The sequence below is a fragment of the Afipia sp. Root123D2 genome, from assembly GCF_001425835.1.
In the GTDB taxonomy this organism is placed as follows: Bacteria; Pseudomonadota; Alphaproteobacteria; order Rhizobiales; family Xanthobacteraceae; genus Afipia.
In genome coordinates this window covers 114,162-168,976 of the sequence record NZ_LMDP01000001.1, presented here as the reverse complement: position 1 = coordinate 168,976, position 54,815 = coordinate 114,162, and the positions used below count along the sequence as shown (strand labels likewise).

At 62.6% G+C, this 54,815-nt stretch carries 60 protein-coding genes and 1 tRNA gene (2 of these 61 cut by a window edge); 32 read left to right on the top strand and 29 right to left on the bottom strand.

Translation table 11 applies throughout. The features are described from left to right. The 3 genes in view from ASC80_RS00830 to flbD are tightly spaced (at most 22 nt apart) and all read left to right on the top strand, a layout consistent with a single transcriptional unit that may run on beyond the window. Positions 1-625 carry the 3' portion of a FliH/SctL family protein gene (locus ASC80_RS00830; protein WP_056291937.1) on the top strand. Its footprint begins 20 nt before the window's first position, so 625 of the gene's 645 nt are visible here — the last part of the coding sequence; the start codon falls outside the window, past its left edge; its stop codon occupies positions 623-625. 3 nt (positions 626-628) lie between these two features. Then, a complete protein-coding gene (gene fliN / locus ASC80_RS00825) occupies positions 629-982 on the top strand; it encodes a flagellar motor switch protein FliN (protein ID WP_056291934.1) in 354 nt (117 codons plus the stop codon). A gap of 22 nt (positions 983-1,004) precedes the next feature. Then, positions 1,005-2,381, top strand: a complete 1,377-nt coding sequence (gene flbD / locus ASC80_RS00820) for a sigma-54-dependent transcriptional regulator FlbD (RefSeq protein WP_056291932.1) — start codon at positions 1,005-1,007, stop codon at positions 2,379-2,381. 48 nt (positions 2,382-2,429) lie between these two features. Here flbD and ASC80_RS00815 read toward each other — a convergent pair whose 3' ends face one another. From ASC80_RS00815 to ASC80_RS00805, 3 genes are all read right to left on the bottom strand, one after another. Next, on the bottom strand, positions 2,430-2,984 hold the full coding sequence (locus tag ASC80_RS00815; protein WP_056291930.1) for an SRPBCC family protein: 555 nt from the start codon (positions 2,982-2,984) through the stop codon (positions 2,430-2,432). Between the two features lie 4 nt (positions 2,985-2,988). Continuing rightward, the gene (locus ASC80_RS00810; RefSeq protein ID WP_056291927.1) at positions 2,989-4,227 is read right to left on the bottom strand and encodes an aminotransferase-like domain-containing protein; all 1,239 of its coding nucleotides are present in this window, start codon (positions 4,225-4,227) and stop codon (positions 2,989-2,991) included. A 74-nt stretch (positions 4,228-4,301) separates the two neighbouring features. Beyond that, positions 4,302-4,529, bottom strand: coding sequence for a hypothetical protein (locus tag ASC80_RS00805; protein WP_244487155.1), 228 nt, complete (start codon positions 4,527-4,529; stop codon positions 4,302-4,304). Positions 4,530-4,656: 127 nt separating this feature from the next. Between ASC80_RS00805 and ASC80_RS00800 the strand changes: the two genes are divergently transcribed. From ASC80_RS00800 to ASC80_RS00765, 7 genes are all read left to right on the top strand, one after another. Further along, the gene (locus ASC80_RS00800) at positions 4,657-5,766 is read left to right on the top strand and encodes an ATP-dependent DNA helicase (RefSeq protein ID WP_056291924.1); all 1,110 of its coding nucleotides are present in this window, start codon (positions 4,657-4,659) and stop codon (positions 5,764-5,766) included. 173 nt (positions 5,767-5,939) lie between these two features. Beyond that, positions 5,940-7,202, top strand: coding sequence for a serine hydrolase domain-containing protein (locus ASC80_RS00795; RefSeq protein ID WP_244487213.1), 1,263 nt, complete (start codon positions 5,940-5,942; stop codon positions 7,200-7,202). A 149-nt stretch (positions 7,203-7,351) separates the two neighbouring features. Further along, positions 7,352-7,735, top strand: a complete 384-nt coding sequence (locus tag ASC80_RS00790; protein WP_056295390.1) for a BA14K family protein — start codon at positions 7,352-7,354, stop codon at positions 7,733-7,735. Positions 7,736-8,113: 378 nt separating this feature from the next. Beyond that, on the top strand, positions 8,114-8,836 hold the full coding sequence (gene msrA / locus ASC80_RS00785; RefSeq protein ID WP_056291918.1) for a peptide-methionine (S)-S-oxide reductase MsrA: 723 nt from the start codon (positions 8,114-8,116) through the stop codon (positions 8,834-8,836). Positions 8,837-8,886: 50 nt separating this feature from the next. Continuing rightward, complete coding sequence (gene msrB / locus ASC80_RS00780) at positions 8,887-9,315, top strand: peptide-methionine (R)-S-oxide reductase MsrB (protein ID WP_056291915.1); 429 nt, start codon at positions 8,887-8,889, stop codon at positions 9,313-9,315. 111 nt (positions 9,316-9,426) lie between these two features. Next, the gene (locus ASC80_RS00775; protein WP_056291914.1) at positions 9,427-9,807 is read left to right on the top strand and encodes a hypothetical protein; all 381 of its coding nucleotides are present in this window, start codon (positions 9,427-9,429) and stop codon (positions 9,805-9,807) included. 352 nt (positions 9,808-10,159) lie between these two features. After that, on the top strand, positions 10,160-10,450 hold the full coding sequence (locus ASC80_RS00765) for a hypothetical protein (RefSeq protein ID WP_056291912.1): 291 nt from the start codon (positions 10,160-10,162) through the stop codon (positions 10,448-10,450). 39 nt (positions 10,451-10,489) lie between these two features. On the opposite strand, the gene ASC80_RS00760 is transcribed toward ASC80_RS00765, so the two are convergent. From ASC80_RS00760 to ASC80_RS00750, 5 genes are all read right to left on the bottom strand, one after another. Beyond that, positions 10,490-11,059 (bottom strand): DUF4112 domain-containing protein, encoded by a 570-nt coding sequence (locus ASC80_RS00760; RefSeq protein ID WP_056291911.1) that lies wholly within the window; start codon positions 11,057-11,059, stop codon positions 10,490-10,492. Continuing rightward, positions 11,056-11,328, bottom strand: a complete 273-nt coding sequence (locus tag ASC80_RS23435; protein ID WP_156464206.1) for a hypothetical protein — start codon at positions 11,326-11,328, stop codon at positions 11,056-11,058. The genes ASC80_RS00760 and ASC80_RS23435 overlap by 4 nt, the downstream gene beginning before the upstream one ends. A 189-nt stretch (positions 11,329-11,517) precedes the next feature. Continuing rightward, positions 11,518-11,745, bottom strand: a complete 228-nt coding sequence (locus tag ASC80_RS00755) for a DUF6894 family protein (RefSeq protein WP_056291908.1) — start codon at positions 11,743-11,745, stop codon at positions 11,518-11,520. A gap of 113 nt (positions 11,746-11,858) precedes the next feature. After that, a complete protein-coding gene (locus ASC80_RS23430) occupies positions 11,859-12,029 on the bottom strand; it encodes a hypothetical protein (RefSeq protein WP_156464205.1) in 171 nt (56 codons plus the stop codon). 314 nt (positions 12,030-12,343) lie between these two features. Further along, complete coding sequence (locus ASC80_RS00750; RefSeq protein ID WP_056291907.1) at positions 12,344-12,565, bottom strand: hypothetical protein; 222 nt, start codon at positions 12,563-12,565, stop codon at positions 12,344-12,346. Between the two features lie 245 nt (positions 12,566-12,810). On the opposite strand from ASC80_RS00750, the gene ASC80_RS00745 reads away from it, so the two are divergent. Then, entirely contained in the window at positions 12,811-13,065 is a 255-nt protein-coding gene (locus tag ASC80_RS00745) for a hypothetical protein (protein ID WP_156464204.1), read from the top strand. An 89-nt stretch (positions 13,066-13,154) separates the two neighbouring features. Here ASC80_RS00745 and ASC80_RS00740 read toward each other — a convergent pair whose 3' ends face one another. From ASC80_RS00740 to ASC80_RS00720, 4 genes are all read right to left on the bottom strand, one after another. Beyond that, positions 13,155-14,381 carry a sensor domain-containing diguanylate cyclase gene (locus ASC80_RS00740; protein WP_056291903.1) on the bottom strand — a complete coding sequence of 409 codons (1,227 nt, stop codon included), beginning with the start codon at positions 14,379-14,381 and terminating at the stop codon, positions 13,155-13,157. 410 nt (positions 14,382-14,791) lie between these two features. Further along, entirely contained in the window at positions 14,792-15,097 is a 306-nt protein-coding gene (locus ASC80_RS00730) for a hypothetical protein (RefSeq protein ID WP_056291899.1), read from the bottom strand. Between the two features lie 507 nt (positions 15,098-15,604). Further along, the gene (locus ASC80_RS24060) at positions 15,605-15,745 is read right to left on the bottom strand and encodes a hypothetical protein (protein WP_200941128.1); all 141 of its coding nucleotides are present in this window, start codon (positions 15,743-15,745) and stop codon (positions 15,605-15,607) included. A gap of 121 nt (positions 15,746-15,866) precedes the next feature. Continuing rightward, positions 15,867-16,673, bottom strand: a complete 807-nt coding sequence (locus tag ASC80_RS00720; RefSeq protein ID WP_056291897.1) for a lytic murein transglycosylase — start codon at positions 16,671-16,673, stop codon at positions 15,867-15,869. Between the two features lie 159 nt (positions 16,674-16,832). Here ASC80_RS00720 and ASC80_RS00715 point away from each other — a divergent pair, with 159 nt between their 5' ends. Beyond that, positions 16,833-17,363 (top strand): hypothetical protein, encoded by a 531-nt coding sequence (locus ASC80_RS00715; RefSeq protein WP_056291894.1) that lies wholly within the window; start codon positions 16,833-16,835, stop codon positions 17,361-17,363. A gap of 383 nt (positions 17,364-17,746) precedes the next feature. Next, the gene (locus ASC80_RS23425) at positions 17,747-18,358 is read left to right on the top strand and encodes a hypothetical protein (protein WP_156464203.1); all 612 of its coding nucleotides are present in this window, start codon (positions 17,747-17,749) and stop codon (positions 18,356-18,358) included. Between the two features lie 89 nt (positions 18,359-18,447). Here ASC80_RS23425 and ASC80_RS00710 read toward each other — a convergent pair whose 3' ends face one another. Beyond that, positions 18,448-18,849 (bottom strand): DUF4345 domain-containing protein, encoded by a 402-nt coding sequence (locus ASC80_RS00710; RefSeq protein ID WP_056295387.1) that lies wholly within the window; start codon positions 18,847-18,849, stop codon positions 18,448-18,450. Positions 18,850-19,028: 179 nt separating this feature from the next. Here ASC80_RS00710 and ASC80_RS23950 point away from each other — a divergent pair, with 179 nt between their 5' ends. Then, the gene (locus ASC80_RS23950; RefSeq protein ID WP_056291892.1) at positions 19,029-19,838 is read left to right on the top strand and encodes an MFS transporter; all 810 of its coding nucleotides are present in this window, start codon (positions 19,029-19,031) and stop codon (positions 19,836-19,838) included. Continuing rightward, positions 19,778-20,305 carry an MFS transporter gene (locus ASC80_RS23945; RefSeq protein ID WP_056291889.1) on the top strand — a complete coding sequence of 176 codons (528 nt, stop codon included), beginning with the start codon at positions 19,778-19,780 and terminating at the stop codon, positions 20,303-20,305. The genes ASC80_RS23950 and ASC80_RS23945 overlap by 61 nt, the downstream gene beginning before the upstream one ends. 63 nt (positions 20,306-20,368) lie before the next feature. On the opposite strand, the gene ASC80_RS00695 is transcribed toward ASC80_RS23945, so the two are convergent. From ASC80_RS00695 to ASC80_RS00665, 6 genes are all read right to left on the bottom strand, one after another. After that, positions 20,369-21,148, bottom strand: a complete 780-nt coding sequence (locus tag ASC80_RS00695) for a hypothetical protein (protein WP_056291887.1) — start codon at positions 21,146-21,148, stop codon at positions 20,369-20,371. Positions 21,149-21,815: 667 nt separating this feature from the next. Then, positions 21,816-22,412 (bottom strand): hypothetical protein, encoded by a 597-nt coding sequence (locus ASC80_RS00685; RefSeq protein WP_056291879.1) that lies wholly within the window; start codon positions 22,410-22,412, stop codon positions 21,816-21,818. A 31-nt stretch (positions 22,413-22,443) separates the two neighbouring features. Then, positions 22,444-22,836 carry a hypothetical protein gene (locus tag ASC80_RS00680; RefSeq protein ID WP_156464202.1) on the bottom strand — a complete coding sequence of 131 codons (393 nt, stop codon included), beginning with the start codon at positions 22,834-22,836 and terminating at the stop codon, positions 22,444-22,446. A gap of 117 nt (positions 22,837-22,953) precedes the next feature. Next, entirely contained in the window at positions 22,954-25,104 is a 2,151-nt protein-coding gene (gene rpoD / locus ASC80_RS00675; RefSeq protein ID WP_056291875.1) for an RNA polymerase sigma factor RpoD, read from the bottom strand. Positions 25,105-25,344: 240 nt separating this feature from the next. Then, a complete protein-coding gene (dnaG, locus tag ASC80_RS00670; protein ID WP_056291872.1) occupies positions 25,345-27,369 on the bottom strand; it encodes a DNA primase in 2,025 nt (674 codons plus the stop codon). A gap of 90 nt (positions 27,370-27,459) precedes the next feature. Further along, a complete protein-coding gene (locus ASC80_RS00665; RefSeq protein ID WP_056291869.1) occupies positions 27,460-28,362 on the bottom strand; it encodes a LysR family transcriptional regulator in 903 nt (300 codons plus the stop codon). Between the two features lie 83 nt (positions 28,363-28,445). Between ASC80_RS00665 and ASC80_RS00660 the strand changes: the two genes are divergently transcribed. Together ASC80_RS00660 and ASC80_RS00655 are read left to right on the top strand one after the other, a co-directional pair. After that, entirely contained in the window at positions 28,446-29,066 is a 621-nt protein-coding gene (locus ASC80_RS00660; protein ID WP_056291867.1) for a cysteine hydrolase family protein, read from the top strand. A gap of 116 nt (positions 29,067-29,182) precedes the next feature. Continuing rightward, positions 29,183-29,989 (top strand): N-formylglutamate amidohydrolase, encoded by an 807-nt coding sequence (locus ASC80_RS00655; RefSeq protein ID WP_056291864.1) that lies wholly within the window; start codon positions 29,183-29,185, stop codon positions 29,987-29,989. A gap of 7 nt (positions 29,990-29,996) precedes the next feature. On the opposite strand, the gene ASC80_RS00650 is transcribed toward ASC80_RS00655, so the two are convergent. After that, positions 29,997-30,614: a LysE family translocator gene (locus ASC80_RS00650; RefSeq protein ID WP_056291863.1), complete on the bottom strand. Its 618-nt coding sequence runs from the start codon at positions 30,612-30,614 to the stop codon at positions 29,997-29,999. A 132-nt stretch (positions 30,615-30,746) separates the two neighbouring features. Between ASC80_RS00650 and ASC80_RS00645 the strand changes: the two genes are divergently transcribed. The 3 genes from ASC80_RS00645 to ASC80_RS00635 are packed head-to-tail and all read left to right on the top strand — an operon-like array spanning position 30,747 to position 32,021. Beyond that, entirely contained in the window at positions 30,747-31,052 is a 306-nt protein-coding gene (locus tag ASC80_RS00645; protein WP_056291862.1) for an ArsR/SmtB family transcription factor, read from the top strand. Beyond that, the gene (locus ASC80_RS00640; RefSeq protein WP_056291861.1) at positions 31,045-31,494 is read left to right on the top strand and encodes an SRPBCC family protein; all 450 of its coding nucleotides are present in this window, start codon (positions 31,045-31,047) and stop codon (positions 31,492-31,494) included. Before ASC80_RS00645 ends, ASC80_RS00640 begins: the two co-directional genes overlap by 8 nt. An 8-nt stretch (positions 31,495-31,502) precedes the next feature. Continuing rightward, positions 31,503-32,021 carry an SRPBCC family protein gene (locus tag ASC80_RS00635; protein WP_056291860.1) on the top strand — a complete coding sequence of 173 codons (519 nt, stop codon included), beginning with the start codon at positions 31,503-31,505 and terminating at the stop codon, positions 32,019-32,021. Positions 32,022-32,186: 165 nt separating this feature from the next. Here the strand turns inward: ASC80_RS00635 and ASC80_RS00630 are convergent, their stop codons facing one another. From ASC80_RS00630 to ASC80_RS00610, 5 genes are all read right to left on the bottom strand, one after another. Then, entirely contained in the window at positions 32,187-33,797 is a 1,611-nt protein-coding gene (locus ASC80_RS00630; protein WP_056291859.1) for an acyl-CoA synthetase, read from the bottom strand. Between the two features lie 170 nt (positions 33,798-33,967). Continuing rightward, positions 33,968-34,423 carry a GatB/YqeY domain-containing protein gene (locus ASC80_RS00625; RefSeq protein ID WP_056295385.1) on the bottom strand — a complete coding sequence of 152 codons (456 nt, stop codon included), beginning with the start codon at positions 34,421-34,423 and terminating at the stop codon, positions 33,968-33,970. Positions 34,424-34,514: 91 nt separating this feature from the next. Beyond that, complete coding sequence (locus ASC80_RS00620; protein WP_056291857.1) at positions 34,515-35,216, bottom strand: alpha/beta fold hydrolase; 702 nt, start codon at positions 35,214-35,216, stop codon at positions 34,515-34,517. Positions 35,217-35,232: 16 nt separating this feature from the next. After that, complete coding sequence (locus ASC80_RS00615; protein WP_056291856.1) at positions 35,233-35,934, bottom strand: alpha/beta fold hydrolase; 702 nt, start codon at positions 35,932-35,934, stop codon at positions 35,233-35,235. A 117-nt stretch (positions 35,935-36,051) separates the two neighbouring features. Continuing rightward, positions 36,052-37,644 (bottom strand): AMP-binding protein, encoded by a 1,593-nt coding sequence (locus tag ASC80_RS00610; protein ID WP_056291853.1) that lies wholly within the window; start codon positions 37,642-37,644, stop codon positions 36,052-36,054. Between the two features lie 163 nt (positions 37,645-37,807). Here ASC80_RS00610 and carA point away from each other — a divergent pair, with 163 nt between their 5' ends. Both carA and ASC80_RS00600 read left to right on the top strand, forming a co-directional pair. Beyond that, on the top strand, positions 37,808-38,998 hold the full coding sequence (gene carA / locus ASC80_RS00605; RefSeq protein WP_056291851.1) for a glutamine-hydrolyzing carbamoyl-phosphate synthase small subunit: 1,191 nt from the start codon (positions 37,808-37,810) through the stop codon (positions 38,996-38,998). 163 nt (positions 38,999-39,161) lie between these two features. Further along, entirely contained in the window at positions 39,162-39,608 is a 447-nt protein-coding gene (locus tag ASC80_RS00600; protein ID WP_056291849.1) for a PaaI family thioesterase, read from the top strand. A 186-nt stretch (positions 39,609-39,794) separates the two neighbouring features. On the opposite strand, the gene ASC80_RS00595 is transcribed toward ASC80_RS00600, so the two are convergent. Next, entirely contained in the window at positions 39,795-40,319 is a 525-nt protein-coding gene (locus ASC80_RS00595) for a Dps family protein (protein WP_056291847.1), read from the bottom strand. Between the two features lie 120 nt (positions 40,320-40,439). Here ASC80_RS00595 and ASC80_RS00590 point away from each other — a divergent pair, with 120 nt between their 5' ends. The 6 genes from ASC80_RS00590 to ASC80_RS00565 all read left to right on the top strand — a co-directional run bounded on the left by ASC80_RS00590 (position 40,440) and on the right by ASC80_RS00565 (position 46,870). Next, positions 40,440-41,135 (top strand): class I SAM-dependent methyltransferase, encoded by a 696-nt coding sequence (locus ASC80_RS00590; RefSeq protein WP_056291844.1) that lies wholly within the window; start codon positions 40,440-40,442, stop codon positions 41,133-41,135. A gap of 114 nt (positions 41,136-41,249) precedes the next feature. Continuing rightward, positions 41,250-41,325, top strand: a tRNA-OTHER gene (locus ASC80_RS00585). 365 nt (positions 41,326-41,690) lie between these two features. After that, positions 41,691-45,155 (top strand): carbamoyl-phosphate synthase large subunit, encoded by a 3,465-nt coding sequence (carB, locus tag ASC80_RS00580; RefSeq protein ID WP_056291843.1) that lies wholly within the window; start codon positions 41,691-41,693, stop codon positions 45,153-45,155. Between the two features lie 182 nt (positions 45,156-45,337). Beyond that, positions 45,338-45,814: a transcription elongation factor GreA gene (gene greA / locus ASC80_RS00575; RefSeq protein ID WP_056291842.1), complete on the top strand. Its 477-nt coding sequence runs from the start codon at positions 45,338-45,340 to the stop codon at positions 45,812-45,814. Positions 45,815-45,993: 179 nt separating this feature from the next. After that, the gene (locus ASC80_RS00570; RefSeq protein ID WP_244487154.1) at positions 45,994-46,296 is read left to right on the top strand and encodes a hypothetical protein; all 303 of its coding nucleotides are present in this window, start codon (positions 45,994-45,996) and stop codon (positions 46,294-46,296) included. Positions 46,297-46,462: 166 nt separating this feature from the next. Beyond that, positions 46,463-46,870: a DoxX family protein gene (locus ASC80_RS00565; RefSeq protein ID WP_056291840.1), complete on the top strand. Its 408-nt coding sequence runs from the start codon at positions 46,463-46,465 to the stop codon at positions 46,868-46,870. Between the two features lie 4 nt (positions 46,871-46,874). Here ASC80_RS00565 and ASC80_RS00560 read toward each other — a convergent pair whose 3' ends face one another. Both ASC80_RS00560 and ASC80_RS00555 read right to left on the bottom strand, forming a co-directional pair. Next, positions 46,875-47,630, bottom strand: coding sequence for a sulfite exporter TauE/SafE family protein (locus tag ASC80_RS00560; protein WP_056291838.1), 756 nt, complete (start codon positions 47,628-47,630; stop codon positions 46,875-46,877). A 143-nt stretch (positions 47,631-47,773) separates the two neighbouring features. After that, positions 47,774-48,256, bottom strand: a complete 483-nt coding sequence (locus ASC80_RS00555; protein WP_056291837.1) for an Lrp/AsnC family transcriptional regulator — start codon at positions 48,254-48,256, stop codon at positions 47,774-47,776. A 266-nt stretch (positions 48,257-48,522) separates the two neighbouring features. On the opposite strand from ASC80_RS00555, the gene trxB reads away from it, so the two are divergent. Both trxB and ASC80_RS00545 read left to right on the top strand, forming a co-directional pair. After that, the gene (gene trxB, locus ASC80_RS00550; protein ID WP_056291836.1) at positions 48,523-49,488 is read left to right on the top strand and encodes a thioredoxin-disulfide reductase; all 966 of its coding nucleotides are present in this window, start codon (positions 48,523-48,525) and stop codon (positions 49,486-49,488) included. Between the two features lie 2 nt (positions 49,489-49,490). Beyond that, positions 49,491-50,414 (top strand): LysR family transcriptional regulator, encoded by a 924-nt coding sequence (locus ASC80_RS00545; protein WP_056291835.1) that lies wholly within the window; start codon positions 49,491-49,493, stop codon positions 50,412-50,414. 293 nt (positions 50,415-50,707) lie between these two features. On the opposite strand, the gene ASC80_RS00540 is transcribed toward ASC80_RS00545, so the two are convergent. Continuing rightward, positions 50,708-53,068 (bottom strand): heavy metal translocating P-type ATPase, encoded by a 2,361-nt coding sequence (locus ASC80_RS00540; RefSeq protein WP_056291834.1) that lies wholly within the window; start codon positions 53,066-53,068, stop codon positions 50,708-50,710. A 54-nt stretch (positions 53,069-53,122) separates the two neighbouring features. Here ASC80_RS00540 and ASC80_RS00535 point away from each other — a divergent pair, with 54 nt between their 5' ends. Together ASC80_RS00535 and ASC80_RS00530 are read left to right on the top strand one after the other, a co-directional pair. Continuing rightward, positions 53,123-53,398 carry a metal-sensitive transcriptional regulator gene (locus ASC80_RS00535; RefSeq protein WP_056291833.1) on the top strand — a complete coding sequence of 92 codons (276 nt, stop codon included), beginning with the start codon at positions 53,123-53,125 and terminating at the stop codon, positions 53,396-53,398. Between the two features lie 267 nt (positions 53,399-53,665). Next, positions 53,666-54,815, top strand: partial view of a bifunctional diguanylate cyclase/phosphodiesterase gene (locus ASC80_RS00530; RefSeq protein ID WP_056295379.1) — the beginning only. The gene runs 1,256 nt beyond the window's last position; only the first 1,150 of its 2,406 coding nucleotides appear in the window; the start codon lies at positions 53,666-53,668; the stop codon falls past the right edge of the window.

The following is a 54,815-nucleotide window of genomic DNA, read 5'->3' as shown; positions in this document are numbered from 1 at the left end:
CCTGTTCGACACCGACTTCGCGGCGTCAGCCACCTCCAAGGAGCGCGTGGCCACCAGCGCGGAGATCGCCCAGCGAACCGCAGAAGCCGAAGCGCGCGGCTATCGCGATGGCTTTGCCGCCGCCCAGCGCGAAGCCAAGGCGGAAAGCGACCGGCGCGCCGCGCTGGCATTCGAGGAAATTTCGATCGCCATTCGCTCCATTGCTTCCGGTTTCGGCAGCATCGAAAACCGCATGGAAACCGAAGCGGTCGATGTCGCGGTCGCCGTCGCCCGCAAGCTGTGCAGCGAACTGGTGGCCGCCGAGCCACTGACCGAGATTACGGCGCTGGTCAGCGACTGCTTCCGCCACCTCACCTCGACGCCACACATCGTGGTGCGGATCAACGATGCGCTCTACGACGCCGCTCGCGTGCAGATCGAACAATTGGCCAAGCGAAACGGCTTCGAGGGCCGTCTCGTGATCCTCGCCGAGCCGGACATCGAAACCGGCGACTGCCGGATCGAATGGGCCGACGGCGGCGTCACGCTGGAGCGCGCGTCGATCGACACCAAGATTGCCGAACTCGTGGGACGCTACATCGCATCCCGCAACCAGGCCGGAATTTCCACCGGCTCCGAGGACTGAATCATGAGCGACAACGACAGCCCCGTCCCGCTTCCCGATCTGAACGCCGCCGACGCACCGGCGCTCGACGATCTCGCGGCTTCCACCGAGGACGATGCCGGCACCCGGATCGCAGCCGATCTCGAAGCCGTCTTCGACGTTCCGGTTCAGGTGTCCGCGGTGCTCGGCCGCTCCAAAATGGATGTCGCCGACCTGCTCAAGCTCGGGCCCGGAACGGTTCTCGAACTCGACCGCCGCGTCGGCGAGGCGATCGACATCTACGTCAACAACCGGCTGGTGGCGCGTGGCGAGGTCGTCCTTGTCGAAGACAAGCTCGGCGTGACCATGACCGAAATCATCAAGGCGGAACGCGCCTGACTATGACTGACAGGAGATAACCATGCGGCTTCTTATCGTTGGCACCCTGAAGGGCCAACTCACCACCGCAACCAAGATCGCCATGGAAAATGGCGCCACCGTCACCCACGCCGAGGACTCGGAGCAGGCGATGCGTGTGCTGCGCGGCGGCAAGGGAGCCGACCTGCTGCTGGTGGACGTCGCCATCGATATCCGCGATCTGGTGATGCGGCTCGAAGCCGAGCACATTCATGTGCCGATCGTCGCCTGCGGCATCACCAGCGATGCCCGCGCCGCGGTCGCCGCCATTCACGCCGGCGCCAAGGAATACATCCCGCTGCCGCCCGATCCTGAACTGATCGCCGCGGTGCTGGCTGCCGTCGCCAACGATTCACGCGACCTGATCTATCGCGACGAGTCGATGGCCAAGGTCATAAAGCTGGCGCAGCAGATCGCAGGCTCCGACGCTTCGGTGATGATCACCGGAGAATCCGGCACCGGCAAGGAAGTGCTGGCGCGCTACGTTCACACCCGGTCTCATCGCGCCAAGCGGCCATTCATCTCGGTGAATTGCGCGGCGATCCCGGAACATCTTCTGGAATCCGAACTGTTCGGCCATGAGAAGGGGGCGTTCACCGGCGCCATCGCGCGCCGCATCGGCAAATTCGAAGAAGCCAATGGCGGAACGCTGCTGCTCGACGAAATCTCGGAAATGGACGTGCGGCTGCAATCGAAACTGCTGCGCGCGATTCAGGAGCGCGTCATCGACCGCGTCGGCGGCACCCGCCCCGTTCCGGTGGATATCCGTATCCTCGCAACCTCGAACCGCAATCTTGCCGACGCGGTGCGCGACGGCACCTTCCGCGAGGACCTGCTGTTCCGCCTCAACGTCGTCAACCTGAAAATCCCGGCACTGCGCGACCGCCCGGCGGACATTCTCGAACTCGCCCAGCACTTCGCGAAGAAATATGCCGACGCCAATGGCGTTCCGGTCCGTCCGATCGCTGCGGACGCACGGCGCGTGCTGACCACCAACCGCTGGCAAGGCAACGTCCGCGAACTGGAGAACACCATCCATCGCTCGGTGCTGATGGCGCAGGGCGACGAAATCGGGGCCGATGCGATCCTCTCGCCCGATGGCGACCGTCTCGACCTCGCCAGGACCGCGCCTGTCGTCGCGCACGCCACGCTCGCCGCCGAGCAGGTGACGCGCGCGCTGGTCGGACGCACCGTCGCCGACGTCGAACGCGACCTGATCCTCGAAACGCTGAAGCATTGCCTCGGCAATCGCACCCACGCGGCCAACATCCTCGGGATTTCGATCCGCACGCTGCGCAACAAACTCAACGAATACGCCGACGATGGCCAGCCGATTCCGCCGCCGGGCTCCGGTGAAGCGCGGAGCGTCGCTGCGGCCTGAGCCACCCAACGCGCACGTCAACGTTCGACACAAACGCCGGCGCAAACCTCAGTTTTGCGCCGGTTTTGTTTTGTCGCCGGTTTCCACCAGCACCTTGAGGCTGGCGAGTCCTTTTTCCATTTCAGCGCCGAGCACGTTGTCCATGCTGACAAAAAGGCAAATCGCCTTGCCGATGAAATCGTTCTGGCCGGAAATCGTCCAGGATACGGATGTGCCGCCGCCTTCAGGCTTCAATGAAAAATCCGAATAACTGGTGCCGACAAACGGCCTTACTAAATCGGTCTTGATCCTGACAGCTTCCGCCGGGCGGCTTTCCGTCAACGTCATTCGCCCTTCCCCGACCTCGTTGTTGCCTGACCATGCGAAGATCGCGCCCTCGCCGCTCGCGGGCCCGTCGAACGAGACCTTTGCCGCCGGATCACGCTTCGCCCAAGGCGACCAGTCCTGCCAGCGATGGAAATCATCGATCTGCGCGAACACCGCCGCCGCCGGAGCCGACGTGACCATGGTTCGCAAGACGCGATAGTCGGACGGCTGCAGCAGGATCAACGCGAGGAAAGAGCCGATGGTGGCGATCAGGCCGACAAAAATCTTCTGCATCATGCGGTCAGCTCTTGTTCCGCTCCACGTTCGCGCTGCGCGTCGGCACCCCGAATTCCTGCCGGCAGACCTCCGCCAGCGCCGCGACGCCGTCGCGGATCTGCTGCACGGAAGGACTGGCGAAACACAACCGCAGCCGGCTTTTGCTGTGCGTGGCATTGACGGACCATTCGGGGCCGGGATTGATCGCGATACCCGCCGCCTGCGCACATTGATAGAGTCTGGGCGCATCGACATTGTCCGGCAGCTTGACCCACAGGAAGATGCCACCCGGCGGATCGTCGAACTCGGCCGCGGTGCCGAACTGCTCGGCCAGCGCTTCCATCAACGCCTCGAGCTTGATGCGAAGACCTTTCCGCAGCTTCGGCACATGATCGGCGAAGTGTGCCGTGCAAAACTCGGACAACACCATCTGCTCCAGCGCCCCGGACCCGGCATCGGTCTTGATCGCGAGAATCCGTGAAAGCACATCCCAACCTGCGACGATGTAGCCAACGCGCAAGGCAGGCGCGACAGACTTGGAGAACGAGCCGATATGGATGACGCCCGCGCCCTCGCTCATGGCGTAGAGCGCCGGCGGCCGTTCGCCGTTCCAGATCAAGTCGGCATAGCAATCGTCCTCGAAGATCGGCACGCCGTATTCGGATGACAGTTTCAAAAGCTCGCGACGGCGCTCCTCACTCATGATCGAGCCGGTCGGATTCTGCACCGTGGGAATGGTGTAGATATATTTGGGGCGGATGCCTTTCCGCTTGAGATCGGTGAGCGCAGCGGCGACCGCGTCGATCCGCATCCCGCCCTTGTCGAGCGGAATACCGACAATGTTGACCCCGCGCCGGACCAGCCGGTTGATCGAACCTTGATAGCAGTCTTCCTCGATCAGCACCGTATCGCCCCGCTGGGTCAGGATGCTGTTGACGAGATCGAGACCCTGCAACGAACCCGACGTCACCAGGATGTCGTCGGCGGTGCAATCGATGGCAGCATCGCGTTTCAGCTTTCCGACCAAGAATTCGCGCAGCGGCAGATAGCCTTGCGGCCCGCTGTTCAGGCCGTACGTCGCGAGCGTTGCGCCTTCGCGTTCCAGCACGGCCGTTGAAGCCGCGATCAGCTTGTCGACCGGAACCTGATCGGCATCGTTGTTGCCGCCGACAAAATTGTATTTCGGAAAGCCCGTCCACTTCGCCGCAGCCGGCGGCAAGCCCTCCGCCAGCAATGGCGCAAAATCAAACGATGGCGAAGTCATGAACGGCGTCTCCCTTATTGTTCGTTGCTGGATTTATAGAGGCGCAAACCACACGGACGCAATGTCCTGCGGCCTCACACGCGCGGCGGACGGTCGGAGCGCTCGAAAATGATGCCCGGCTGCGGACCGTCGCCGGATTGATAATTACGGTAGAAATTGACGGCAAAGGTGCCGAAAACGAAAACGATGAACGCCATGACCGCGACGATCAGCACGCGCTTGAAAACCTTCGCGGTACGGTTGCCCTGTTCCATCACCCAGATATAAGCGGCTCGCAACGCGCTGGCGACCGACGTTTTCACCGCACCGCCGTCAAATCGCCGGCGCCCATGCAAATTCGCCGCAAATTCCTTCCCCCTTGCGGGCCCGAGTCGGCTATTGACGACCCCTGCCCGCATCGACACCTCTGGATTATCATACCGAGCCGATATGCCGACTTTCACTCCGCATCAAGATAAGGCGCTCGCCGCCGTCGCAGACTGGCTCAAGGCCAAGCCTGGGCAAGGCAGCACGCCACAGGTGTTCCGCCTGTTCGGCTACGCCGGCACCGGCAAGACCACGCTGGCGCGCCACATCGCCGATGACGTCAAGGGCGAGGTGAAATTCGCTGCCTTCACCGGCAAGGCGGCGCTGGTGATGCGCAACAAGGGTTGCGACAACGCATCGACGATTCATTCGCTGATCTACCGCACCCGCGAATCCGGCGAAGAGCAGCCGAGCTTCGAACTGTGGGACGATGCGCCCGCCTCCAAGGCCAAGCTGATCGTGATCGATGAATGTTCGATGGTCGACGCCGAACTCGGCCGCGACCTGATGTCGTTCGACTGTCCGCTTCTCGTGCTGGGCGATCCGGCTCAGTTGCCGCCGATCCAGGGCGGCGGCTTCTTCACAAACTCCGAGCCCGACGCGATGCTGACTGAAGTCCACCGTCAGGCGCAGGACGACCCGATCGTGCGGATGTCAATGGCGGTGCGCGAAGGCCGTTCGCTCGACAAGGGCCAGTTCGGCGACAGCGAAGTGGTCAGCCGCAACGAACTCGATCCCGACCGCGTGATGCAGGCCGACCAGATTCTTGTCGGCCGCAACAACACGCGGCGCGCCTACAACATGCGGGTGCGCCAGAAGAACGGCATCGAAGACGAACTGCCGGTGGCCGGGGACAAGCTTGTCTGCCTGCGCAACAATCGCAAGAAAGCGCTGTTCAACGGCGGCCTATGGCGCGTCAAGGCGCGCGCGCAGTCGAAATCGAAGATCATCACCATGCGGCTGTCACCCGACGAGGAGTTCGGCGCCAAGGTCACCAAGGTATCGGTGCGCGCCGATTGCTTCGCCGGCGGCATCGAGGACCTTCCGTGGGAACAGCGCAAACCCTACGACGAGTTCGACTACGGCTATGTGCTCACCGTGCACAAGTCGCAAGGCTCGCAGTGGGACGATGTGGTGCTGTTCGACGAGAGTTTCGCTTTTCAGGACAGCCGCGCGCGTTGGCTCTACACCGGCATCACACGGGCGGCGAAGCGTCTCAGCATCGTGGTATGATCGCGATACGGCATCGTCGTCTGAATGTGATAGCATCTGCCACGGCCCTCGATTAGGCTTGCTCCAAGCGCTGCAACGAACAGCGTCGGCCAGAAACATTCGGGGAGACTCTCATGACATCACGCATCGGCCTGCCGGTCTCGCGGACTTTGGCTTTTTCCACGCTCACCGCGATGATGCTGCTTCCGGCATACGCCGAAATGCCGGCGCAATTGCCCACCGCCGCGCAAACCGATCCCGAAGCCAACCATGTGATGGAAGGATTTCCGCCGCCGCCCGACAAGATCGTCCGCTTCGGCGACGGATCGAGTTCGCGCTTTCCGCAGACGCGATGGGCGTTCAACCACATCCGTGAACTGGTGCCGACCGCGAACGTCTCGCGTGGCGAAGGCCCGGTCGCGGCGCTGCCACGCGCCGAACGCAATCTCGACGGCATTGCGATCACCACGCTCGACGGCAAGCAGATCACATTCGGCGACGTTCCGGCGCTGACCTATGCGGATGGTTTGCTGGTGCTGCACAAAGGACAGATCGTTTACGAGAAATATTTTGGCGACGGCGCTGCGGACCGCCCGCATATCGGCTTTTCAGCTACAAAATCGTTCGTCGGCACGCTCGCCTCGATCCTCGTCGCGCAAGGCAAACTCGATCCCGCGGCGCTGGTGACGAAATACATTCCGGAGTTGAAAGACAGCGCCTACGCCGACGCTACCGTGCGCGAGGTGATGGACATGACTGTCGGCGTCAAATACTCCGAAAACTATGCCGACCCCAAGGCCGAGGTGTACGACTACGCACGCGCCGGCGGCATGATTCCGCAGCGGCCCGACTATCAGGGACCGAAGACATTCTATGAATTCCTGGTCAAGCTTACCAAGGAGGGTGAACACGATCAGGCTTTCGCCTACAAAACGGCGAATGCCGAAGTGCTGGCGTGGATCATCAAGCGGGTCAGCAACCAGTCGATGGCGGACCTTCTGTCATCAACCATCTGGTCGAAACTCGGCGCCGAGCACGACGCCTATTTCATGGTTGACAGCATCGGCACCGAATCCGGCGGCGGCGGAATCAACACCACGCTGCGCGATCTCGCCCGCTTCGGTGAAATGATGCGCAACAAGGGCCGCTTCAACGGCCAGCAGATCATCCCGGCGGATGCCGTCGCCGACATCGAGAAGGGCGGCGACAAGGCGAAGTTCGCCAAAGCCGGCTACCAGACCCTGCCCGGCTGGTCCTATCGTGACATGTGGTGGATCACCAACAACGACCACGGCGCGTACATGGCGCGCGGCATCTACGGCCAGAGCATCTACATCGATCCGAAGGCTGAAATGGTGATCGTGCGTTATGCCTCGCATCCAAGGGCCGCCAACGCCTTCAACGATCCAGTCACGTTGCCGGCATTTGCCGCAGTGGCGAAGGAGTTGATGAAATAGCCAAACACACCTACAATCGGAGCAAGCTGGAAAGCGATCGCCTCGTGGTGCAATACATCGCCTTCGTCGTTCATTCGCCATTCATTTGAGACGTGTTTCGTACAATTGGCGACCGACCAACTGCTCAGAATCTCAACAGGGAGTACATGATGACACATGCCAAACTTCTCGCCGCCGCGTTGTTGCTCGGTGCAGCTTCGCTGACGTTGACTGCTGAGGCCAACGCCGCACCGCTCACCGCGAACGCAGCGCTGAACAAGGCTGTTCCCACCGCCACAGAGAACGTTCAGTACTATCGCCGCGGATACTATCGCCGCGGATATTACGGCCATCGTCATCATCACGGTTATGGCGGCACCGCAGCCGGCATCGGTCTCGGCCTCGCGGCCGGCGCGATCATCGGCGGTGCGATTGCCAGTGGCAACGCCCAGGCCCAGCAGAACGCAGCCTATTGCGCGCAGCGTTACCGCTCGTACGATCCGCGCTCGGGCACCTATCTGAACAACGACGGCAACCGCTATCCCTGCCCGTAACTTTTCGGGCGGTCGCAGTTCAAATCGCGGGCTTCGGCCCGCGATTTTTTTGTGCGCAGGAGTCCACACATTGGAATTCGGATCGGCCAGCTTCTCATCCCGCCGCTGATATTTCCGGCATGGCCAAGCTGAACAGCCGGGGTGAGCGCATGCGCCGCATTGCGCGGTTATTTCCTGGGGGTTCCGTCGCGATCGGGCGCCATGCCTTCGCTGGGCGGCCGTCCGGATCGCGTTGCGTTGCAACAACCGCCTGTTATTCCATAACTTTTCATTCACGACCTTGTGTGAGCAAGTGAGTGTAACAACGCCGGTCCGATCGCGTATTTGTGGCATCCGCAACCCGATTCGATGCCGTTCCGACGGCACAAAGGACACTCCATGCGCAGCATGACATTCGGCCGGGCCGCCTTCGCCGTCACCGCAGCCAGCGCGGTGGCCCTGACATGGTTCATGGTGGCCCCTTCGCGCGCCGCCGAAGAGCCCTTCATCATTCCCGCGCCCAAGGCTGACATGGCCCCCGCGAGCGGACTGAAAACCGCGGTGATCGCCGGCGGCTGCTTCTGGGGGGTCCAGGGCGTCTATCAGCACACCAACGGCGTGGTGCAGGCCGTCTCCGGCTATGCCGGCGGCAAGGAGACCACCGCGAACTACGACGCCGTCAGCAATGGCACCACCGGCCACGCCGAAGCCGTGAAAATCACCTACGACCCGCAGAAGATCAGCTACGGCAAGATCCTGCAGATCTATTTCTCGGTGGTCCACGATCCGACCCAGCTGAACCGGCAGGGACCGGACAGCGGCACGCAATATCGTTCCACGATCTTTGCCTCCTCGCCCGAGGAGCGGACCGTCGCGCAGGATTACATCGCCCAGCTCAACAGCGCGAAGGTCTACAAGAAGCCGATCGCCACCACGATCGAGCCGCTGCAAGCGTTCTACCCGGCTGAAAATTATCACCAGGACTACCTGACATTGCATCCGCGCCAGCCCTATATCGTGTTCAACGATCTGCCCAAGATCGAGAACCTGAAGAAGGTGTTCGCGGAGAGCTATCGCGACAAGCCGGCACTGGTTCGCGATGCCAAGGCGACCACCAATTAGAGTCGACGACGAATTAAGCGACACGACGAATGACGATATGGGGAATATCGATGTCCGGGACCACCACCACCAAACAGGCCGCGAGCCAGGGTAAGGTCGAGAAATCCGAAGCCGAGTGGCGCGCGGAGCTTACACCGATGCAGTATGCAGTGCTGCGCGAGAAAGCGACGGAACGCCCGTTCTCGGGTGAATACGACCACACCCACGAGCCCGGCACTTATGTCTGCGCCGGTTGCGGCCAGACCCTGTTCGCATCCGATGCCAAGTTCGATTCCGGCTGCGGCTGGCCCTCGTTCACTGCGCCGGCAGCGGACGGTCATGTCGCCGAGGAGCACGATCACAGCCACGGCATGGTGCGCACCGAGGTGCTGTGCTCGAAGTGCAACGGCCATCTCGGCCATGTCTTTCCGGACGGACCGGGTCCGACCGGATTGCGCTACTGCATCAACTCGGCAGCGTTGAAACATCTGCCGAAGTAATCCGTATCTTTTCAGCATTGCCTGCGATCTCCCGCGCGACCTTGTCCGTCGCGCGGGCGCATCGTCGGCTCTGTGAATCGCAACACGCTTGGGAATACCGGGAAGTTTGGAATGTCCGTGAGATCGCGCCAGACCGTATTGGGGATCGGCTTCGCCGGCCTGATGCTGCAGATGGTCGTGCAGGAACCGCTTTTCAGCACCAGCAACGTGGAGCTGTTCAAGGTGGTTACCCCGCGCGACACCCTTGTCATCGGCTTGAGCCGCAACGAACTCGAGGACATGCACGCGCATGGCGCGGAGGATGTCGCGAGGGCCATCAGCAACGCCGGCACGGTGAATGTCTGGCAGTACGGAATCCGCCGCAACGCCGCCGGCGATCTTGAGCAGGCGCCGGTGAAGCAGATCGGGCTGATGTCCGCAGCCGCGCTCCGCGTTGAAGCCTACGACACGCCGCTGAAGGTCGTGCCGGTCAGCGATATGCAGGTGCACTAGCTCGGCCTTCTTCCGCCGCGAGCCTGTTTCCGCGACGGAACTTCCGCGGCGATCGTGACCGGCCGATCGTGCGTGGCCATGCGCAAAAATCCCGATCTGCGACGATTTTCGCAGATGTCGTATGACATTTGCCATGACGTTGAGATTCAAGGGTTTATCGGCACCGCGCAGATTCATTGCTTGATTGCAAGATTCACGATGTTGCTCGTGATGGGTCGCATTTCGCGTAAAAAGGCCTATATTAGAGACTGTCCAGAAGCGATGCGGCCCCCGGCGATGCCCGATCGGCGATCCCCGCGCCCCCTGAATGATCGCTTCCTCCGTCCGTTCTAACAGAAGAAGGCCAAAGACGATGGCTGCGTTCAACTACAACACCGAAGCAGAACTATTTCCCGCCGCGATCCGCAAGAAGAAGCGTGCAGGGTTTGCTTATCGCCGCTTCGGCACCGCGGCCGAGGCCGTCCAGTTCGCGATCGAGCAGCTGCCTGCGGATTCGCTGAACGGCGCCTATCTTCAGGTTGACGAGGCCCGCTTCGACCAGAGCGGTATTCGTTCGCTGTACGAGAGCAGCGACTTTCCGCTTGAGCGCAACCGTCCCGAGCCGGAAGAAGCAAAGGTCGAGGCCGAAGCCGCGTCCTCCTGATCCAATAGTTTCGACGACCGTCACGACCGTCAGCCGCGCTCAATCCATGCGCGGCTGCTTGTCCATCCAGCGCTTGAGCAGACGCATGTTGCGCATGTTGGCGCGGAACATGACGTCGAACGCGTCGCCCGCGAACGGCACCAGCCCGACCACGCCATCGAGCGCGACATTGCCGAGCATCCGCGCGATGATGTGCTTCGGCGCCCCGAGCGAGCGCGCCTCCCGCACGATCCAGAGCGAGATCGCGGTGGTGAGCAGATCGCCGACGATCGGGATCAGGCCGATCAGCCCGTCGATGCCGTAGCGCACATTGGTGCCCGGCAGCACGAAGGCGACATCGAGCAGTTTCGATAGCGCATCGAGTCGTGCGAAACGCTGCGCGCGCGTCAGATTGCCGAACGGCATGCCGCCGAAATTCGGGCCCTGGCCGGGGCCGCCGAAGCCGCCACCGGCGGCGAAATTACCGCTGAGATCCTGAAAACTGAAGCTGCCGCCGCTGAACGGGCTGGCGGGACGCACCTCGTTGCCGTCCTGATCGATGATCGTGGGACGCGGGCGCGACGAGCGGACGGTCTGGTCGGACATCAGGGTTCCTGCAGTGGTGGTCATGATCTTGCCCCTGCCTTGCGGGTTAGCGCAACGGTTTCCCCGGCAACAGCCAGGTTGAGATAAGCAACGCGCGACCCGGCGACAAGTTGCCATTCCGTCATGAATCGCGACGGATTCGCGCAGCACTTTGCGCGCACTGGATGCAGCGCAGGCGTTTTTCCCTCTTCCTGTTCTTTCCCCTCTCCCCATAGCTCGTCGAAGACGAGCGTAAACGCTCTTGTGTGGGAGAGGAGAAAAAGGAACACAGCGCTGGGACGAGGATCGTTCACCCATGGTTTCTCCCCGCACGCTCCCGCGCCGCGCGTCTCTCCATCACCACGCGATAGAAATGCTCGATGGCGATCCACTCCTGCTCCGCCGTCAGTGGGAGCTGGCAAATCCCGATACACACCAGGCTCGGAGCGACGCAAGGCGAGTCGGCCATGGCCGGCCGTCGCTCCAGCCCGCCGGAACATGCCTTACTTCTTCTTCGCCTTGACGTGAATTTCCCAGAGCGGATTTTCAAATTCGTCGGTAACTTCCATCCGCCAGTCGTGGCCCGGCTTCAATGAGCCATCGAGGCCTTTGACCATTTCACCCGCAGCGACCGTCGCCTCTTCCCACGCTGCATCCTTGTCAGGCAATTCGACGCCGTCGAAGTCGGTCCGTTTGGTGTCGTGATAGACATGGAAATGATAGCGCGGCATACACCTCTCCTGTGGGCCCGAATGTAAATCTTCAGGCCGGGAAAGGTTTCATCGTTTCAACGATTGATCCGGGCGTCGCCATCGCGCCCAAACGTCCGGCGGTCACGTTGCGATCAACTGCGCTTGGGAGGCTTGAGCGCCGGGGCATCCAGCAGGTCTTTGACCACGGGAGACTTGAACGGATCGCTCGTGCATTTCTGGCACAGATAGATGCGACGCCGGTTCTTGAACACCAGCGTCATTTCGGCCCCGCCGCGGGGACAAAGATGGTCGGACGTCGGCACGAAGCGCTCCGGGCAAGTGACGGGAGCCTGATGGATCTCCCAGTCACCGGTGGTCGCCAGAATTCGTGCGGTGATGGGAGCAACATAATGACGATAACGGGCAGTGTCTGTCCGATGTACGACTTACTCTGCGTTTTAGTCGACGCGCCGCCCTTCGGCGTCGCCGCTAGAAAATGACCGAAGCCGCGATCAGCAGGCCGAGGAAAACCGGAACGACAATCGGCGGAATGATCCATTCACTCCACGCGAAACTCTTGGCGTTTGACATTCAATCTTTCCTCTAGGCAAAGTCCGGCGGTTGCCGGGCGGGTTCGTCATGTCGGCGGGCGAAGCTCTGTCGAGGCCAGCCAGCCTTCGGCTCTTGCTTCAAAGTCCGTTGTCTCGGCCTGCTCGCAGTGCTCGCACGCAAACCTGCGCAAGCCGAAATTGAGCGCCGGTCGATGATCGGTCAGTGTCAGCGCCCCCTTGCAGATCGGACACGCGACGTGCGCGATCGAAGAGACGTAGTGTCTGATGGCGATATTGACGTGGGACATGCCGCTCCTCCTCTGTGGGCGGGAGCGCAAAACTCTCAGTCGCCGGCGGGCCTCGGATGGTTCGGCGATGGCGCGATCATGCGCGTCATCGCCGGCAATAGATACTCAATAGTGTTCCCGCGCGATCACGTTCGCGAACCGTGCTGAGACCAGAGAAAAGTTCTCGGGATCGGGCGTATCATGGCCTTGACTCTTTGAGAACAAAACACGAACATAACCATCCACTCAAACGATGGATGCTAGCGATGTCGGCCGCGCCCGAACTCAATCCGCAATCGGAAATGGACCGGCTCAATGCGGCGGCGGACGCCGCGATCGCCGCGTGCGGCGGCGATCTGCGCAGCACGATCCGCTCGCTGATCCTCGCCAACGAGTTCCTCGAATACGAGATCGCCGAACTATTCACTGCCGTCTCGAAGGCTTACGTCAACGGCAAGCATCGCGGCCGACGCGAGGCCGGCAAGACGCCGCCGGCGAACCGGCGCGACTGGTATGACTGACGCGTTTCGTCTTCCCTCTCCTGGGGGAAAAACAGCGCGAAGCAGCGGACCAACGTCCGCCGCTCATCAGTCCATGTCCGTGAAAACGCTCAGGCACTCCTGAGCAGCGGCGAGGCCGCAGATGTGGGCGTGCCGGCCGCAGCCGCCGAGGCCAGAGATTCATCCGACATCGCAAAGCGCGCCTTGCCCTGCTTCTTGGCGGCATAGAGCGCCTGGTCGGCCGCCGCCATCAATTGCTCCGGCGTGCGGCAGCCGGCATGCGACCATTGCGCGATGCCGATGCTGACGCCGATGTTGAGCGTCGTGCCCTGCCATGTCACCGGCTGTTCGGCGCAAACGTCGAGCAACTGCCGCGCCACCGCGGCTGCCTCGCGCGCCGTCGCCGCCGGCAGCACCACGCAGAATTCGTCGCCGCCCATGCGCGCCAGCAGATCGGATGCGCGCAGCCGGCCCTGAACCGTCGCGGCGAAGGTGCGCAGGCACTCGTCGCCGGCGCCGTGGCCATGGTTGTCGTTGATGTCCTTGAAACCGTCGAGGTCGATCGCCAGCACCGCGAACGGCTGTATCGCCCGGTCGGAGCGGGCGCATTCCTCGGTCAGCCGGGTCAGAAGCTGGCGGCGGTTGGCGACGCCGGTGAGATCGTCGAGCAGCGCAAGGTCCGCGACCTCGGCGCGCAGGCGGTCGATCGCCATCAGCAGGAAGCCGAAATTCCACATCATCGACAGGAACAGCAGCACCAGCACCAGCGCCGCCTGCAGCGGATTGAACTGCATCATCGAGACGCCGCCGCCGACGTGGAAATACGCCATCCCCGCGCGCGCCAGATTGATGGCGATGATGAGAATGGCGATGACGCCCGTCAGATACGCACCGGGCTTCCGCATGCCGTCGCGGTTCGACAGACAGAGCCGCAGGCTGAGACCGATCGCGATCGATTGCACCAGCGAATAGATCACGATCCGCGCTGACGTATTCGGCTCTCCGAGAGCGTAATAGGATATGCCGGCGAGGCCGACGACAACGATCGCCGCCTGGAGGCGCCATGACAGCGCCCGGTCGTAAAATCGCTCGATCCCCATCGATGCGATACCGCAGGACGCAATCAGCAGCCCGCCGCCAACAGTGAGCGGGATCAGCGGATTCATATAGTCCCGCATCATCGAGATCGCGGCGCCGGTGGAGGCCATCAGAGCGGCGAACGCCCAGAACCGCGCCGCCTCGAAATTCGGATAGCTGCGGGCGACGTAAATCCACACCAGCCCGAGCGCGACGAAATTGACGACGAAAACGATCCAGAGGGTGGGAACACTAAGCATGCCAGGTCGCGGGGTCGCAGCTTGCGCTCATCATCCCGTCCCTGTTCGTCTTGTTGTCCGAACGCATCGCCTGCTCCCAGCCCCTCCGCCTTTCCTGTCCCGGAAAAACGCCTTCCCCCGAAGTCGCGACCATGTTGCGCGAGCCAAGCTTAACGGACGCTGACCAGGCTCGCATAATCCACACCGTGGTTTTGAATCTGTGAATACCCCGGCCCCACAGCGAGATTCTGCGAATCGTACCTTCGTTCGCGGGATCACGAAAGCCGCAAGTGAAAGACCCGAAGCACTGAGCCGGCCACGGCGGGGGGCAACATGGTTACGAAAGGCCGAACAGCTGACAGGCGCGCAAAACAAACGCCGCCGGGGCGGTGATCCCGGCGGCGTTCATCATCGCGGGTTATCGGAAAATCTTAGCGACAGCGGCGGACGTTGCGATAGACCACGGTGCCGTTCGGCCGCACCGTGCGGGTGCGGATGTGTTTGCAGCGCGGATGGAAACGGCCGAATGACGGCCGGCAACGCCGTTCCGTCCTGTAGGTCACCCTGCCGTTCGGGCGAACGACCCGGCTTCGCACCATCCGGCAAGCCACAGTCTCGGCCATCGCCGGTGCACTCAGCCCCGGATTGGCCGGAAGCGCCGACGCCGGCGGCGCGCCCGCCAGTGCCGCGCCAAATAGCGCCGCTGCCGCGACGAATATCGAAGCCGTCTTCTTCATGAGGTATCTCCTTTTCCGCCGGAACGGCGCTGATCATGTGGACCGATGGCAAACGCATCGCGCGTTGATGTGTTCCGCCGCACCGCGACCGGCGCCCGCGCGAAACGTTGCATAACTTCAGCGAACCCGCGACATCGCCGCGCGAATCAGTTGCAATTCATACCGAGGCTGCTGCGAGGTTGGCCCTCGGCCGAGCAAGCCTCACCTAGCGTTCCCGTCCACTCCAACATGTGAGGCCGTTATGGCGAAGAAAGCCAAGAAGGCGAAGAAGGCGGCGAAGAAGACAGCAGCCAAGAAGACGAAAAAGGCCAAGAAGACGAAGAAGGCCGCCAAGAAGAAGTAACCAGGAATTCATCTGAAGCGGCCCGGGCGAAGATCCTTCTCCCGGGCCGTTTTGCGTTCCACGCTGCAATTTCCCGCGCGACACTGCTCGAACAAACGAAACATCGCACAAACAAAAGGGCGGCCTGACGCCGCCCTTTCACGCCATGCCCGCAAGCGGCGCGCTTATTTCTTAGTGAACGGATTGACCGTCGAGGCGCCCTTGCCCTGCGCCTGCTTGTAGGCTGAACCGGCACCCTTCGGCGCGTTCTTGTCCGCCTTCGGTTTCTTGGCTTCCTTGTTGCCCTTGTCCTTACCCTTCGCCATCGCGTCCTCCTGTTGCCGTACTGGCCGGTGCGTCTGGCCGAAGTGAAGTCTAGCAGATTGCGGCATCAGGCGCTGGGAAACATCGCCGCAGCCGCGCACACCGCACGGACAGTTGAATGGCCTAGCGCCCGCCGAGCTTGTCGGCGAAATAACCGATGGTCTTGCGGTAGATCGTCGCCCTGTTCCACTCGCGCATCGCCTCGAAATTCGCCGAGCCTTCGTGATAGTCGCCGCCCGCTTTCCAACCGGCGGTCTTCAGAAGGTTGGCGGTCGAGGCCAGCACGTCCGGCACACTGTGGCGCAGGTCGACGTGGCCGTTGCCGTCATAGTCCACGCCGTACTTGATGTAGGACGACGGCAGGAACTGGGTCTGGCCGATCTCGCCGGCATAGGCGCCGACCATGTCGCGGAAACCGAGATCGCCGCGCTGGACGATCTTCATCGCCGCCAGCAGTTCACCCTGAAACAGCTCGGTGCGGCGGCAATCATGCGCCATGGTCGCCAGCACCCGGAACACCGGCAGCTTGCCCATGTCGCCCTTGCCGTAATCGGTCTCGAGCCCCCAGATCGCGACGATGATCTGCGGCGGCACGCCGAACTGGCGCTCGATCCGCGACAGCAGCGAAGCGTGACGCTGCAGCATCGCCTGCCCGGTCTTGATCCGGCCCGGCCCGACGCGGGTCGCGACATATTGCTCGAAGCTCTTCTTGAAGGTGCCGCGCTGGCGGCGGTCGAACGCCAGCACCGCCTGGTCCTGCGCGACGCCGCCAAGCCCCTGCGAAATCACCCCTTGCGAGATGCCGGCCGCCGCGGCTTCACGCGAGAAACTGGCGATGAAGGTGTTGAAATCGCCGCCGCACTGGGCGGCAAAGGATGGCGTGGCGATGAGGAGGGAGACGAGGCTGGCTGCGAACGCGCGCGCGATCATATGTGAACCCGTTTGGTTGTCCCGGACACCAATGATGGCACGGCGCACACGCTTTCACAACGAGACCTCTTTCACAACGACACCCTTTCACAACGCGCCCGGCCGCCGCATCATGGCCGTGCTGCGGCGGACGCAACGGGACATGGCTGGGCTGATCGCATGGACACGCTGACGGCGCCTTCGGAGCGCACCTACGGCCTCTATCTCCGGCCGGGCAAGAGCCGTTTCTATTTCAAGAATGGCGACTGCGGCGTCACCCTGACGCCCGAGCGCATCAACTGGACCGCCGATGGCCGCGACGACGGCGCGCCGTTCGCCAACATCCGCTCGGTCCAGATGGAATCCGGCGGTGCGGCCAAGAACGCGACCAACGCCTGCGTCATCACCTTTGCCGACCGCTACACGCTGACGGTCACCGACGCCAACGCCTATGGCGCGGCGGATGGCAAGCAGACACCCGCCTATCGCGCCTTCGTGCAGGATCTGCACCAGCGCCTGATCGCGACCGGTGCCGCGACAACAATTGCCTTCACGTCGGGCTATCACGCCACGCGCTATTATGTGGTGATGACCTGCGCGATCGTGCTCGGGATCATGGCGGTGCCGCTGCCGCTGATGCTGTGGCTGATGACCGGAGAGAGCAAGGCGCTGTTCCTGATGATCGGCGGCGGCTGGAGATGTGGCCGATGATCAGGATGATCAACAATAACGCGCCGAAGACCTACGATCCGCGCTGGCCGCCGGGGGAATTGATGGAGTGAGGGCCCCCCTATTTCATATGACGTCGCAGCACACACGGTGACGCACTGCAATGCACACACTCAGCAAAACAGAGAATGTAAAAATACGGCATCTTTGACTTTGCATGGCTTTTCCTCGAAACTAAACTCAAAAATAAAAGCGCAATCACAAGTAATACGAAACTAGCTAAGGTATTCTAGGATCGCTTACGGTTTGCCTTGTCAGACGAAATAACCTTCTTTCGAATTTCTGCACTAAAAGCTCCACATTGACGAAAGATAAGCACATATGAAACGGAAGCTCCTACCAACGATTTTTGTTGCGATTTAATTATGTCAAAACCGAAAGCTTCAGTAGGGCTCGTTCAGCTCGTAGCTGAGGAAGCATATTCACATGCTCTAGAAATTTTGCAGTTGCTCGAACTCATACAACAGCAAAATCGAAATCGGATAAACGTTCATTTAAATCAGGCAGGAGCAAGTCAAGCCGCGAACACTAATAGGAACAGCTTAATCACCCGACTTACCATTCTTGTTGCAGGTTGTTACTCTCCCTGTAGAAAAGGCGACAAGCACCTCCGGGTCGCGTTCGAAATTTTACGAGACCATCCGGGCATTCGCGGTCAAATCGCCGCCAAAGGCGATGAAAAGGGGTTGGCGGAAGCAGAAAAATCTTGGAATCAACTATTGAACGATGATCGGAAGAAGAGGGCAGTTCATTTCCGAGATAAATTCACTGCGCACAATGCAGAGCCAGATCCAGATATACCACCGCCTCAATATGATGAGTTTTTCGAGTTTGCATCAGAAACTGCGTCACTAATTGAAAAGCTCGCATTAGGCGTTGGTGGGCAAGGTGATTCACTCGACAAAAGACGGGATGAATTTGCGACCTCGGCACATAGATTCTGGGAACCTTGGGAAACCTCTAATGCTGTTAGCTGATGTATCTTAATCCATTAGCTCTGCTAATCTCGTGCTCTTGATAGTCATTTCTAGCACACTTGTGCTTTTGATCTGGCGAACACGCTTCCCTACCCTCCCGCCCCGTGCCGGTTCGTTATCACCTGCGCGGCAATGATGATCCACGGGATCACCAGTTCGGGCACGAGGTAGCCGATCCAGACCGCTGACGGTTCGGGCAGGCCAACCTTGGCGATCGAGATCACGCGGCCAATGCCGCCGACCAGCACGGTGAGCGCAAGCAGAAAGACCAGCGTGTTGTGCTCGCGGATGGTCGATGCCACCCACAGGCCGGTGACGCCCGACATCAGATAGATGCCGCCCATGAAGCGATGGACGTTGTCGAGCCGCGGCGCGGTGTCGGGCTGACCGAGATACATCTGCAAGGTGCCGCCGAAGATGGCGATGGCCGCCACCAGAAACAGGCAGACTTGCACAACGCGCTGGCTGAGCAGCATCGGTTCGGCCGTCATCATGAAATCCCTTTTTCAAATCATTCATCGCAATCCGGCCAGCCTAACTGAAAAGCCGGCGCGCGCGATATCAAATCGGGTATCCGGGCGGTGTGCTGGAACACGCGTTGCAGCGTGCCGCAGCGCGACATGCGGCCTGTCATCGTTTCGCTATAAAAGACGGCGAGGATTCGCCCCTGATGGTGAAGAACTTGCGCCCCATTGCGTCGCTGCTGCTGGCGGCGGCGCTGCTGCTCGCCGGAAATGGCGCGCAGTTTACGCTGCTGCCGCTGCGCGGACAGGCCGAAGGCTTTTCGACATTCTCTCTAGCCGTCATGGGGTCGGCCTATTACGTCGGCTTCGTTGCCGGCTGCCTGCTCGGGCCTTACATCATTCTGCGCGCCGGACACATCCGTGCCTTCGCAGCACTGGTCGCCGTCGCCGCTGCGACCACGCTGGCCTATGCGCTGTGGCCGACGCCACTGGCCTGGAGCGCACTGCGCCTGGTCACCGGATTCGCGCTCGCCGGGTTCTTTCTGGTGCTCGAAAGCTGGCTCAACGACGGCGCGACCAACGATACCCGCGGGCTGGTGATGTCGGCCTATGTCACGATCAACTATATCGCGGTGGTCGCCGGGCAATTGCTGATCACGCGCTACCCGGTCGAGCAGGACGGCGCATTCATGGTGGCGGCGATGCTGGCGGCGCTGGCGATCGTGCCGGTGGCGCTGACGCGCTCGGCGCAGCCCGCGCCGATCACGCTGTTCAGCTTTCAGCCCCGCGCGTTGTACGACGCCGCACCGGTCGCGCTGATTGCGAGTTTCGCGATCGGACTCGCCAACGGCGCGTTCTGGGCGCTCGGCCCGATTTCGGCGGCGGGCAGCGGCCTCGACAACAATCAGGTCGCGGTGTTCATGAGCGTCGCGGTGTTTGCCGGCGCGCTGGTGCAGTGGCGATCGGCCGCCTGTCGGACCGCATCGACCGCCGCGTGGTGCTGTTCGCGATTCTGATCGGCGCGGCGGTGACCGGCGTCGCGCTGTGGCTGTTCGCCGCCACCGGCACCTTGATGCTGGTGTTCGGCTTCGCGTTCGGCGCGCTGGCGCTTCCGGGCTATTCGCTCGCCGCTGCCCACGCCTATGACAAGACGCCTGCGAGCAACATGGTGGCGACGGCGGCGACCGTGCTGCTTGCCAACGGAGTCGGCTCGGTGATCGGCCCGCTGATCGCGACCGTGTTCATCACGCCCGAGCGGCCGCGCGGCCTGTTCCTGTTCACCGCATTGGTCGAGGCCGCGCTCGCAGCTTACGTGTTCTATCGCACGCGGGTGCAGGCCGCCTCGGAGGCCGTCGACAAGACCAGCTTCGATCTCGCCACCACCGCGCCGATCGGCGGCGTCGTCATGTCCGAGACGCTCGACCCGGACGATCCGTCGGTCGCGGTGCCGGAGGGTTTTGTGAAGCAGGACGAGGAAGCCTAGCCGCTCACCCTCGGACTTCACTTATCCGCCCGCGAGCGGGGCGGCCAGACATCCCGTACCGGTTCAATGGTTCTCCATCTGCCCCTTCGCCATCGCGAGATGGTGCATCTGGTGATGGTCGCCCTGAACCATGATCCCCATGAAGCCGAGCGCTTTCAGCTTCGTCACCTGCGCAGGATCGGCGCTGGCCACGATCAGCTTGACGCCGTTTGGCAAGTCCTCGGTCCGCGCGCTCCATCCGCTGCGCGCAAGCTCGGAGATATGGGCCGGCACCATTCGCTTGATCGCCGCGAGCGTGCGGCCCTCGCCGGTGACCGTAATCTCGACGCCATTGTCCACCGCGTGCTGCTCCGCCACGGCATGCAAGGTCACTTCATTCATGTCGATCAGATGCTCGCGCAGCGCGGAAATGTTCACCTTGGTCCAGTCTGTCGCCGGGTCGGCCTGCAACGTTTCCACGATCTCCTGGATGGCGCCGAACGCATCCTGACCGGGCATCTCCGGCTGAGCGGACATGTCGCCGGGCTGACCCATCATGCGGCCGTGGCCTTCGTGCATCCGGCCGTGCATGCCTTCGTGCATCTGGCCTTGCATCCGCTCCCGCATCTGGCCTTGCATTCCTCCAGGCATCTGGCCTTGCATTCCTCCAGGCATCTGGCCCTGCATTCCTCCGGGCATCTGGCCCTGCATTCCTCCGGGCATCTGGCCCTGCATGCCTCCAGGCATCTGGCCCTGCATTCCCTGCGGACCCGGCGGCATCTGCGCGGCGGCAAAAACCGTGGCCGCGACAACACCGCCAAAAATCGCAACGCCGGCGACGCCGGACTTCCACCATGCTGACATGATCGATCTCCCTGTGGCTCGCCCTCACTATCAGATTAAAACCGAACGGTGCTCCCCTCTTGATCCAGATCAGATCGGCAAGACGGGCATCCCGGAACTACTCCGTCTGACAGACATGAGCGATCACCCCTGTTCTTTACGGCGCGGGGGCGCCGATGGCGTTGCGATGGCTTCCCTCCCTGTCGAGAGGGCGCACGGAACGCCGGACGCGCGATGCGTCCGCAGCCTCGTGTGCGAAAATGGAAAGCACACGAGAAGTCGTCGCCACGAAGACACCGGACACGTCCGGCGTTCCGCGCGCGGCGCTTTTGCCGGCTTGCTCCACGAACGGGGCCCCCGGCGGCCGACCCATGCGTGTGGGGCCACCGATGGTGGAGGACTGACGAGCCGCCGCGCCGCTCAAGGCGTGCGACGGTTCTGCCTCCTGGCGCAAAGGCGATTGCGCCGGGACCTCGCGGTTTGGGCCGTCATCGCCGCGGCGTCGTCGTCAGTCCCCGTCAGCACACAGGGTTGCCCCCTGCGCGATCGAAGGACATCGAACACCGCGGCGTCGCCACCGCATCCCCCTCGCAGACCGTGACGATCGCGAGCCGCCCCTCTTACTGAGGCGGGATGGATAGGAATATATGCCTAAAAACACAGACTGTCAACACCTAAGGTGTGTAATTCAACAGCCCTTCTTTAGCGACCGTCGCTGCGCCCCTGGGCATAAGGAAGTAGTCGGCACCTTTTTTACCATTAGTTTTGCTTCAGCCATTTCCTCAAGCTTGCTCTCAAAACGGGATTTGTTTCTATCCTTTGTTTTTGAGAAAAGAAAAGAGAAGTCGGCCCTGTCGTTTCTGGTAAGAAGTACCAACACTTCCTTTTCTGCTTTCAAATCATGGCGAGCAATAAAGAGTTCACCATCGCGCTCAAAGATAACCGGGTAATCCTTAATCGATAAGCCATCTACAATTTCTTGAGCTTGTGCCATTGGGTAGCCGCCATAGACGCGCACGACTTCACACAGCATCCAAGTCGCACTTGTCATTACGAAAAGGGAATCCATACTGCTGGCATTAAACCCGCCCAAATGAGCAACATCACGATTATTGCGAAAATCGAGCAATAACCTAGTTAGAGCAACTGTCTTTTGGCGAATATGTTCGTCTGCATTTGGATGGCTCTGCACCGCGTTTAAAATGCGTCTTTTGAGGTTAGCTGAGATATCCGTGCCAAACGGCGTTATGGCTTCTCCTAGCAAATGCTGGAATATTCGAAGCATTACTTCCGCAAACCGGCCACCTTTAAGTTGGCTACATCTCTTGTTCGACGAATCGTTCTCCGGTCGAGGTCAATTGCCAAGCCTTCTTTGAATCCTTCTTCTCGCGCGCCTCCATCAAGTATCCGCGCGCCACGCATTTGTTGACAGCATCATTGATATTCTTCGGAGGCGCTTCTCGCGCTGAACGGAAAATCGCGTCCAGATCCGAAACATTAAACGCCTGAGAACCCTCGTGCTGTTCAAGAAAGTAGCCAAACACCAGGACCTTGAGCGGCTCTGACGTTGCCTTCTTAGTTGTCAGAAACTCGCGAGCCGATTGCTTCTTTATTTTCACAGCAGAAGGCGATGAGGACTGCAGAAGTCCTTCCAAGGCCCTCACTCGCGTTTCAAGGTCAAGCACTCGCGCGGACAAGTCTTGGGTCATTCTCATGCCCTCACGACCGCGCCGCGCGGGCAGACAAATGAAAACGGCGGACCTTTCGGCCCGCCGTTTTGGTTTACTGGGTCCCCGCCTTCGCGGGGACGACATCGTGAGATGCGCTTAGTTATCCAAGAAGCTCCGCAGCTTCCTGCTCCTTGACGGATGCTTCAGCTTGCGCAGCGCCTTCGCCTCGATCTGGCGGATACGTTCGCGGGTCACCGAGAACTGCTGGCCGACTTCTTCCAGCGTGTGGTCGGTGTTCATGCCGATGCCGAAGCGCATGCGCAGCACGCGCTCCTCGCGCGGGGTGAGCGAGGCGAGCACGCGCGTGGTGGTCTCGCGCAGGTTCGACTGGATCGCCGCGTCGATCGGCAGGATCGCGTTCTTGTCCTCGATGAAATCGCCGAGATGCGAGTCTTCCTCGTCGCCCACCGGGGTTTCGAGCGACAGCGGCTCCTTGGCGATCTTGAGAACCTTGCGCACCTTCTCCAGCGGCATGCCGAGCTTTTCGGCCAGTTCTTCCGGGGTCGGCTCGCGGCCGATCTCGTTGAGCATCTGGCGCGAGGTGCGCACGATCTTGTTGATGGTCTCGATCATGTGCACCGGAATACGGATGGTGCGCGCCTGGTCGGCGATCGAGCGGGTGATCGCCTGCCGGATCCACCACGTCGCGTAGGTCGAGAACTTGTAGCCGCGGCGGTATTCGAACTTGTCGACCGCCTTCATCAAGCCGATGTTGCCTTCCTGAATGAGATCGAGGAACTGCAGGCCGCGGTTGGTGTACTTCTTGGCGATCGAAATCACGAGGCGGAGGTTGGCCTCGACCATTTCCTTCTTGGCCTGACGCGCTTCGCGCTCGCCCTTCTGCACGCCGTGGACGATCTTGCGGAATTCGCCGATCTCGAGCCCGGTCAGCGCGGCGAGCTGCTGGATGTCGTGGCGCAGTTCCTTGATGCGGTCCTTCTCCACCGCGACGAAATTCTTCCAGCCCTTGGCGGCCAGTTTCGAGACGCGGTTGAGCCAGCGCGGATCAAGCTCCGAGCCCTGATAGTTGCGCAGGAAGTCTTCGCGGCCGACGCCGTGGCTGTCGCCGAGGCGGAACAGGCGGCCTTCGTAGGACACGAGCTTCTTGTTGATGTCGTAAAGCTGCTCGACCAGTGAATCGATACGCGCCTGATTGAGACGCAGCGACTTCACCTCGACGATGATTTCGTCCTTGAGCTTCTTGTACTTGCGCTCCTGCGACGGCGACAGCGACTCGCTCTGCAGCTGGTTGGCGATGTCCTGCTCCTGCAGGCGGCGCAGCTTCTTGTAGTTGTCGGCGATCTTGTCGAAGGTTTCGACCACCTTCGGCTTCAGCTCGGCCTCGATGGCCGCGAGCGACATCTGGTTCTCGAACTCGTCGTCATCGTCCGACTCGCTCTCGGACGCGGTGTCGGCGTCCTTGGTATCGCCTGCGGCGGGCGCCGGACGGAACGGCGTCGGCGACGGCGGTGCGGCGGGCGGCGCGACATGCGACGGCGCCCCGGACTGCACCGGGATCACCTGCACGGTGCCGTCGCCGTTGACGATGGCGTTGGCCTGCTGACCGTCCGGCCCGGTGGGGCCAGCGATCATTGCCGGATTCATGTTGTTCTTGGCGTCGGGGCCGGCGTAGGTCGCTTCGAGATCGATGATGTCGCGAAGGAAGATCTTTCCTTCGTTGAGTTCGTCACGCCAGATGATGATGGCCTGGAAAGTCAGCGGGCTTTCGCACAGCCCTGCGATCATCGCCTCGCGGCCGGCCTCGATACGCTTGGCGATGGCGATTTCGCCCTCGCGCGACAGCAGCTCGACGGTGCCCATCTCGCGCAGATACATGCGCACCGGATCGTCGGTGCGCTCGCCCGGCTCGGACTTCTTGGTTTCGGTGACGGCCTTCGAGGTGACCTCGACGAGTTCGTTATCGGTCTCGTCGTCGGCCTCTTCCTTGTTTTCTTCCTCTTCATTGTCGGTGTCGTCGGATTCGGACACGTTGATGCCCATGTCCGAGAGCATCGCCATGATGTCCTCGATCTGCTCCGGCGACGTGGTGTCGGACGGCAGAACTTCGTTGAGCTGATCGAAGGTCACGAAGCCGCGCTTCTTGGCCTGCTTGATCATCTTCTTGACGGCGGCATCCGACAGGTCGAGCAACGGCGAAGGTGCGTCCGGTCCATCCTTCTCGGGAGTCTCGACGGCCTTCGAATCCTTGTCCTTCAACTGTACTGCCGTCTTCACCTTGCTGACCATTCATCGCTCCTGAAACGCGCTCACGCCGGAGGCGCCGCCGCCTCCTCGCCTTCAATTGTCCGGATCCGCTGTGATGCGGAAAGGGCGGCGCTCGACGACGCCACCCCGAATCTGTTTGCTACTCTGGCGCTTACCTTGACCTGCGGGCCGTTAAGCGACGATTAACCCTGTTTTTGCGGCTAAATCCTCGTTTTGGCGAGTCTTTTTAACGCGTTGCGCGGCTGGCCCGCGCCATTTTCACTAGTCGGCACCTCGGGACCGGCCTGAGGATTCACCGAATCCCTCGATCAGCGCCTCCAGCCCGTCGACTTCAGCCAACCGGGCTTTGACATCCCTGAGCCATGCGTAATTTGCCTCGCCGGCGTCCTGTCCCAGAGCCAGCTCCGCATCTTTCAATTCCCTAAGTAAGGAGTGCCATTGCCGATGCAAGGCAACGAGCTGGTGCCAGGTGTAAAGAACATCTTCCTGCGCCGCGCCGGGTTCGGCGCCGAGCACATCCTTGGTTGTGATCGACCGCTCAACCCTTTGTAAAATATCGGAAAATCCAGCTTTCTCGAGGTCGGACCGCATCTTCTCGCTTTGCTCATCGCGATCGGCGGCATGGTGATGATCGTTGGCGAAAGCGGCGATGATCGCGGCCCGCAACTTGTGGGCCTCGGGATGCGCCAGTTCCAGCGCCGCCACTTCCTCCAGATGGTCGTCGAGCAGCCAGGGGTGGTTGATCAGCGATTGCAGGATCAGCGCCTCCCGCCGCGACAGCGCGGTGCGCTGACCGCGCATGATCGGCGAACTGGCGAGGTGAGGACTGGCGACCTGATAGGGCTGCCGGTTGATGGTGCGGCTGCCTGTGGATAGCCCGCCGCGCGGGTCGGCCCGCCCGGCGGAACCGGGCTGAAACGAGCCGCGCGCGGGAAAGCGGCGCGCTGATTCGCCGCCGAAGCCGGGTGTACCGCCCCCGCGAAAACCGCCGGACCGATAGCCCTGACCGCCGCCTTCGGGCGCGAAGGCACGGCGCAGCCGCTCCACGAAATCCTGCCGATAATAACGCCGCACGGTTTCGTCGCGGATGCCGTTGGTCAGTTCGCCGACCCGCGCTTCGAGCGCGGCGCGGCGTTCGGGCGTGGCGAAGCTGCCGCCCTCGACCTCGCGCGACCAGATCATCTCCGCGAGCGGCTTGGCGGCGCCGATCACTTCCTCGATCGCGCCACGCCCGCCGGTGCGCGCGAGATCGTCAGGGTCCTGCCCTTCCGGCATCAAAGCAAAGCGCAGGCTCTTGCCCGGCTTGAGATGCGGCATCGCGAGGTCTGCAGCGCGGAAGGCGGCGCGCTGTCCGGCGCTGTCGCCGTCGAAACACAGGATCGGCTCGTCCGCCATCTTCCACAGCAGTTCGAGCTGGTTCTCGGTCAGCGCGGTGCCGAGCGGCGCCACCGCGCCGGAAAAGCCCGACGTCACCAACGCGATGACATCGACATAGCCTTCGGCGACGATCAGCGATGCGCCGTCATGGGTCGCCTGCCGCGCGGCGGCGATGTTGTAGAGATTGTTTCCCTTGTGAAACAGCGGGGTTTCCGGCGAGTTGAGATACTTCGCCGGAACGTCCTTCTCCAGCGCGCGGCCGCCGAACGCGATAACGCGGTTGCGTGCGTCGGTGATGGGAAACATCACGCGATCGCGGAAGCGATCGTAGGGCACCGGAATATCGTCGCCCGCGATCAGCAGCCCGGCCTCGACCATGTCCTCGACCGGGATGCCGAGCTTGCCGAGATGTTCTTTCAGCGCGAAGCGCTCGCCGGGCGCATAACCGATGCGAAACTGCAATTGCGTCGCCGGTTGGATAGTGCGGTCGGCGAGATAGCCCCGCGCCTTGGCGCCGAGACGCGACGCCAGTGTATCGGTGAAGAATTTCGCGGCGAGGTCCATCACGTCGTAGAGCGTCTTGCGGCGCTGCTCGTGGCGCGCCGCGTCGAGGGTTGCCGCCGGCACCGGCATGCCGGCCTGCGACGCGGCGGCCTCCACCGCTTCGACGAAGCCAAGGCCCTCGGTTTCCATGATGAAGTCGAAAATATTGCCGTGCTTGCCGCTGGCGAAGCAGTGATAGAACCCTTTCTGATCGTTCACCGTGAACGACGGGGTCTTTTCCTGCTTGAACGGCGACAGGCCCTTCCACTCCTTGCCGGCACGCCTCAGTTTCACGCGGCGGCCCACGACTTCCGAAACCGGTAGCCGGGCACGTAGCTCTTCGAGAAACTGGGGCGTGAAACGCATGGAATCAGGGTGCCTTTGCAACCGACCATCCATATAGGGTTGCGAGCCGTATCCCCCAATGTCGAGAAGTTGTCCCTGCAATTCACAGGGCTAATGCGGCCGCCCCGTCAAAATCCGGCGCTCCCGCCGGAACAGCGCGACAAGATAGTCCGCCACGACGCGAACACGCGGGACGCGCGCGATATCCCGCCGCAGCAGCAGCCACAATTCGCGGTCCGGCGGTTTTTTCCCCAATCTGACCGGAACGAGATCCGGATTGGACGCCGCGACATAGAGCGGCAATTGCGCCACTCCCAATCCGGCGCGAGCCGCCGCGGCCTGGGATGTCTGGCTGTTGCTGCGAACCGCGAAACGGCTGTCGGAAAATTCCCGCTCCAGCCATGCCGCGTCGGCAATGAAATGACTCTCGGCATCGAAGCCGATCATCACAGGCTGCGCATCCTTCGCGATTGTCTTCGCGACCTGCCGCGAGGCGTAGAAATCGAATGCCACGGTCGCAAGTCTCTGGGTGAGCAGATCGCTGTCCTTGGGTTGGCCGAACCGCAGCGCGATATCGGCCTCCCGCCGCGACAGACTCATGACCCGCGAGTCGGTGACGATTTCCAGATCGATCGATGGATGCTGCTCCCGCAGATCGCCGAGGCGATCGATCACGAATGCATCGGCGAGCGAGCGCCCCATGGTCAGCCGCACCAGCCCGGCCAGCCCGCCGGCCGCTTCGGCCTGATCGGCAACCGCGATCGCGGCATCCTCCATGGCACGTGCGGTCTCCGCGATCTGCCGACCTCTGGCCGTCAAGACATAGCCATCAACGCGGCGGTCGAACAGCGACGCGCGCAGCGCGGCCTCGAGGCTCGTGACCCGGCGCGCAACGGTCGCGTGACTGACCTTGAGTGTCCGCGCCGCCGCCGACAGGCTGCCGTGCCGCACCAGCGCGAGGAAGTAGCGCAGGTCTTCCCAATCGGGCACCTCTGCACGTTTTTGAACAGCCATGGTGTAATTATATACAATTTCGGACAGCCATCCAGTGCGGTAAGGTTGCCCCATCGACTGGCTTATTCAACGAAAGCACCAAAATGTCCGCTGTCCCGAAGTCACTGCTTCAGATCGCCGGCGCGCCGCTCCATCCGAGCGCGCTCGAGAAATCCGCCCTCGTCATCATCGACGCACAGGTCGAATACACCAAGGGCAACCTGCCGCTGGCCGGCGTCGATGCCGCGATCAACGAAACCGCCAAGCTGCTGACGCTCGCCCGCCACGCCGGCGTTCCGGTGTTTCACATCGTCCAGTACGCGCCGGCCGGCCGGCCGCTGTTCGCCGAGGACTCACCGAACGCCGCGATCGTGCCGCAACTCAACCCGCAGGGCGCCGAAGTCGTCGTGCGCAAGAACCTGCCGAACGCGTTCGCCGGCACCGATCTCGACGCGCTGATCAAGAGCACCGGCCGCACCGAGGTCATCCTCGCCGGTTTCATGACCCACATGTGCGTCAGCGCCACCGCGCGCGCCGCGCTCGATCTCAAATATCGCGCCACTGTCGTTACCAATGCCACCGCGACCCGCGATTTGCCCGATCCGCTCGGCGGCACCATTCCGGCCAGCGTCGTTCATCGCGTGGCTTTGACCGAGCTCGCCGACCGCTTCGCCATCGTGGTGAAGGACACCGCGGCGCTGATCCCGGCCAAGGCGACGGCGTGAGGCTGTGATTGAACCTCTCCCCGCAAGCGGGGAGAGGGAGAAACAGCCACACTTTCGTCGTTTCGCCTGAGCATGAAAGACTGCTCCAGCGATTCCCTGCACAGACCCACCTCATCATGACCCTGCAAGACGACCTCGCCCCGCCTCTGCTCGCGCCTGATGAACCGCCGCCGGTGATCGAAGCGAACACCGACAGCACGTCGCCGTTCCTGTTCACCTGCGATCATTACGGCCGTGCGATCCCGCGCGCGCTCGGCGATCTCGGCGTCGCGGCGCAGGATCTGACGCGGCACATCGCCTGGGACATCGGCATCGCCGGTGTCGCGGAACGGCTAGCGGCGGACATGGATGTGCACCTGATCGCGCAACGCTATTCGCGCCTCGTCATCGACTGCAACCGGCCGTTCGCAGCAGCCTCCTCGATCCCGCAGATCAGCGAGGCGACCGAAATTCCCGGCAATGGTGGCTTGAACGCGAACGACGTCGAGGCCCGGCAGCGCGCGATCTTCGCGCCCTATCATGCCCGCATCGCGCAGGTACTCGACGCCCGCAAGGCGCGTCGCCAGCCGACCATTCTTGTCTCCCTGCATTCGTTCACGCCGGTCTACGCCGGGGTGGCGCGGCCGTGGCACATCGGCACGCTCTATCAGCATGACAATCGCCTGCCGCCGCTGCTGCTCGAAAGCCTGCGCGCCGAAGGCGATCTGGTGGTCGGCGACAACGAACCCTATGCGGTGAGCGATACCACCGACTACACCATCCCGGTTCATGCCGAGCGGCGCGGCCTCATCAACTCCGGTATCGAAATCCGTCAGGATCTGATCGCGGATGAATCCGGCCAGCGGCAATGGGCGGCTCGCCTCGCGCGCATCTTCCGCACCATCGAGGAACGGCTGCACGCGTCCAGGCTGCTGACCGCGTGACCTGCGATTACTTCGCGCGGATCAGCGCCAGCCAGACACCGCCGCCGATCATGAAGCCGCCCGACACCCGCGACAGCAGGCGCGCGCGCCGTGCCGACAGCATGGCGCGGGCGCGGCCCGACAGCACCGCATAGACGCCGTCGGTCACCGCCACGATCACCATGAAGGTCGCGCCGAGCAGCACGATCTGCCAGCCGTGATCGCGGTTCATGTCGACGAACTGCGGAATGAACGCGCCAAAGAAGATCAGCACTTTCGGATTGCTCAACAGCACGATCACCCCTTGCAGGAAGAAGCCGCCGCGCGGCGGCTTCGGCGGCGCGTCGGACGCTCCGATCATCGCGGGCTCGCGCACCAGCTTGATACCGAGCCAGATCAGATAGGCTGCACCGGCAAAGCGCACCCAGTCGAACCAGTAGCCCATGGTCGCCATCAGCGAGGTGAGGCCCACCGCGACAACACCGATCACGATCGCAAGGCCGACCTGCGCGCCGAGAATGTTGGTGAAGGCCGCGCGCGTGCCGTGACGCAGGCCGTTGGCGATCACCAGCGTCACGATCGGACCGGGCAGGATCGCCAGCGCGACGCAGGCGGCGACGTAGGCAAGATAGACCTGGAGCGACATTGGCAAGACCTCGATAGCGAAGCGCCATCAAATGCAGACGCGCCGCGCTCGCGCAAGCGATCCCGCGCATCGCTGATGCGTGATTTCAGTACCGCTTGACATGCAACCTTTTGGTTGCCTATTATCTCGACCATGGATGAGGTCTTCAAGGCGCTGGCCGATGGGTCGCGACGCGCGCTGCTGGACCGGCTTCGCGCCCGCAACGGCCAGAGCCTGAACGAACTCTGCGACGGCCTCGCCATGACGCGGCAGGCCGTGACCAAGCACCTCGCTATCCTTGAAGCGGCCAATCTGGTGACGTCGATCAGGCACGGCCGCGAGAAGCTGCACTATCTCAACCCGGTGCCGATCCACGAAATCGGCGAACGGTGGATCAAAAAATTCGAGCGCGGCAAGCTCGGCGAGTTGAAACGGCGACTGGAGACGCGTGATGAGTAAACCCGAATTCGTCTACACCACCTTCATCAAGACCACGCCGGAGAAACTCTGGCATGCCCTGACAGACACCGAATTCACGCGCTCCTACTGGTTCGGTTGCAGCCTGTCGTCGGACTGGAAGGTCGGCTCCCGCATGCACATGGACAGGGACGGCAAGGTGGTCAACGAGTGCGTCGTCCTCGAATCCGATCCGCCGCGCAGATTGTCCTATAGCTGGCACTCCATCTTCGACGACGAGATGAAGAAGGAGCGCCCCTCGCGCGTGACATTCGTGCTCGAACCGAACGGCAGCGCCGTCAAGCTTACCGTCACGCACGAAGATTTCGCCGAAGGCAGCAAGGTCCTGCCCAGCATTTCCGGCGGATGGCCGCTGGTCCTGTCCAGTCTCAAGAGCATTCTCGAAACCGGCCAGCCGCTGGATTTCGAAATGGCCAAAGAATAGAGGTCATCATGGACATCAGCCAATTCAAACCGACGATCGTCTACGTCACCTACATCGCATCGACACCTGAGAAGGTGTGGCAGGCGCTGACCTCGGCGGAATTCAGCAAACAGTATTTCTCGGGCTTCGGCGTCGAGATCGAACCCAAGATCGGCGGCCGTTTCGTGGTGCGCGCGCCGGATAACTCCGAGCACATCACCGGCGAGGTGATGGCGTGGGATCCGCCGCGCAAACTCACCGTGACGTGGGACGTCAACTGGCCCGGCCTGATCGAGGCGCTCGGCTCGACGCTCGTGACTTACGACATCGAACAGGCCGGCGACGCGGTGCGGCTCACGCTCACGCAGGCCAACGATCGCGACCTGAGCGACGACATCTTGTCCGGCGGCCGCAGCGGCTGGCCGGCGATCCTCTCCGGCCTCAAGAGCCTGCTCGAAACCGGCACCGCGCTGACCATCAAGATGGAGCCGCCGATGAAGATGCTGGAAGCGCTGAAAAAGATGGGAATCAAGATTCCGGGCGGTTAGCTGCGACAAGCGCAGGACGACTCCTTCTCCCCGTCCTTAAGGGGAGAAGGTCAAGCATGCTCGCACTCTGAATGGTCATACGCGGGCTTGACCCGCGTATCCATCTCTTCAAAACGTGGATGGCCGGGTCGACGAGCCCGGCCATGACAATTTTCAGTATGCCGCCTACCCCAGCGTGCGCAATTCCCGCCGCAGCACCTTGCCGGTCGCGGTCATCGGCAACGTCTCGGTGAACTGGACGTGGCGCGGATATTCGTGCGCGGCGAGTTGCACCTTGACGTAATCCTGAATTTCCTTCGCCAGCGCGTCGCTTCCGGTGAAGCCCGGCCGCAGCACGATCCACGCCTTTACGGCTTCGGTGCGGATCGGGTCGGGGATGCCGACCACCGCGGCCATCGCCACCGCGGGATGCTTCAGCAGCGTGTGCTCGATCTCCGACGGGCCGATACGATAACCGGCGCTGGTGATCACGTCATCCTCGCGGCTGACGTACCAGAAATAGCCGTCCTCATCCTGCATCCCGAGATCGCCGGTCAGCAGGAAGCCATTCGCGTATTTCTTCGCCGTCGCGTCCGGGTTCTTCCAGTATTCGAGCATCATGCATGGGTTGGGCGCGCGGACGCCGACGATGCCGGTCTGGCCGCGCGGCAGTTCCTCGCCCTGCTCGCTGACGATGCGGACGTCGAAGCCCGGCGTCGCCTTGCCCATCGAACCGGGACGGATCGGAAACAGGTTCGAGTTGTTGCCGACCGAGAGATTGCATTCGGTCTGACCGTAAATTTCGTGGGCGCTGACGCCGAAGGTGGCGCGCACCCAATCCAGCAGTTCGGGGCCGAGCGACTCGCCGCCGGTGAAGATGCTGCGCAGCCTGACGCCGTCATGCTTCACATTGGCCTGCCGCATCAGCTTCAGCGCCGTCGGCGGCAGGAACACGTTGCGGATTTTCTGATCGGCCATCAGTTGCATCGCGGCCTGCGGATCGAACTTCTTGGCCCGATAGCCGACAATCGGAACGCCGTGATACCACGCCGGGAACAGCGCATCGAACAGGCCGCCGATCCACGCCCAGTCCGCCGGGGTCCAGAATACGTCGCCGGGCTTGGGGAAGAAATCGTGCGCCATCTCGATGTTCGGCAAATGGCCGAGCAAGACACGGTGGGCGTGCAGCGCGCCTTTCGGATTTCCCGTCGTGCCCGAGGTGTAGATGATGATCGCAGGATCGTCGGCCGCGGTGTCGACATTGGTGAAGCGGTCGGAAGCGTCTTCAATGGCCTCCCAGAACGATTTCGCTCCGGCGTGGATCGCGCCGTTGGTGACGTAGATGTCCTGCAGATGAGGCAGGCGATCGCGGATCTTCGACAGCTTGTGCCAGCCGCCCTCATCGGTGATCACCGCCTTGGCGTTGCTGTTCGAGAGCCGAAACTCAAGCGCGTCCTCGCCGAACAGCGTGAACAGCGGCACCGACACCAGCCCTGAGCGGAACGCGGCAAGATGCGCCACCGGCAGTTCGATCGACTGCGACAGGAACACCGCGACGCGATCGCCGCGCTGCAGGCCGTCCGATTTCAGCACGTTGGCGAAACGGCTCGACCAGTCGCGCATGTCGTCGAACGACAATTGCTTCGCCTGGCCGCTCTCGTCGACATCGATCAGCGCCAGCTTGCCCGAACCGTCGGCGTGGCGGTCGCAGCAGTCCTCGGCGATGTTGAACCGCGCCGGAACGTCCCATCGGAAATTGCGATAGAGGTCGTCGTAATTGTCGGTTTCAGTGAGCATGTTCGTGCCTCGAATTAATCCGCGTCGCCGCCAAGCACTCGATGTCGTCCCCGCGAAGGCGGGGACCCATATTCACTACGACCGGCTATGCGAACAAGCTCACTCTATTGCGCCAGACATGAGGTCGAAGACTCTGAGTCCCGGCCTTCGCCGGGACGACGAAAAGCACCTCAGCCCGTCAGCGCGGCCTTCACCAGACCGCTGGCTTTGCCGAAATCCATCTGGCCGGCGTACTTCGCCTTGAGCGCGCCGATCACCTTGCCCATGTCCTTCATTCCGGCGGCGCCGGTGTCGGTGATGGTCGCGGCGATGGCAGCCTTGATCTCGTCGTCGGACATCTGCTTCGGCAGGTAAGCGGTGATGACCGCGATCTCCTCGCGCTCCTGCGCGGCGAGTTCGGCGCGGCCGCCCTTGTCATACAGTTCGACCGATTCCTGGCGCTGCTTGATCATCTTCTGCAGCAGGCCGAGAATATCGTCGTCCGACAGCGGCGGCTTGCCCTGCCCGCGCGCCTCGATGTCGGCATTCTTGATCGACGAATTGACCATGCGCAGCGTCGAGAGCTTGCGCTCCGCCTTCGCCTTCATCGCGTCCTTGACGGCGTTGTTGATATCGTCGCGCAGCATCGGTGTCTCCTTCACGGCGCGGGCGCGCCACATCTCGAATGTTAGCCCGTGATGTAGGGCGTTTTGCCCGTCCATACAACAAATTGTGCGGCTACATCGCGAGCCAGTCCAGTAGCGCTGTGGTCGTCGCACCTGTTTTCTCAAGCAGGGAGAGGTGTCCGCACTCAGGCACGGTCACAAGCGTCGCACCCGCGATACCGCTCGCGATCTCGGCCGACAGCAAGTTTGGAACGCTGTTGTCATTATCACCGGTCAAGACCAACGTCGGGCACTTGATCGCAGCGAGTGTCGGCCTCGCATCCGGCCGCGACATGATCGCTTCGACCTGCCGGACGAACGCATCCGGGCCGACATCGTCGGCCATGGCAAGCACAATTGACTTCAGCGCCACGTCTCTTGCTCGCGACGGATGCACCGCACTTGGAAACATCCGCTCGACTACCGCGCGATAGCCGCCCTGTTTTACCTCAGCAATCCAGCCGCGGCACAGCGCGTTGAATTCCGGCGTCGACGGCCGCGCATAGGTATTCAGCAACGCCAGCCGCGTAATGCGCTCCGGTGCCTGCCGATAAATCTCCAACGCCACGGCGCCGCCCATCGAATGACCGGCGAGCGCGAAGCGCAGCGGCGTTTCCGCAAGAATCCGCCGCGCTATCGCCGCCATCGTGGCGTCACGCGCGGGATTGGCAAGAACCACCGGACCATGACGCCACAGCACCGGAACCTGCGGTGCATAAATGCGTGGCGAACAGGCGAGACCGGGAATGAGCACAACAGGATAATCGTCGGACATCCGGATTCGTGCCTAGCTACATCATCAGCCAGTCGCGCAGCGCGGCCGTCATCGCCTCGGGCTTTTCGAGTTGCGGCAGATGCCCGCAATCCGGGATCACCACCAGCTTCGCACCCGGGATCCCCTCCGCCAGTTCGTCGGAGAACTTGTTCGGCACCATGTTGTCGGTGTCGCTGGTCAGCACCAGCGTCGGGCATGTGATCGTCGGCAGCAGCGGCCGGAAATCCGCCCGGCTCATGATCGCTTCGAGCTGGTCGACAAACCGATCCGGGCCGACATCGTCGGCCATGTCCATGACGATCTGTTTCAGCGCGGCGTCGCCGGTCCGCTTCGGATGCACGAAATTTGCGAACAACCGCTCCATCACCGCGCGGTAGCCGCCCGCTTTCACTTCGGCGATCCAGCCGCGCCGACGCTCGCTCTGCTCCGGCGTTTCCGGTCGCGACGAGGTCGACAGCAACCCGAGCCGCGCCACCCGTTCCGGCGCCTGCCGGTAGATTTCGAGCGCGACGTAGCCACCCATCGAATGACCGGCGACAGCGAAGCGCGGCGGCGCCTCGTCGAGAATCCGTTTGGCGACGCCGGACATCGTGGCGTCGCGAATGTGGTTAGCGAGGATCACCTCGCCGCTGCGCCACAGCGCCGGAATCTGCGGCGCGTAGATGCGCGGCGAACAGGCGAGGCCGGGCACGAGGATGATGGGAAGAGATGAGGACATTCGGACTCCTGAATTCGATGTCATGCCCGGCCTTGTGCCGGGCATCTCGCTTAGGGACGCACAGAGCCCGCCTAAGCGGGATGGCCGGGACAAGCCCGGCCATGACAACTTATGAGTTCACGCCACGCCGCGCTTGCGGCCTTCCCAATAGGGCGCGCGCAGCGCCTTGCGGTCGAGCTTGCCGAGACCGGTCACCGGAATGGCGTCGAGGAAATCGATGGTCTTGGGCGACCACGGCGCGCCGCGCTTGTCCTTCACATGGGCCTGCAACTCGGCGGCACCGGTGTTCGCGCCGGGCTTCAGCACCACGAATCCCTTCACCGCCTCGCCCCATTTGTCGTCGGGAATCCCGATCACCGCCGCCGACGCCACCGAGGGATGCGACATCAGCGCATCCTCGACCTCGCGCGGATAGATATTGAAGCCGCCGGAGATGATCATGTCCTTGGTGCGATCGACGATATAGAAAAATCCCTCGGCGTCCTTCACCGCGACGTCGCCGGTGTGCAGCCAGCCGCCTTTCAGCGTTTCGGCGTTGGCGTCCGGCCGCTTCCAGTAACCGTCCATCACCAGCGGGCCGCGCACGCAGATCTCCCCCGGCTCGCCGATGCCGACTTCCTTCATGTCCATGTCGAACAGCTTCACATCGACCATCGGGCTCGCTCGCCCGCAGGAGCCCAGCCGCTCCGGCCGGTTCTCGTCATGGTCGATCTTGCGCATCGACGTGATGCATTGCGGCGCTTCGGTCTGGCCGTAAAGCTGCACGAACACCTTGCCGAAGATCTTCATGCCTTCGAGCAAGCGATCCGGCGACATCGGCGCCGCGCCGTAGACGATCATCTGCAGCGACGACAGGTCGTGGCGCTTGCGCAGGTCGACATTGTCGATCAGCGCGTAGATCAGCGTCGGCACCAGGAACGTCGCATTGATCTTCTGTTCGGCGACGGTGCGCGCGTAGACCTCCGGATCGAAGCCCTGCACCAGTTGCATCAAGCCGCCGCGCATCATCACCGGAAACAGCGTGACGCCGGCGGCGTGGCTGATCGGCGTCGCGGCGAGGAAGCGGATGTCCTGCGGCCAGTCCCAGTCGGAGAACAGGATCAGCGTCATGGTGACAAGCGCGCGGTGCGACAACATCACGCCCTTGGAGCGGCCGGTGGTGCCGCCGGTATAGGCAAGGAACGCGATCTCGTGCGCTTCGCTCTCGTCGACGAGCGGCGCAGGCGCGGCCCCGGCGAGATCGGGCATCACATCGCGGACCCCGTCCATCGGCCCGATCGAGTAGAGATTCTTGAGCGACGGCACCCGCCCCTTGATGGCGAGCCCGCGCGGGCCGAATTTCGCGCCCTCGACGATCAGCAGATCGATCTCGGCATCCTCGATGATGAAAGCATGATCGTCCTCCGCCGCCATCGGATGCAGCGGCGTGTAGCGCACGCCCATCACCAGCGCGGCGCAGATCGCGGCCCACGCTTCGGCGCGGTTGCTGGCCAGAATCGACAGCGCGCTGCCTATCTTCAGGCCCAGCGAGCGAAACAGGGTGATGAACCGCCCCACCGTGTCGCCGAATTCCCGATAGCTCCATTGCACCTTGCCATCGGCGATGGCGGGCTGCTCCCCGAACCGCGCGATCGCGTTGACGACGAGACTGCCGATCGTTCCGCCGGAATGGAGCGCGCGGGTATCCGGCACGCCGTGGATTGAACTCATGGATGGTGTCTCCTGCCCGATGCGGCTCTTGAGGTGGCCGCTGCGGTCAGATTAGGGGGCTGGCGGGGGCTGTCAAACCAGCCATGAAATATGTGCAAACCGCGTGGAAATCGGGACTCTCTTCCTTTGACGCGCCGCAGCGCAGGGGTTATGTCATGCGCTTATGACAACAACCGACAATTCCTCAGCCTGGCCGGACCTCAAGCCGACCGCGCTGCTCGTGCTTGCCGACGGCACCGTGCTGGAGGGCTTCGGCCTTGGCGCGGAAGGCCACGCCGTCGGTGAAGTCTGTTTCAACACCGCAATGACCGGTTATGAGGAAATCCTCACCGATCCGTCCTATGCCGGGCAGCTGATTACCTTCACCTTCCCGCATATCGGCAACGTCGGCACCAACGACGAGGACATCGAAACGGTCAACATGGCGGCGACGCCGGGCGCGCGCGGGGTGATCCTGCGCGCAGGCATCACCGACCCGTCGAATTACCGTTCCGCCCGACATCTCGACCAGTGGCTGAAGGCACGCGGCATCATCGGCCTGTCGGGCATCGACACCCGCGCCCTCACCGCGCTCATTCGCAGCAAGGGCATGCCCAACGCTGTCATCGCCCACGCCCGCGACGGCAAATTCGATCTTCATGCGTTGAAGGAAGAAGCCCGCGAGTGGCCCGGCCTCGAGGGCATGGACCTCGTGCCGATGGTGACCAGCGCCCAGCGCTACACCTGGGACGAGACGCCGTGGGAATGGGACAAGGGCTTCGGAAAGCTCGACAAGCCGGAATTCAACGTCGTCGCCATCGACTACGGCATCAAGCGCAACATCCTGCGGCTGCTCGCCGGCGAAGGCTGCAAGGTCACCGTCGTCACCGCGACCACATCGGCGGAAGACATCCTCGCGATGAAGCCGGACGGCGTGTTCCTGTCCAACGGCCCCGGCGATCCGGCGGAAACCGGCAAATACGCTGTGCCCGTCATCAAGAAGCTGATCGACTCCGGTACGCCGACCTTCGGGATTTGTCTGGGTCACCAGATGCTCGGCCTCGCCCTCGGCGGCAAGACCGTGAAGATGCATCAGGGCCATCACGGCGCCAATCATCCGGTGAAAGACCTCACCACCGGAAAGGTCGAGATCACCTCGATGAACCACGGCTTCGCGGTGGACAAGACGACGCTGCCGAAGAACGTGACGCAGACCCACATCTCGCTGTTCGACGAGAGCAATTGCGGTATCGCGTTGCAGGACAGACCGGTGTTCTCGGTTCAGTATCACCCGGAAGCATCCCCCGGTCCGCGCGACTCGCACTATCTGTTCACCCGTTTCGCCGACCTGATGCGCGAGAAGAAGAGCGCGTAGACCTTCTTTTTCTTCCCCTCTCCCCCATAGCTTGTCGAAGACGAGCGTAAACGCTGTTATGTGGGGGAGGGAAACGATGCCTCACGACATTCATCGAACTCGAACGGGTTTCGACTTGCCCGCAGCAACCCCAACCCAGTTCGGAGTCATTCCGCTCGACGTCATGGCGTCGATGAGCGGGCTCGATTTCGTGCGCGCGATCTTCTCCGGCGAATTGCCGGAACCGCCGATCATGCAGACCGTCGGCCCGTTCGACTGCACCGCCGAGCCGGGCGCGGTGGTCATCAACAGCATCCCGGGGATTCAGCACTACAACCCGATCGGCTCGGTCCATGGCGGCTACGCGGCGATCCTGCTGGATTCGGCGATGGGCCTCGCCGTGCAGACCATGCTGCCGGCGGGATCGGGCTACACCACGCTGGAATTCAAGATCAGCTTCGTCAAGGCGATCACCAAGGACACCGGACAGATCCGCACCGAGGGCCGCGTCTTCCATGTCGGCCGCCGCGCAGGGACCGCGGAAGCGCGGATCATCGACAGCTCCGGCCGCCTGCTGGCCCACGCGACGACCACGTGTCTCGTGTTCGAGATTCCGGCGGCGAAGACGTAGGCGCGGAAGCCCACACCCAGCAACGCATTCGATGTCATCACCGGGCATAGCCGTTCGAAGAACGGCGTCGCTTCCACTCGCCTATGTCCCCGTGATCCCGCTCAGGGACGCACCGTGCCTATGAATCGGGATGGCCGGGACAAGCCCGGCCGTAACCATCGACTGGTCGGTGAGTTACCCCGTTCCTTACGCCTCGTTGCCGCCTTCCTGGCGGCTGGCCTCGAACAGGAACCAGGTCCGGCGCTCGGCGGCATCGATGAAGTTTTCGAGGATGCTGGCAGTCGCGACATCCTCATACTTGTCGGCGACCTCGTGCGCCTTGCGCATCCCGGCCGTCACCTTCTTGTTGTCGTTCATCAGCTCACGCAGCATCTCGCGCGGCGGCACATAAGCCTCGTCATTGTCCTTGAGCGTCTGCAGCTTGGCGATCTGTCCGATCGAGCGCAGCGTGGTGCCGCCAATCTTGCGGACCCGCTCGGCGATCTCGTCGGTGGAGCCGAAAATCTGTTCCGACTGCTCGTCGAGCAGGAGATGGTAGTCGCGGAAATGACGCCCACTGACGTGCCAGTGGAAATTCTTGGTCTTCAGGTACAGCGCGAAAGTATCGGCCAGCACCGTATTGAGCGCCGCCGAAATCTTGTCGACACCGTCCTGCGGCAGATCGGTGGGGGTATCGAGTTCGGGGGAAACAGATGTCTTGTTTTTGCTCACGGTGAACCTTCCTGTTAGGAGACGATGGTCACGGCGGTGGACATGGATTGCCGGACCAACTAACGCATCATGGCCCCCGCCGGTTCCGCGCGGGGGAACCACTTGAGTCCGGACAGGCCGATGGACGACTGGATCGATTATTATGATTCCACCCACACAATTTATGTCAGCAAAGACCACCGGGATGCGCATTTTCGCGTGATCGCGGCCGATATCGCGGCCTATGTCCCGTCCCCGAACGCCGTGGTTCTCGACTATTCCTGCGGTGAGGCGCTGTTCGCGGCCCAGGTCGCCGCCGTCTGCGGCCAGCTCATCCTTGTGGAGCCCGCGCCCGGTGTTCGTGGCCGGCTCGCGGCCCGGTTCGCGCCCAACCCGAAAATCAGGGTAGCGGCGCCGGACGATCTCGCGGCCCTCCCCGCTGCCTCGCTCGATCTCGCGGTGATGATCTCGGTGGCGCAATACATGACGCCGGACGAACTGGATTCCACCTTCGCGTCGATGCGCCGCCTGCTGAAGCCCGGCGGCACGTTCGTCCTCGGCGACATCCTGCGTCCCGATGTCGGCGCCCTCACCGACGTGAAGGCGCTGCTGCTGTTCGGCCTCAAGAACGGATTTTTCAAGGACGCGCTGTGGGGTCTCGCCCGCACCGCGCTGTCGGACTACTGGCAGTTGCGCAAGCAGATCGGGCTGCAGCGCTTCAGCGAGCGCGACATGATCGCAAAGCTCGCCGCCGCCGGTTTTTCCGCAACGCGCGCGACAAGCAATGTCGGCTACAATCCGGCGCGGATGACGTTCGTCGCGATCCGCAACGCCTGATCGTTCAAGATTTATCGATAATTTCGCGACAATTCGAATATATCGTATCGCGATATCTTAACCTTAAAAGCGGCAGGAAGTAGCCAGCGGTTCCGGCGATGGTATGTTGACCTCGGCCCGGTGGCGGAATCGTCGACGCGGGAGCTGTGCAAAGCTTTTTATCCTGGTTCAAATCCAGGCCGGGCCTCCAACTTCCCTTCTTCGGATCGATGGCGACAACGCCGCATCGCCCCTCGGCGGCGGGCGGTACGAATTTGGGTTCCGGCCATCCGGGACGCATGTCCCGCAGCGGTTGAACCCGGCGACCGGGAAACCGCGCCACGAGGGTTGCGCTCGGCGGCTTCAGGATCGCGGTGGCTCTCGCCCTCAGGCGTACCCGCCAGAAAGCCCGAAACTGGGCAAAATTGACGGTTGATCACGGCCTTAAAGGCCTTTCACCACGTCGGAATCTGGTCTAAAGACACCTCGCGCGCGAGGGATACCTAGCGCTCTTGGCTCGAGGGACGCGCGGATGCGCGCCCTTTTTTTATGCCGAATTCCTGCCCGTGAGACTGAATGCCCAAACGTACAGACATCTCGACGATCCTCATCATCGGCGCTGGCCCCATCGTGATCGGCCAGGCCTGCGAATTCGATTATTCCGGCACCCAGGCGGTGAAGGCGCTGAAAGAGGAAGGTTACCGGGTCGTCCTGGTCAATTCCAATCCGGCGACCATCATGACCGACCCGGACCTGGCTGACGCGACCTACATCGAGCCGATCACTCCCGAGATCGTCGCCAAGATCATCGAGAAGGAACGGTATGCCGTTCCCGGCGGCTTCGCGCTGCTGCCGACCATGGGCGGACAGACCGCGCTGAACTGCGCGCTGTCGCTGCGCCGTCAAGGCACGCTTGAGAAATTCGACGTCGAGATGATCGGCGCTACCGCCGACGCCATCGACAAGGCGGAAGACCGCCAGCTGTTCCGCGAGGCGATGACCAAGATCGGGCTCGAGACGCCGGCGTCGCGGCTCGCCAACGCCTCCGCCATGAAAAAGGCCGACCGCGAGCAGCACCTCGCCGAACGCGGCAAGCTGTCCGGCGACGCGCTCGCCGAATACGAGCGGCAGTGGGTGCTCGGCGAGAACGATCGCCGCAAACGCTACCAGCAGCAGGCGATGGCCGAGGCGCTGATGGCGCTGTCCGAAATCGGCCTGCCGGCGATTATCCGCCCGTCATTCACCATGGGCGGCACCGGCGGCGGCATCGCCTACACCCGCGAGGAGTTCCTCGACATCATCGAGCGCGGCCTCGACGCCTCGCCGACCAACGAAGTGCTGATCGAAGAGTCGGTGCTCGGCTGGAAAGAGTTCGAGATGGAGGTTGTCCGCGACAAGAAGGACAACTGCATCATCGTCTGCTCGATCGAGAACCTCGATCCGATGGGCGTCCATACCGGCGACTCGATCACGGTCGCACCGGCGCTGACGCTCACCGACAAGGAATACCAGATCATGCGCGACGCCTCGCTGGCGGTGCTGCGCGAGATCGGAGTCGAAACCGGCGGCTCGAACGTGCAGTTCGGCGTCAATCCGGCCGACGGCCGCATGGTCGTGATCGAAATGAACCCGCGCGTGTCGCGCTCCTCGGCGCTGGCTTCGAAAGCCACCGGCTTTCCGATCGCCAAGGTCGCGGCCAAGCTCGCGGTCGGCTACACGCTGGACGAGATCGCCAACGACATCACCGGCGGCGCAACCCCGGCGTCGTTCGAGCCGACCATCGACTACGTCGTCACCAAGATTCCAAGGTTCGCGTTCGAGAAATTCCCCGGCGCCTCGACCACGCTGACGACGTCGATGAAGTCGGTCGGCGAAGTGATGGCAATCGGCCGCACCTTCCAGGAGAGTTTGCAGAAGGCGCTGCGAGGGCTTGAGACCGGCCTCACCGGCCTCGACGAAATCGAGATCGAGGGCCTCGGACAGAGCGACGACAAGAATGCGATCCGCGCCGCGCTCGGCACGCCGACGCCGAACCGCATCCTGCAAGTTGCGCAGGCGATGCGGCTCGGCTGGACCAATGATGAGATTTTCAACTCCTGCAAGATCGACCCGTGGTTCCTCGCGGAGATGCGCGGCATCATCGACGCCGAGAACAAGGTCAAGGCTCACGGTCTGCCGCAGAACGCCTTTGGGATGCGGTCGCTGAAGGCGATGGGCTTCTCCGACGCCCGGCTCGCCGTGCTTGCCAATACCACCGAAGCGGAGATCAAGGCGGCACGCCGCGCGCTCAACGTCCGGCCGGTGTTCAAGCGCATCGACACCTGCGCCGCGGAGTTCGCCTCGCCGACCGCCTACATGTACTCGACCTACGAGGCGCCGTTCGCGGGCGAGGCTGCCGACGAGAGCGCGCCGTCCGACAAGAAAAAGGTAATCATCCTCGGCGGCGGACCGAACCGCATCGGCCAGGGCATCGAGTTCGACTATTGCTGCTGCCATGCCTGCTTCGCGCTGCATGACGCCGGCTACGAAACGATCATGATCAACTGCAATCCGGAAACCGTGTCGACCGACTACGACACCGCGGATCGTCTGTACTTCGAGCCGCTGACCGCCGAGGACGTGCTGGAGATCATCGACACCGAACGCTCGAACGGCACCGTGCACGGCGCCATCGTGCAGTTCGGCGGCCAGACCCCGCTCAAGCTCGCCCATGCGCTGGAAGATGCCGGCGTGACGATCCTCGGCACCTCGCCCGACGCCATCGACCTCTCCGAAGACCGCGACCGCTTCAAGCGCGTGCTCGACAAGCTGCGCCTCAAGCAGCCGAAGAACGGCATCGCCTATTCGGTCGAACAGGCGCGGCTCGTGGCATCCGACCTCGGCCTGCCGCTGGTGGTGCGCCCGTCCTACGTGCTCGGCGGCCGCGCGATGCAGATCATCCGCGAGGAAAGCCAGCTCGGTGACTACCTGCTCGGCACCCTGCCCGAACTGGTGCCCGCCGACGTCAAGGCGCGCTATCCGAACGACAAGACCGGCCAGATCAACACCGTGCTCGGCAAGAATCCGCTGCTGTTCGACCGCTATCTGTCGGACGCCACCGAAGTCGACGTCGATTGCCTGTGCGACGGCAAGGACACGTTCATCGTCGGCATCATGGAGCACATCGAGGAGGCCGGTATCCATTCGGGCGACTCGGCCTGTTCGCTACCGCCCCACTCGCTGGACGCCGCGACCCTTGCCGAACTCGAACGCCAGACCCGCGAACTCGCGCTCGGCCTCGATGTCGTCGGCCTGATGAACGTGCAGTACGCGATCAAGGACGGCGAGATCTACGTGCTCGAAGTCAATCCGCGCGCTTCGCGCACGGTGCCGTTCGTCGCCAAGGTGGTCGGGATTCCGGTCGCCAAGATCGCCGCCCGCATCATGGCCGGCGAGAAGCTCGCCGATTTCAAGTTGCGCCCGCGCAAACTCGACCATGTCGGCGTCAAGGAATCGGTCTTCCCGTTCGCACGTTTCCCCGGCGTCGATACCGTGCTCGGCCCGGAAATGAAATCGACCGGCGAGGTCATGGGCATCGACCGGTCGTTCGCGGTGGCGTTCGCCAAGAGCCAGCTCGGCGGCGGCACCCGCGTGCCGCGCAAGGGCACGGTGTTCGTGTCGGTGCGCGAGATCGACAAGGAACGGATACTGGAGACGGCGCGAACGCTGTCGCATCTCGGCTTCAAGATCATCGCCACGTCCGGCACCCAGCGCTTCCTGTCCGACAACGGGGTGCCGGCCGAAAAGATCAACAAGGTGCTGGAAGGCCGTCCGCATATCGTCGACGCCATCACCAATGGCGACGTGCAGTTGGTTTTCAACACCACCGAGGGGCCGCAGGCGCTGGCGGACAGCCGTTCGTTGCGACGCGCTGCCCTCTTGCATAAAGTGCCCTACTACACCACTCTCTCAGGGGCAGTAGCCGCCACGCAGGGAATCCGGGCCTATCTGGGCGGGGATCTCGAGGTGCGAACCTTGCAAGGTTATTTTTCCGATCTCTAAAGTGTGAGCCGGCCTTCGCGTCCGGCTTTGTAATGTGGGAACTGCGGCGGGAACCGTCCGGTCGCAATCTTGTTCTCTTTCGTTGCCGCGCGGCCGCCGACAAACCGGCCGCGAACCTCCGAAGTATTTCGTGTGTTCGCAAGTCTGACGGCGCACGATGAGATTTTAAAGGACGAGAAAGAATGGTCGACAAGGTGCCCATGACCCAGGCTGGACACACCGCCCTGGAAGACGAATTGAAGCAGCGCCAGTCTGTGGAGCGCCCTCGAATCATCGAGGCGATCGCAGAGGCGCGCTCGCATGGCGACCTGTCCGAAAATGCGGAATATCACGCAGCCAAGGAAGCACAGTCGCACAACGAGGGCCGCATCGCCGAGATCGAGGACAAGCTCGCGCGCGCCGACATCATCGATGTGTCGAAGCTCTCCGGCGACACCATCAAGTTCGGCGCCACGGTCACGCTGATCGACGAGGACACCGAGAAGAAGGCGGTGTGGCAGATCGTCGGCGAGCCGGAAGCCGACGCCAAGAAAGGCCGCATCTCGATCACCTCGCCGCTTGCGCGCGCGCTGATCGGCAAGAAGAAAGGCGCCTCCGTCGAGGTCGTCGCCCCCGGCGGCGCCAAGGCCTACGAGATCACCAAGGTCGACTGGAAGTAAGTCGTACGACCTGACGATTCATTCGACGACAACGGCCGGGTATTCCCGGTCGTTTTCGTTTGTGATGTGCCGGCACTGTTCGTCCCTGATCGGGATGCCCGGGACAAGCCCGGGCATGACAGGCAGAAAATTCAAATACGCGCTCTCACATGCCCGCACAAACCCGGTACAATCAGGCAATGGCACGAAAGCGCATCACAAGAACGGCACGAAGCGCTGCACTTGCCGCGGCCATCGTTCTCGCCATGCCGCGGACATCGGCAGCAGCCGATCTCGACCTCACGCCGCCGCACGCACCGTCGGAGAATGCTCCGGTTCGCACCGACCTGCCGAACTGCAGCCGCTGGACCGACGAATGCATCACATGCACCCGCGAGACGCCGGGCGCGATGCCTATGTGCTCGAACATCGGCATCGCCTGCCAGCCGCGCGAGAACCGCTGCCTCGGCGACGACATTCCGCAGGCCGCGCCGGGCAAGTAGCATCCTTGCGCTGCGCCAAGACGCCGCATGGACGCAACATTCCTTGTTCGGAATTGATCCAGTCGCCTCGCGAAAACGTCATCTGATCCTGCGGATCGCTTGCTTTCCGTCGCGCAACCGGCACGTTATGAAGCTCGCTGCTACCAATCAAAGGGGGGTCTATCCAATGAACGAGAACTTTCTTGCGGCCTGGCGTCCGCGGATTCTCAGCGTTTTCCGCTTCATCACCGGCTTGTTGCTGTTCCAGTACGGCGTCGCGAAGCTGTTCAAAATTCCGGTGCTGCCTTACTTCGCAAACATTCCACCGCTGACCTTCACCGCCGGCACGATCGAGTTGATCCTCGGCGGTCTCCTGATGATCGGCTTGTTCAGCCGCCTCAGTGCGTTCGTTCTGTCCGGCGAAATGGCGTTCGCCTATTTCATCGGCCACATGTTCAAGACCGGAGCGCCGGTCTGGCATCCGCTCAACAATGGGGGCACCGCTGCGATCCTGTTTTGCTTCGCCTGTCTTTATCTGGCGAGCGCCGGACCGGGCCCGTGGAGCCTCGACGCGTCGATGCGCAACAAGACCTGATCGCCTACTTCAGGAAGAAGATAACAGTCAGCACCGCGCCAACGGTTACCACCGTGGCGCGGATTGCTTTTTCCGGCACCCGTCGCGCAACGCCGACACCGAGATAACCGCCTGCCGCCGACGCCAGCATGGTGATGACCGCGTGCGGCCAGTGCACCAGCCCACCGGCGATCAGCAGCGCGGCTGACACCACCTGGATCAGGAACGCGACCAGGATCTTGACCGAATTCGCCTTGTGATAATCGCCGCCTTCGATGATCGAGAGCGCGGCCAGCATCATGATGCCGATGCCGGCGCCGAAGAAGCCGCCATAGATCGCAACCACGCTCATCAACACATAGGCGGCGATGCGCGCGCCGGGACGATCGCCCTTGGACCATGGTTCGGTGAAGCGCCGGATGTTCGTGCTGAACGCAAACAGCAGCGTCGCGACCAGCAGCAGCCACGGCACCAGTGGACGGAAACCGCCATCGCCGAGCCAGATCAGCAGCAGCGCGCCGATGCCGCCGCCGAACAGGCCGATGACCATGAACGGAATCATCTCGCGGAAATGGGTGCGGACTTCCGAGCGATAGGCGGCGACGCTGGCGAGGTTCGCAGGCGTCAGCGCCACGGCGCTCGTGGCATTGGCCTCGAGGGTATTCAGCCCGGTGAACACCAGTGCCGCGAATGAAATGAACGTCCCGCCACCGGCAATGGCGTTGATCGTGCCGGCGGCGAATCCCGCCACCGCGAGCACGATGATATCAAGCAGGGTCACGACAATCCTTCACGCGGAAAAGCAAAAGGGCGCGAGGGAAGCGCCCGGCCCGGCGGTTCTAGAACATCGCCAGCCGCGAGGGAAAGCGCGTCAGCGCAGCGCCCTCATGCGATAGCGCGTGAGGTATCCGGGACCGGCCGGGCTCAGCCGCGCGGCGATTTCAGTTCGAGCGGCACCGCCGGCTCGTATTTGGAATTGTGCAGCACCAGCGAGGTGCGGACGTTGCGGACATGGGGCGCGGCCGTGAGATCGGAGACGAAATCCTGGAACGTCGCCATGTCGGGCGCGACGCATTTGAGGATGAAGTCCACTTCTCCCGACAGCATCCAGCATTCGCGCACCAGCGGCTCCTTGCGCACGAAGTCCTCGAAGGCGCGCAGGTCGGCGTCGGCCTGGCTCGACAGGTGAACGGAGGCAAACACCGTGACGTCGAATCCGAGCAGTCCCGGATCGAGCAACCCGCGGTAGCCCTGGATGTAGCCGCCCTCCTCCAGGGTCCGGACGCGGCGCAGGCAGGGCGGCGGCGAAATGCCGACCCGTTTCGCCAGTTCGACATTGGTGATTCGGCCGTCAGCCTGGATTTCACTCAGAATTTTCAGGTCGATTTCATCGAGGTTCTTCAACACGGCCGCTCGAATCCTACACTCACGATGGTGGCGAGAAATTTCGACACGGTTGTAGCCACCGGCGAGCGATTGCGCAATTTTATTGCGCGAGTGTTCTCTTTTTACGCCTGCTGGGGAAAATCTCGAGATATGGGTTGCATATCTTGCATAGCTCCACAGATGACCTAAAGTTAATGGGGTCAGATTAGATGCTCCAGCGATGCCTTTGCGGGCACTTTCCGCCTTTTCGCTGATCACTCCACGTCATAGAAGCCAAGGGTCAAGTTATGGCCGCGCCTATCCATGCCAAAGTCGTCATCATCGGGTCCGGCCCAGCCGGTTACACCGCCGCCATCTATGCTGCGCGGGCGATGCTGGAACCCGTCCTGATTCAGGGCATCCAGCCCGGTGGCCAGCTCACCATCACCACGGATGTGGAAAATTATCCCGGCTTTGCCGACGTCATCCAGGGTCCCTGGCTGATGGAGCAGATGGAAAAGCAGGCGACCGATGTCGGCACCAAGATCGTCACCGACCACGTCAACAAGCTCGAACTCGGCCAGCGTCCGTTTCGTCTGACCTGCGATTCCGGCGACACCTATCTCGCTGAAACCGTGATCCTCGCCACCGGCGCCCAGGCGCGCTGGCTCGGCCTTCCGACGGAAGAAAAATTCAAGGGCTTCGGCGTCTCGGCCTGCGCCACCTGCGACGGCTTCTTCTATCGCAACAAGAACGTCATCGTGGTCGGCGGCGGCAATACCGCCGTCGAGGAAGCGCTGTTCCTGACCAACTTCGCCTCGCAGGTCACTCTGGTGCATCGGCGCGACAGCCTGCGCGCGGAACGCATCCTGCAGGACCGCCTGTTCAAGCATCCCAAGATCAAGGTGATCTGGGACAGCGAGATCGACGAGATTCGCGGCGAGGACAATCCGCTCAAGGTCACCCATGCGCGGCTGAAGAATCTCAAGACCGGCGCGGTGAGCGAGCACGCCACCGACGGTGTGTTCGTCGCGATCGGTCATGCGCCGGCGACCGAACTCGTTGCCGGGCAGCTGACGCTGAAGCCATCGGGCTACGTGCAGGTGGCGTCGCACTCCACCGCGACCTCGGTGCCCGGCGTGTTCGCCGCCGGCGACGTCGCCGATGAAACCTATCGCCAGGCGGTCACCGCCGCCGGCCTTGGCTGCATGGCCGCACTGGAAGCCGAACGCTTCCTCGCCGCCAGCGCCAACGAACGCGCGGCAGCGGAGTAAATATGGCTCGAACACGCGATGGATTGAGCGACATGGACTGGGACAAGCTCAAGGTGTTTCACGCGGCAGCGGAAGCCGGAAGCTTCACGCATGCCGGCGAGCAGCTCGGACTGTCGCAATCGGCAGTCTCGCGCCAGGTCAGCGCGCTGGAGCAGGAGCTTTCGGTCTCGCTGTTTCATCGCCATGCCCGGGGCCTGATCCTCACCGAGCAGGGCGACCTGCTGTTCCGCACCGCGCATGACGTGTTCATGCAGCTTCAGGCGGCGCGCGCCAAGCTCACCGATAGCCGCGAGCGGCCGAGCGGCGATCTCAAGGTCACCACCACGCCGGGCGTCGGCATCAACTGGCTGATCCCGCGGCTCGGCGAATTCACCTCGCTCTATCCCGAGATCCGCATCTCGCTGGTGGTCACCGACGAGGAGCTCGACCTGTCGATGCGCGAGGCGGATGTCGCGATCCGCACGCGCAAGCCGACGCAGCCGGACCTGATCCAGCGCAAGCTGTTTTCGATGGGCTTTCACGCCTACTGCTCGCCGGAATACGTCAAGCGCTTCGGTACGCCGCGCACGCTCGAAGAACTCGACGGCCACCGGCTGATCGTGCTGAGCGACGCCAATGTGCCGCCGCACCTGCAGAACCGGATGTGGCTGATCGAAGCCGGACGCAACGGCTCCGGCCCGCGCGAGCCGTTCTTCAAGGTCAACAATATCCTCGGCCTCGTACAGGCGTGCCGGCAGGGTCTCGGCATCGCGGCGCTGCCGGATTACCTGATCGAGGAAAACAACCGGCTCGTACAACTCTTCGGCGAATCCGATTCGATTCAACTCGATACTTATTTTGTTTATCCGGAAGAGTTGAAGACGGTCGCCCGCGTGCAGGTGTTTCGCGACTTCATCGTGAGCAAGGCGCAACGCTGGCCATCATAGGCTTGCTTTAAAAAGCCACAATCAGTCCTCCGCTGCTGCATGTCTGGTCAGCCTTCGCTTCCCGCATGTCAGACATGACAAAGGTGTGGTTGCTGCACACCGAGAACGGGGCCCATACTGTTTGTACACTGAGAGTTCGCGGTTGCGCATTGTCCCCCTCCTCCAGCGACTACGGGCGCTCAGTTATCCCTCTTGGAAGGTGATTGTGTCGGCCTCACCAGGCCACAGACTAACAAGCCGGGCTCTTTGAGCCCGGCTTTTTTTCGTTCGGATTTCGGAGTTTCTGGTGACGACTACCGCAGCTTGATCCGCGACAGGCGCAATGCGTTGCCGATCACGCTGACCGACGACAGCGCCATCGCCGCGGCCCCCACCATCGGCGACAACAGCCATCCAAAGACCGGATAGAGCACACCGGCGGCAAGCGGGATGCCCGCCGCGTTATACACAAATGCGAAAACGAGGTTCTGACGGATGTTGCGCATGGTCGCGACCGACAGATCGCGGGCCTGCACCAGCCCCATCAGGTCGCCGCGCAACAATGTAATGCCCGCGCTTTCGATCGCGGCGTCGGTGCCGCCGCCCATGGCGATGCCGACATCGGCCGCAGCAAGCGCCGGCGCATCATTGACGCCGTCACCGGCCATCGCGACGCGGCGGCCTTCCTTCTGCAACTGCTGGACGACCTCGTTCTTGTGTTCGGGCAGCACGTCGGCCTTCACGTCAGCGATGCCCAGCGTCTTCGCCACCGCCTGCGCGGTGGTCGCATTGTCGCCCGTCAGCATCACGATGCGCAAACCGGAGGTGCGCAAGGCGTCGAGCGCGGCCCGGGCACTGGGCTTCACCGGATCGGCAATCGCGATCACGCCTGCCGGCGTGCGATCGACCACGACATAGATCGCGGTCGCGCCCTGCGCCCGCTGCTGGTCCGCGATGGCATCCAGTTCGCGCGTATCCACCTTCAGGTCGGCCATCAGCTTGGCATTGCCAAGTGCCACGGCGCGACCCTCAACAGTTGCGACCGCGCCCTTGCCCGAGGGCGAGTCGAAATCGGCGGCATCGGCAGACGCGAGATCGCGCGCCTTCGCGGCATTGACGATGGCGAACGCCAGCGGATGCTCGCTGGCGCGCTCGACACTGGCAGCCAGACGCAACACTTCTTTTTCCTCGAAGCCTTTCGCCGGAATGACCGCGACGACCTTCGGCTTGCCTTCGGTTAGCGTCCCGGTCTTGTCGATCACCAGTGTGTCGATGCGCTCCATTCGCTCCAGCGCCTCGGCGTCGCGGATCAGGATGCCGGAGCGCGCGCCACGGCCGACGCCGACCATGATCGACATCGGCGTCGCAAGACCGAGCGCACACGGACAGGCAATGATCAGCACTGTCACCGCCGCGACCATGGCGAAGGTGAAGCGCGGTTCGGGGCCGAACGTCGCCCAGGCGGCAAACGCCAGCACGGCGGCGGCGATCACCGCCGGCACGAACCAGCCCGCGACCTGATCGGCCAGCCGCTGCACCGGCGCACGTGAGCGTTGCGCCTTGGCCACCAGATCGACGATGCGCGCCAGCATGGTATCGCGGCCGACCTTGTCGGCACGAATGATCAGCGCGCCGCTCTGGTTCAGCGTGCCGCCGATGACGCGGGCATCCTTCGCCTTGGACACCGGCATCGATTCACCGGTCACCATCGATTCATCGACCGACGATTTCCCCTCGGTGACGACGCCATCGACCGGAACGCTCTCGCCCGGCCGCACCCGCAGCAAGTTACCGACCGCAATCGCCTCGATCGCGACGTCCTCGTCGCCATCCTTGCCGATCCGCCGCGCCGTCTTCGGCGCCAGGCCGAGCAGCGAGCGGATTGCGCCAGAGGTGCGGGCGCGCGCCCGCAGTTCGAGCACTTGCCCGAGCAACACAAGTACCGTGATGACCGCAGCGGATTCGAAATACACTGCCACCGCGCCGTGCATGTCGCGAAACGCATCCGGGAACAGATCCGGCGCGACCGTCGCCACCACGCTATAGACGTAAGCGACCCCGGTCCCCATCGCGATCAGGGTGAACATGTTGAGATTGCGCGTCACCACCGAGCGCCAGCCGCGCTCAAAGAACGGCGCACCGGCCCACAGCACCGCCGGCGTCGCCAGCACCAGCGAAAGCCAGTTCGACACCGTCGGCGACAGCAGATGGATGCCGAACACATGCGGCGTCATTTCGATGACGAATATCGGCAGCGCCAGCGCTAGACCGATCCAGAACCGGCGCGTCATGTCGATCAGTTCGGGATCGGGCTTGTCGTCGAGCGACACCGTTTCCGGCTCGAGCGCCATTCCGCATTTGGGACAACTGCCCGGCCCCTCCTGCCGCACCTCCGGATGCATCGGACAGGTGTAGATGGTGCCCGGCGCGGCTTCCGGCTCCGGCTGTTTCGGTGCGAGAAATTTTTCCGGCTCGGCTTCGAAGCGGTCGTGGCAACGCTGCGAGCAGAACGAATAGTCGTTGTCCTTGTAGGTGAAGTGACCGCCCTTGGCGGTCTGCGGATCGACCCTCATACCGCACACCGGATCGGTCACCCGCCCGTCATCCGGCGCGGCAGCGCCATGATGATGGTGCTGATGCTTTTCGTGATCGTCACCCGTCTGACAGCAACTCATTTTCGTTTCACCGATGCTCTTGCCATTGATACCCTAGGGGGGTATATATCAATCATGCGAGACGAGATCAAGACATCGTGCCGGAAACGGCTGAAGCGGATCGAAGGCCAGGTGCGCGGCCTCGCCGACATGATTGAAGCCGACCGCTATTGCATCGACGTGGTCACCCAGATCGCGGCGGCCCGTGCCGCCTTGCGCCGGGTCGAGGAAGAAATCCTGCGCGATCACGTCGCGCACTGCGTCGAGCACGCGATCTCGTCAGGGGACAAGGCCGACCAGCGCCGCAAGATCGCCGAACTGATGGACGTCGTCAGCCGCGCCGACAGGTGAATCTTCCGCCGCGCAAATGATCGATCGCTCGATTGTAACGCGGGACGTTCGCGAAATGGTTGATGGCGGGTTACGCGCCTGACGCGTAAATGCACGCAATGTCGAACGATGCACGCCAAACCCCCGATGTTTGCTGAATTCCGCGAAGCAACGATTTCGTAGCCTTAACAGGCACTGCTCGCATGCCGGGCCGGGTTTTTAAATGCCCTTACACCTCGTTCGGGTAGATTGCCGGGTAATAGCGTATTCCCGCCCGTGCAGAATGCCATGCTGAAAATTTATAATTGCATCGCGACCGCTCATGATCTGAAGCTGGTCGCCCTCGCCGCGATCGTTTGCTCGCTGTCATCATTCGCCGCCATCCGGCTGTTGCGCCACGCGCGCGCCGCGCGGGGGCAGATGCGCCACATCTGGCTCGTGGTCGCCGCCGTTGCGATCGGATTCGGCATCTGGGCGACGCACTTCATCGCAATGCTGGCTTTTTCGCCGGGAATTCCCTCGGGCTACAATATCGGGCTGACGTTCCTGTCGCTGATCGCCGCGATCCTGCTCACCGCCGCCGGGTTTGCAATCTCGATGATCCCCGGCTGGCGTGCCGGACCGTGGATCGGCGGCGCCGTCGTCGCCGGCGGCATCGCCGCCATGCACTACATCGGCATGGCCGCTTTCGAGATCGCCGGCGTGATCCTGTGGGATCCGACGCTGGTCGCAGCTTCAATCATTGTCGGCGCGGTGGTCGGCGCCGCCGCTCTGCCGGCCGGCCTTCACGGCGAAACGGAAAAATGGAAAGCCATCGGCGCCGTCCTGCTGACACTGGCGATCTGCAGCCATCACTTCACGGCAATGGCGGCGGTGTCGATCATCCCCGATTCCACCATACACGTGTCGCTGGCGGCGCTGCCGACCACCCTGCTCGCGATCGTGGTCGGCGTGGTCAGCCTTGCCATTATCCTGCTCGCACTCACGGCGATTGCGCTCGACATTCGCGAGAAGCGGCGCACCGAGCTCGAAACCGACCGGATGCACGGCCTCGCCAACGCCGCGATCGAAGGGCTCGTGGTTTGCAATGGCGATACGGTCGTTACGGTCAATGACAGCTTCGCACATCTGGCCGGCGCGCAGCCCGCTGAACTGACCGGCGCCGCGCTGGAAAGCTGCCTTCCGGACAACGCGTCACGCACCAGGCTGCTGACATCGTCGAACCAGCCGATCGAACTTGCCCTGCATCATCGCGACGGATCGACGATCCCGGTCGAAATGATCCGGCGGCCGATCGACTATGCCGGCCAGCCGCATCACGTGATCGCCGTTCGCGACCTGCGCGCGCGCAGGAAGAGCGAGCAGCACATCCGCTATCTTGCGCACCACGACGCACTGACGTCGCTGCCGAACCGCAATCGTTTCAACTCCGCGATTG

Bases quoted from the DNA above. Each gene is read 5' to 3' on its own strand.
- ASC80_RS00680 (WP_156464202.1), bottom strand. From the start codon at position 22,836: ATGACCCAAGACTTGTCCGCGCGAGTGCTTGACCTTGAAACGCGAGTG.
- carB (WP_056291843.1), top strand. From the start codon at position 41,691: ATGCCCAAACGTACAGACATCTCGACGATCCTCATCATCGGCGCTGGC.
- ASC80_RS00685 (WP_056291879.1), bottom strand. From the start codon at position 22,412: ATGCTTCGAATATTCCAGCATTTGCTAGGAGAAGCCATAACGCCGTTT.
- ASC80_RS00610 (WP_056291853.1), bottom strand. From the start codon at position 37,644: ATGAGTTCAATCCACGGCGTGCCGGATACCCGCGCGCTCCATTCCGGC.
- trxB (WP_056291836.1), top strand. From the start codon at position 48,523: ATGGCCGCGCCTATCCATGCCAAAGTCGTCATCATCGGGTCCGGCCCA.
- ASC80_RS00760 (WP_056291911.1), bottom strand. From the start codon at position 11,059: ATGACCACCACTGCAGGAACCCTGATGTCCGACCAGACCGTCCGCTCG.
- ASC80_RS00570 (WP_244487154.1), top strand. From the start codon at position 45,994: ATGGCACGAAAGCGCATCACAAGAACGGCACGAAGCGCTGCACTTGCC.
- ASC80_RS00645 (WP_056291862.1), top strand. From the start codon at position 30,747: ATGGATGAGGTCTTCAAGGCGCTGGCCGATGGGTCGCGACGCGCGCTG.
- ASC80_RS00815 (WP_056291930.1), bottom strand. From the start codon at position 2,984: ATGATGCAGAAGATTTTTGTCGGCCTGATCGCCACCATCGGCTCTTTC.
- ASC80_RS00600 (WP_056291849.1), top strand. From the start codon at position 39,162: ATGGCGTCGATGAGCGGGCTCGATTTCGTGCGCGCGATCTTCTCCGGC.
- ASC80_RS00545 (WP_056291835.1), top strand. From the start codon at position 49,491: ATGGCTCGAACACGCGATGGATTGAGCGACATGGACTGGGACAAGCTC.
- ASC80_RS23950 (WP_056291892.1), top strand. From the start codon at position 19,029: ATGGTGAAGAACTTGCGCCCCATTGCGTCGCTGCTGCTGGCGGCGGCG.
- msrB (WP_056291915.1), top strand. From the start codon at position 8,887: ATGTCCGGGACCACCACCACCAAACAGGCCGCGAGCCAGGGTAAGGTC.
- ASC80_RS00635 (WP_056291860.1), top strand. From the start codon at position 31,503: ATGGACATCAGCCAATTCAAACCGACGATCGTCTACGTCACCTACATC.
- greA (WP_056291842.1), top strand. From the start codon at position 45,338: ATGGTCGACAAGGTGCCCATGACCCAGGCTGGACACACCGCCCTGGAA.
- ASC80_RS00740 (WP_056291903.1), bottom strand. From the start codon at position 14,381: ATGCTTAGTGTTCCCACCCTCTGGATCGTTTTCGTCGTCAATTTCGTC.
- ASC80_RS00745 (WP_156464204.1), top strand. From the start codon at position 12,811: ATGTCGGCCGCGCCCGAACTCAATCCGCAATCGGAAATGGACCGGCTC.
- ASC80_RS00750 (WP_056291907.1), bottom strand. From the start codon at position 12,565: ATGTCCCACGTCAATATCGCCATCAGACACTACGTCTCTTCGATCGCG.
- ASC80_RS00615 (WP_056291856.1), bottom strand. From the start codon at position 35,934: ATGTCCTCATCTCTTCCCATCATCCTCGTGCCCGGCCTCGCCTGTTCG.
- ASC80_RS00755 (WP_056291908.1), bottom strand. From the start codon at position 11,745: ATGCCGCGCTATCATTTCCATGTCTATCACGACACCAAACGGACCGAC.
- ASC80_RS00590 (WP_056291844.1), top strand. From the start codon at position 40,440: ATGGACGACTGGATCGATTATTATGATTCCACCCACACAATTTATGTC.
- ASC80_RS00630 (WP_056291859.1), bottom strand. From the start codon at position 33,797: ATGCTCACTGAAACCGACAATTACGACGACCTCTATCGCAATTTCCGA.
- ASC80_RS00730 (WP_056291899.1), bottom strand. From the start codon at position 15,097: ATGAAGAAGACGGCTTCGATATTCGTCGCGGCAGCGGCGCTATTTGGC.
- ASC80_RS00790 (WP_056295390.1), top strand. From the start codon at position 7,352: ATGACACATGCCAAACTTCTCGCCGCCGCGTTGTTGCTCGGTGCAGCT.
- ASC80_RS00710 (WP_056295387.1), bottom strand. From the start codon at position 18,849: ATGACGGCCGAACCGATGCTGCTCAGCCAGCGCGTTGTGCAAGTCTGC.
- ASC80_RS00715 (WP_056291894.1), top strand. From the start codon at position 16,833: ATGGACACGCTGACGGCGCCTTCGGAGCGCACCTACGGCCTCTATCTC.
- ASC80_RS00540 (WP_056291834.1), bottom strand. From the start codon at position 53,068: ATGAGTTGCTGTCAGACGGGTGACGATCACGAAAAGCATCAGCACCAT.
- dnaG (WP_056291872.1), bottom strand. From the start codon at position 27,369: ATGCGTTTCACGCCCCAGTTTCTCGAAGAGCTACGTGCCCGGCTACCG.
- ASC80_RS00625 (WP_056295385.1), bottom strand. From the start codon at position 34,423: ATGCTGCGCGACGATATCAACAACGCCGTCAAGGACGCGATGAAGGCG.
- msrA (WP_056291918.1), top strand. From the start codon at position 8,114: ATGCGCAGCATGACATTCGGCCGGGCCGCCTTCGCCGTCACCGCAGCC.
- ASC80_RS00795 (WP_244487213.1), top strand. From the start codon at position 5,940: ATGATGCTGCTTCCGGCATACGCCGAAATGCCGGCGCAATTGCCCACC.
- ASC80_RS00655 (WP_056291864.1), top strand. From the start codon at position 29,183: ATGACCCTGCAAGACGACCTCGCCCCGCCTCTGCTCGCGCCTGATGAA.
- ASC80_RS24060 (WP_200941128.1), bottom strand. From the start codon at position 15,745: ATGGCGAAGGGTAAGGACAAGGGCAACAAGGAAGCCAAGAAACCGAAG.
- fliN (WP_056291934.1), top strand. From the start codon at position 629: ATGAGCGACAACGACAGCCCCGTCCCGCTTCCCGATCTGAACGCCGCC.
- ASC80_RS00765 (WP_056291912.1), top strand. From the start codon at position 10,160: ATGGCTGCGTTCAACTACAACACCGAAGCAGAACTATTTCCCGCCGCG.
- carA (WP_056291851.1), top strand. From the start codon at position 37,808: ATGACAACAACCGACAATTCCTCAGCCTGGCCGGACCTCAAGCCGACC.
- ASC80_RS00665 (WP_056291869.1), bottom strand. From the start codon at position 28,362: ATGGCTGTTCAAAAACGTGCAGAGGTGCCCGATTGGGAAGACCTGCGC.
- ASC80_RS00535 (WP_056291833.1), top strand. From the start codon at position 53,123: ATGCGAGACGAGATCAAGACATCGTGCCGGAAACGGCTGAAGCGGATC.
- ASC80_RS00810 (WP_056291927.1), bottom strand. From the start codon at position 4,227: ATGACTTCGCCATCGTTTGATTTTGCGCCATTGCTGGCGGAGGGCTTG.
- ASC80_RS00660 (WP_056291867.1), top strand. From the start codon at position 28,446: ATGTCCGCTGTCCCGAAGTCACTGCTTCAGATCGCCGGCGCGCCGCTC.
- ASC80_RS00695 (WP_056291887.1), bottom strand. From the start codon at position 21,148: ATGTCAGCATGGTGGAAGTCCGGCGTCGCCGGCGTTGCGATTTTTGGC.
- rpoD (WP_056291875.1), bottom strand. From the start codon at position 25,104: ATGGTCAGCAAGGTGAAGACGGCAGTACAGTTGAAGGACAAGGATTCG.
- ASC80_RS00650 (WP_056291863.1), bottom strand. From the start codon at position 30,614: ATGTCGCTCCAGGTCTATCTTGCCTACGTCGCCGCCTGCGTCGCGCTG.
- ASC80_RS00565 (WP_056291840.1), top strand. From the start codon at position 46,463: ATGAACGAGAACTTTCTTGCGGCCTGGCGTCCGCGGATTCTCAGCGTT.
- flbD (WP_056291932.1), top strand. From the start codon at position 1,005: ATGCGGCTTCTTATCGTTGGCACCCTGAAGGGCCAACTCACCACCGCA.
- ASC80_RS00640 (WP_056291861.1), top strand. From the start codon at position 31,045: ATGAGTAAACCCGAATTCGTCTACACCACCTTCATCAAGACCACGCCG.
- ASC80_RS00620 (WP_056291857.1), bottom strand. From the start codon at position 35,216: ATGTCCGACGATTATCCTGTTGTGCTCATTCCCGGTCTCGCCTGTTCG.
- ASC80_RS23425 (WP_156464203.1), top strand. From the start codon at position 17,747: ATGTCAAAACCGAAAGCTTCAGTAGGGCTCGTTCAGCTCGTAGCTGAG.
- ASC80_RS00720 (WP_056291897.1), bottom strand. From the start codon at position 16,673: ATGATCGCGCGCGCGTTCGCAGCCAGCCTCGTCTCCCTCCTCATCGCC.
- ASC80_RS00800 (WP_056291924.1), top strand. From the start codon at position 4,657: ATGCCGACTTTCACTCCGCATCAAGATAAGGCGCTCGCCGCCGTCGCA.
- ASC80_RS00775 (WP_056291914.1), top strand. From the start codon at position 9,427: ATGTCCGTGAGATCGCGCCAGACCGTATTGGGGATCGGCTTCGCCGGC.